Annotated in this window: 60 protein-coding genes, 4 tRNA genes and 4 pseudogenes (1 of these 68 running past the window's edge); 23 read left to right on the top strand and 45 right to left on the bottom strand. The window is 43.2% G+C overall.

Features of this window, described 5'->3' with window-relative positions; genetic code table 11:
• From avs4 to BGM23_RS01505, 3 genes are all read right to left on the bottom strand, one after another.
• Positions 1 to 3032: the 5' portion of an AVAST type 4 anti-phage nuclease Avs4 gene (gene avs4, locus BGM23_RS01515; RefSeq protein WP_046664035.1), read on the bottom strand. The gene continues 1669 nt to the left of window position 1, outside the view; 3032 of the gene's 4701 nt are visible here — the first part of the coding sequence; its start codon is at positions 3030 to 3032; its stop codon lies beyond the left edge, outside the window.
• Between the two features lie 269 nt (positions 3033 to 3301).
• Positions 3302 to 3781, bottom strand: coding sequence for a 23S rRNA (pseudouridine(1915)-N(3))-methyltransferase RlmH (gene rlmH / locus BGM23_RS01510; protein WP_003226975.1), 480 nt, complete (start codon positions 3779 to 3781; stop codon positions 3302 to 3304).
• 80 nt (positions 3782 to 3861) lie between these two features.
• Positions 3862 to 4032, bottom strand: coding sequence for a CxxH/CxxC protein (locus BGM23_RS01505; RefSeq protein WP_003219122.1), 171 nt, complete (start codon positions 4030 to 4032; stop codon positions 3862 to 3864).
• 184 nt (positions 4033 to 4216) lie between these two features.
• Here BGM23_RS01505 and BGM23_RS01500 point away from each other — a divergent pair, with 184 nt between their 5' ends.
• Positions 4217 to 4630, top strand: coding sequence for a hypothetical protein (locus BGM23_RS01500; RefSeq protein ID WP_003243375.1), 414 nt, complete (start codon positions 4217 to 4219; stop codon positions 4628 to 4630).
• A gap of 33 nt (positions 4631 to 4663) precedes the next feature.
• Here the strand turns inward: BGM23_RS01500 and fdhA are convergent, their stop codons facing one another.
• The 6 genes from fdhA to BGM23_RS01470 form a co-directional block, all read right to left on the bottom strand.
• Positions 4664 to 5890, bottom strand: coding sequence for a formaldehyde dehydrogenase, glutathione-independent (gene fdhA / locus BGM23_RS01495; protein ID WP_003226972.1), 1227 nt, complete (start codon positions 5888 to 5890; stop codon positions 4664 to 4666).
• 62 nt (positions 5891 to 5952) lie between these two features.
• Positions 5953 to 6123, bottom strand: a complete 171-nt coding sequence (locus BGM23_RS01490; protein ID WP_015715043.1) for a hypothetical protein — start codon at positions 6121 to 6123, stop codon at positions 5953 to 5955.
• A gap of 103 nt (positions 6124 to 6226) precedes the next feature.
• On the bottom strand, positions 6227 to 6475 hold the full coding sequence (locus BGM23_RS01485; protein WP_015715044.1) for a DUF2651 family protein: 249 nt from the start codon (positions 6473 to 6475) through the stop codon (positions 6227 to 6229).
• 15 nt (positions 6476 to 6490) lie between these two features.
• Positions 6491 to 7654, bottom strand: a complete 1164-nt coding sequence (locus tag BGM23_RS01480; protein ID WP_046664036.1) for a hypothetical protein — start codon at positions 7652 to 7654, stop codon at positions 6491 to 6493.
• 10 nt (positions 7655 to 7664) lie between these two features.
• Positions 7665 to 8402 carry a YiiX/YebB-like N1pC/P60 family cysteine hydrolase gene (locus tag BGM23_RS01475; RefSeq protein ID WP_015715046.1) on the bottom strand — a complete coding sequence of 246 codons (738 nt, stop codon included), beginning with the start codon at positions 8400 to 8402 and terminating at the stop codon, positions 7665 to 7667.
• A 141-nt stretch (positions 8403 to 8543) separates the two neighbouring features.
• Positions 8544 to 9014, bottom strand: a complete 471-nt coding sequence (locus tag BGM23_RS01470) for a GNAT family N-acetyltransferase (RefSeq protein WP_046664037.1) — start codon at positions 9012 to 9014, stop codon at positions 8544 to 8546.
• A gap of 110 nt (positions 9015 to 9124) precedes the next feature.
• On the opposite strand from BGM23_RS01470, the gene rapG reads away from it, so the two are divergent.
• Together rapG and BGM23_RS01460 are read left to right on the top strand one after the other, a co-directional pair.
• Positions 9125 to 10222, top strand: a complete 1098-nt coding sequence (gene rapG / locus BGM23_RS01465) for a response regulator aspartate phosphatase RapG (protein WP_046664038.1) — start codon at positions 9125 to 9127, stop codon at positions 10220 to 10222.
• Positions 10223 to 10339, top strand: a complete 117-nt coding sequence (locus BGM23_RS01460; RefSeq protein ID WP_003226961.1) for a Phr family secreted Rap phosphatase inhibitor — start codon at positions 10223 to 10225, stop codon at positions 10337 to 10339.
• A 235-nt stretch (positions 10340 to 10574) separates the two neighbouring features.
• Here the strand turns inward: BGM23_RS01460 and rocF are convergent, their stop codons facing one another.
• From rocF to rocD, 3 genes are all read right to left on the bottom strand, one after another.
• Positions 10575 to 11465, bottom strand: coding sequence for an arginase (gene rocF / locus BGM23_RS01455; RefSeq protein ID WP_003226959.1), 891 nt, complete (start codon positions 11463 to 11465; stop codon positions 10575 to 10577).
• Between the two features lie 73 nt (positions 11466 to 11538).
• Positions 11539 to 12942, bottom strand: coding sequence for an amino acid permease (locus tag BGM23_RS01450; RefSeq protein ID WP_014481465.1), 1404 nt, complete (start codon positions 12940 to 12942; stop codon positions 11539 to 11541).
• Positions 12943 to 13164: 222 nt separating this feature from the next.
• The gene (rocD, locus tag BGM23_RS01445; protein WP_003226954.1) at positions 13165 to 14370 is read right to left on the bottom strand and encodes an ornithine aminotransferase; all 1206 of its coding nucleotides are present in this window, start codon (positions 14368 to 14370) and stop codon (positions 13165 to 13167) included.
• A gap of 240 nt (positions 14371 to 14610) precedes the next feature.
• Between rocD and rocR the strand changes: the two genes are divergently transcribed.
• On the top strand, positions 14611 to 15996 hold the full coding sequence (rocR, locus tag BGM23_RS01440; protein WP_003226952.1) for an arginine utilization regulatory protein RocR: 1386 nt from the start codon (positions 14611 to 14613) through the stop codon (positions 15994 to 15996).
• On the opposite strand, the gene BGM23_RS01435 is transcribed toward rocR, so the two are convergent.
• Both BGM23_RS01435 and BGM23_RS01430 read right to left on the bottom strand, forming a co-directional pair.
• Entirely contained in the window at positions 15978 to 17444 is a 1467-nt protein-coding gene (locus BGM23_RS01435; protein WP_029726117.1) for a sensor histidine kinase, read from the bottom strand. The genes rocR and BGM23_RS01435 overlap by 19 nt on opposite strands.
• On the bottom strand, positions 17441 to 18124 hold the full coding sequence (locus tag BGM23_RS01430) for a response regulator transcription factor (RefSeq protein WP_024573086.1): 684 nt from the start codon (positions 18122 to 18124) through the stop codon (positions 17441 to 17443). Before BGM23_RS01430 ends, BGM23_RS01435 begins: the two co-directional genes overlap by 4 nt.
• Positions 18125 to 18335: 211 nt before the next feature.
• Between BGM23_RS01430 and BGM23_RS01425 the strand changes: the two genes are divergently transcribed.
• Entirely contained in the window at positions 18336 to 19235 is a 900-nt protein-coding gene (locus tag BGM23_RS01425; protein WP_029726116.1) for a PepSY domain-containing protein, read from the top strand.
• Between the two features lie 160 nt (positions 19236 to 19395).
• Positions 19396 to 19896, top strand: a complete 501-nt coding sequence (locus tag BGM23_RS01420; RefSeq protein WP_029726115.1) for a PepSY domain-containing protein — start codon at positions 19396 to 19398, stop codon at positions 19894 to 19896.
• Here the strand turns inward: BGM23_RS01420 and BGM23_RS21705 are convergent.
• The 14 genes and pseudogenes from BGM23_RS21705 to dnaB all read right to left on the bottom strand — a co-directional run bounded on the left by BGM23_RS21705 (position 19893) and on the right by dnaB (position 31314).
• A pseudogene (locus BGM23_RS21705) lies at positions 19893 to 20023 on the bottom strand (hypothetical protein). The gene BGM23_RS01420 and the pseudogene BGM23_RS21705 sit on opposite strands and share 4 nt — an antisense overlap.
• A 20-nt stretch (positions 20024 to 20043) precedes the next feature.
• A complete protein-coding gene (gene htrC / locus BGM23_RS01410; RefSeq protein WP_015250812.1) occupies positions 20044 to 21246 on the bottom strand; it encodes a serine protease HtrC in 1203 nt (400 codons plus the stop codon).
• Positions 21247 to 21327: 81 nt separating this feature from the next.
• The gene (locus BGM23_RS01405) at positions 21328 to 22122 is read right to left on the bottom strand and encodes an MBL fold metallo-hydrolase (RefSeq protein WP_003226939.1); all 795 of its coding nucleotides are present in this window, start codon (positions 22120 to 22122) and stop codon (positions 21328 to 21330) included.
• Between the two features lie 21 nt (positions 22123 to 22143).
• The gene (walI, locus tag BGM23_RS01400) at positions 22144 to 22986 is read right to left on the bottom strand and encodes a WalRK two-component regulatory system regulator WalI (RefSeq protein ID WP_029726114.1); all 843 of its coding nucleotides are present in this window, start codon (positions 22984 to 22986) and stop codon (positions 22144 to 22146) included.
• On the bottom strand, positions 22973 to 24340 hold the full coding sequence (walH, locus tag BGM23_RS01395) for a WalRK two-component regulatory system regulator WalH (protein ID WP_046664054.1): 1368 nt from the start codon (positions 24338 to 24340) through the stop codon (positions 22973 to 22975). Before walH ends, walI begins: the two co-directional genes overlap by 14 nt.
• Positions 24330 to 26165, bottom strand: a complete 1836-nt coding sequence (walK, locus tag BGM23_RS01390) for a cell wall metabolism sensor histidine kinase WalK (RefSeq protein ID WP_009968432.1) — start codon at positions 26163 to 26165, stop codon at positions 24330 to 24332. The genes walH and walK overlap by 11 nt, the downstream gene beginning before the upstream one ends.
• A 7-nt stretch (positions 26166 to 26172) precedes the next feature.
• Positions 26173 to 26880 (bottom strand): cell wall metabolism DNA-binding response regulator WalR, encoded by a 708-nt coding sequence (walR, locus tag BGM23_RS01385; protein ID WP_003244363.1) that lies wholly within the window; start codon positions 26878 to 26880, stop codon positions 26173 to 26175.
• Between the two features lie 383 nt (positions 26881 to 27263).
• Positions 27264 to 27336: transfer RNA gene (locus tag BGM23_RS01380), tRNA-Phe, on the bottom strand.
• Between the two features lie 35 nt (positions 27337 to 27371).
• Positions 27372 to 27448: transfer RNA gene (locus BGM23_RS01375), tRNA-Asp, on the bottom strand.
• 81 nt (positions 27449 to 27529) lie between these two features.
• A tRNA-Glu gene (locus BGM23_RS01370) sits at positions 27530 to 27601 on the bottom strand.
• Positions 27602 to 27610: 9 nt separating this feature from the next.
• Positions 27611 to 27686: transfer RNA gene (locus tag BGM23_RS01365), tRNA-Lys, on the bottom strand.
• Between the two features lie 224 nt (positions 27687 to 27910).
• Positions 27911 to 29203, bottom strand: coding sequence for an adenylosuccinate synthase (purA, locus tag BGM23_RS01360; protein WP_003226929.1), 1293 nt, complete (start codon positions 29201 to 29203; stop codon positions 27911 to 27913).
• Positions 29204 to 29408: 205 nt separating this feature from the next.
• The gene (locus BGM23_RS01355) at positions 29409 to 29828 is read right to left on the bottom strand and encodes a VOC family protein (RefSeq protein ID WP_015715054.1); all 420 of its coding nucleotides are present in this window, start codon (positions 29826 to 29828) and stop codon (positions 29409 to 29411) included.
• A gap of 121 nt (positions 29829 to 29949) precedes the next feature.
• Entirely contained in the window at positions 29950 to 31314 is a 1365-nt protein-coding gene (gene dnaB / locus BGM23_RS01350) for a replicative DNA helicase (protein ID WP_015715055.1), read from the bottom strand.
• A gap of 169 nt (positions 31315 to 31483) precedes the next feature.
• On the opposite strand from dnaB, the gene BGM23_RS01340 reads away from it, so the two are divergent.
• On the top strand, positions 31484 to 31684 hold the full coding sequence (locus BGM23_RS01340) for a DUF2188 domain-containing protein (protein WP_003226922.1): 201 nt from the start codon (positions 31484 to 31486) through the stop codon (positions 31682 to 31684).
• Between the two features lie 47 nt (positions 31685 to 31731).
• Here the strand turns inward: BGM23_RS01340 and BGM23_RS01335 are convergent, their stop codons facing one another.
• On the bottom strand, positions 31732 to 31935 hold the full coding sequence (locus BGM23_RS01335) for a hypothetical protein (protein WP_015250806.1): 204 nt from the start codon (positions 31933 to 31935) through the stop codon (positions 31732 to 31734).
• A 120-nt stretch (positions 31936 to 32055) separates the two neighbouring features.
• Here BGM23_RS01335 and BGM23_RS01330 point away from each other — a divergent pair, with 120 nt between their 5' ends.
• The 3 genes from BGM23_RS01330 (at position 32056) to BGM23_RS01320 (ending at position 35633) form a co-directional block, all read left to right on the top strand.
• Positions 32056 to 32196, top strand: a complete 141-nt coding sequence (locus BGM23_RS01330) for a YycC family protein (protein WP_003242786.1) — start codon at positions 32056 to 32058, stop codon at positions 32194 to 32196.
• Positions 32197 to 32268: 72 nt separating this feature from the next.
• Complete coding sequence (locus BGM23_RS01325; protein ID WP_042976949.1) at positions 32269 to 33477, top strand: CynX/NimT family MFS transporter; 1209 nt, start codon at positions 32269 to 32271, stop codon at positions 33475 to 33477.
• A gap of 104 nt (positions 33478 to 33581) precedes the next feature.
• On the top strand, positions 33582 to 35633 hold the full coding sequence (locus BGM23_RS01320; protein WP_046664039.1) for a glycosyltransferase family 39 protein: 2052 nt from the start codon (positions 33582 to 33584) through the stop codon (positions 35631 to 35633).
• 36 nt (positions 35634 to 35669) lie between these two features.
• On the opposite strand, the gene rplI is transcribed toward BGM23_RS01320, so the two are convergent.
• From rplI to BGM23_RS01300, 4 genes are all read right to left on the bottom strand, one after another.
• Positions 35670 to 36119, bottom strand: coding sequence for a 50S ribosomal protein L9 (gene rplI / locus BGM23_RS01315; RefSeq protein ID WP_003226915.1), 450 nt, complete (start codon positions 36117 to 36119; stop codon positions 35670 to 35672).
• On the bottom strand, positions 36116 to 38095 hold the full coding sequence (gdpP, locus tag BGM23_RS01310) for a cyclic-di-AMP phosphodiesterase GdpP (RefSeq protein ID WP_017695791.1): 1980 nt from the start codon (positions 38093 to 38095) through the stop codon (positions 36116 to 36118). The genes rplI and gdpP overlap by 4 nt, the downstream gene beginning before the upstream one ends.
• A 36-nt stretch (positions 38096 to 38131) precedes the next feature.
• A complete protein-coding gene (locus BGM23_RS01305) occupies positions 38132 to 39061 on the bottom strand; it encodes a YybS family protein (protein WP_003226911.1) in 930 nt (309 codons plus the stop codon).
• 223 nt (positions 39062 to 39284) lie between these two features.
• Positions 39285 to 39434, bottom strand: coding sequence for a hypothetical protein (locus BGM23_RS01300; RefSeq protein ID WP_003226909.1), 150 nt, complete (start codon positions 39432 to 39434; stop codon positions 39285 to 39287).
• A 145-nt stretch (positions 39435 to 39579) separates the two neighbouring features.
• On the opposite strand from BGM23_RS01300, the gene cotF reads away from it, so the two are divergent.
• The gene (gene cotF / locus BGM23_RS01295; protein WP_003226906.1) at positions 39580 to 40062 is read left to right on the top strand and encodes a spore coat protein CotF; all 483 of its coding nucleotides are present in this window, start codon (positions 39580 to 39582) and stop codon (positions 40060 to 40062) included.
• Between the two features lie 29 nt (positions 40063 to 40091).
• Here cotF and hypR read toward each other — a convergent pair whose 3' ends face one another.
• Positions 40092 to 40469: a transcriptional regulator HypR gene (hypR, locus tag BGM23_RS01290; RefSeq protein ID WP_015715058.1), complete on the bottom strand. Its 378-nt coding sequence runs from the start codon at positions 40467 to 40469 to the stop codon at positions 40092 to 40094.
• A 205-nt stretch (positions 40470 to 40674) separates the two neighbouring features.
• Between hypR and BGM23_RS01285 the strand changes: the two genes are divergently transcribed.
• Entirely contained in the window at positions 40675 to 41604 is a 930-nt protein-coding gene (locus tag BGM23_RS01285; RefSeq protein WP_003226902.1) for a manganese-dependent inorganic pyrophosphatase, read from the top strand.
• A gap of 32 nt (positions 41605 to 41636) precedes the next feature.
• Here the strand turns inward: BGM23_RS01285 and BGM23_RS01280 are convergent, their stop codons facing one another.
• Both BGM23_RS01280 and BGM23_RS22320 read right to left on the bottom strand, forming a co-directional pair.
• On the bottom strand, positions 41637 to 42083 hold the full coding sequence (locus BGM23_RS01280) for a DUF6376 family protein (protein ID WP_015715059.1): 447 nt from the start codon (positions 42081 to 42083) through the stop codon (positions 41637 to 41639).
• An 11-nt stretch (positions 42084 to 42094) separates the two neighbouring features.
• The gene (locus BGM23_RS22320) at positions 42095 to 42415 is read right to left on the bottom strand and encodes a hypothetical protein (RefSeq protein ID WP_003226899.1); all 321 of its coding nucleotides are present in this window, start codon (positions 42413 to 42415) and stop codon (positions 42095 to 42097) included.
• A 100-nt stretch (positions 42416 to 42515) separates the two neighbouring features.
• Here BGM23_RS22320 and BGM23_RS01270 point away from each other — a divergent pair, with 100 nt between their 5' ends.
• Positions 42516 to 43826, top strand: coding sequence for an MFS transporter (locus BGM23_RS01270; RefSeq protein ID WP_014478548.1), 1311 nt, complete (start codon positions 42516 to 42518; stop codon positions 43824 to 43826).
• A 159-nt stretch (positions 43827 to 43985) separates the two neighbouring features.
• Positions 43986 to 44723: a MerR family transcriptional regulator gene (locus BGM23_RS01265; protein WP_029726108.1), complete on the top strand. Its 738-nt coding sequence runs from the start codon at positions 43986 to 43988 to the stop codon at positions 44721 to 44723.
• Between the two features lie 37 nt (positions 44724 to 44760).
• On the opposite strand, the gene BGM23_RS01260 is transcribed toward BGM23_RS01265, so the two are convergent.
• Positions 44761 to 45549 carry a hypothetical protein gene (locus tag BGM23_RS01260; protein WP_029726107.1) on the bottom strand — a complete coding sequence of 263 codons (789 nt, stop codon included), beginning with the start codon at positions 45547 to 45549 and terminating at the stop codon, positions 44761 to 44763.
• A gap of 67 nt (positions 45550 to 45616) precedes the next feature.
• Complete coding sequence (locus tag BGM23_RS01255) at positions 45617 to 46006, bottom strand: YybH family protein (protein ID WP_029726106.1); 390 nt, start codon at positions 46004 to 46006, stop codon at positions 45617 to 45619.
• Between the two features lie 145 nt (positions 46007 to 46151).
• Here BGM23_RS01255 and BGM23_RS01250 point away from each other — a divergent pair, with 145 nt between their 5' ends.
• The gene (locus BGM23_RS01250) at positions 46152 to 46991 is read left to right on the top strand and encodes a pentapeptide repeat-containing protein (protein ID WP_003244562.1); all 840 of its coding nucleotides are present in this window, start codon (positions 46152 to 46154) and stop codon (positions 46989 to 46991) included.
• A 32-nt stretch (positions 46992 to 47023) separates the two neighbouring features.
• Here the strand turns inward: BGM23_RS01250 and BGM23_RS01245 are convergent, their stop codons facing one another.
• Positions 47024 to 48238, bottom strand: coding sequence for an MFS transporter (locus BGM23_RS01245; RefSeq protein WP_029726105.1), 1215 nt, complete (start codon positions 48236 to 48238; stop codon positions 47024 to 47026).
• 187 nt (positions 48239 to 48425) lie between these two features.
• Between BGM23_RS01245 and BGM23_RS01240 the strand changes: the two are divergent.
• The 3 genes and pseudogenes from BGM23_RS01240 to BGM23_RS01230 all read left to right on the top strand — a co-directional run bounded on the left by BGM23_RS01240 (position 48426) and on the right by BGM23_RS01230 (position 50323).
• Positions 48426 to 49304 (top strand): annotated as a pseudogene (locus BGM23_RS01240) (LysR family transcriptional regulator).
• 13 nt (positions 49305 to 49317) lie between these two features.
• Positions 49318 to 49761 (top strand): GNAT family N-acetyltransferase, encoded by a 444-nt coding sequence (locus tag BGM23_RS01235; protein ID WP_029726103.1) that lies wholly within the window; start codon positions 49318 to 49320, stop codon positions 49759 to 49761.
• Positions 49762 to 49843: 82 nt separating this feature from the next.
• Positions 49844 to 50323 (top strand): DUF2798 domain-containing protein, encoded by a 480-nt coding sequence (locus BGM23_RS01230; protein ID WP_029726102.1) that lies wholly within the window; start codon positions 49844 to 49846, stop codon positions 50321 to 50323.
• A 24-nt stretch (positions 50324 to 50347) separates the two neighbouring features.
• On the opposite strand, the pseudogene BGM23_RS22060 reads toward BGM23_RS01230, so the two are convergent.
• The 3 genes and pseudogenes from BGM23_RS22060 to BGM23_RS01220 form a co-directional block, all read right to left on the bottom strand.
• Positions 50348 to 50490 (bottom strand): annotated as a pseudogene (locus BGM23_RS22060) (LysR family transcriptional regulator); the annotation flags it as partial.
• 7 nt (positions 50491 to 50497) lie between these two features.
• Positions 50498 to 51160 (bottom strand): MBL fold metallo-hydrolase, encoded by a 663-nt coding sequence (locus tag BGM23_RS01225; protein ID WP_029726101.1) that lies wholly within the window; start codon positions 51158 to 51160, stop codon positions 50498 to 50500.
• A gap of 169 nt (positions 51161 to 51329) precedes the next feature.
• Positions 51330 to 51782 (bottom strand): MarR family transcriptional regulator, encoded by a 453-nt coding sequence (locus BGM23_RS01220; RefSeq protein ID WP_003226875.1) that lies wholly within the window; start codon positions 51780 to 51782, stop codon positions 51330 to 51332.
• Between the two features lie 119 nt (positions 51783 to 51901).
• Between BGM23_RS01220 and BGM23_RS01215 the strand changes: the two genes are divergently transcribed.
• Positions 51902 to 52342 (top strand): GNAT family N-acetyltransferase, encoded by a 441-nt coding sequence (locus BGM23_RS01215; RefSeq protein WP_029726100.1) that lies wholly within the window; start codon positions 51902 to 51904, stop codon positions 52340 to 52342.
• A gap of 1 nt (position 52343) precedes the next feature.
• Positions 52344 to 52946, top strand: coding sequence for a YczE/YyaS/YitT family protein (locus tag BGM23_RS01210; RefSeq protein ID WP_029726099.1), 603 nt, complete (start codon positions 52344 to 52346; stop codon positions 52944 to 52946).
• Between the two features lie 67 nt (positions 52947 to 53013).
• On the opposite strand, the gene satA is transcribed toward BGM23_RS01210, so the two are convergent.
• On the bottom strand, positions 53014 to 53535 hold the full coding sequence (gene satA, locus BGM23_RS01205; RefSeq protein WP_029726098.1) for a streptothricin N-acetyltransferase SatA: 522 nt from the start codon (positions 53533 to 53535) through the stop codon (positions 53014 to 53016).
• A gap of 408 nt (positions 53536 to 53943) precedes the next feature.
• Here satA and BGM23_RS01200 point away from each other — a divergent pair, with 408 nt between their 5' ends.
• The 3 genes and pseudogenes from BGM23_RS01200 to BGM23_RS21190 form a co-directional block, all read left to right on the top strand.
• The gene (locus BGM23_RS01200; protein WP_029726097.1) at positions 53944 to 54300 is read left to right on the top strand and encodes an MmcQ/YjbR family DNA-binding protein; all 357 of its coding nucleotides are present in this window, start codon (positions 53944 to 53946) and stop codon (positions 54298 to 54300) included.
• Positions 54301 to 54459: 159 nt separating this feature from the next.
• Positions 54460 to 55026: a dihydrofolate reductase family protein gene (locus BGM23_RS01195; RefSeq protein WP_046664040.1), complete on the top strand. Its 567-nt coding sequence runs from the start codon at positions 54460 to 54462 to the stop codon at positions 55024 to 55026.
• 253 nt (positions 55027 to 55279) lie between these two features.
• Positions 55280 to 55439 (top strand): annotated as a pseudogene (locus BGM23_RS21190) (DUF255 domain-containing protein); the annotation flags it as partial.
• 105 nt (positions 55440 to 55544) lie between these two features.
• Here BGM23_RS21190 and tet(L) read toward each other — a convergent pair.
• Complete coding sequence (gene tet(L) / locus BGM23_RS01190) at positions 55545 to 56921, bottom strand: tetracycline efflux MFS transporter Tet(L) (protein WP_046664041.1); 1377 nt, start codon at positions 56919 to 56921, stop codon at positions 55545 to 55547.
• Between the two features lie 33 nt (positions 56922 to 56954).
• Positions 56955 to 57017 (bottom strand): tetracycline resistance efflux system leader peptide, encoded by a 63-nt coding sequence (locus BGM23_RS22360; RefSeq protein WP_010886645.1) that lies wholly within the window; start codon positions 57015 to 57017, stop codon positions 56955 to 56957.
• Positions 57018 to 57055 lie beyond the last annotated feature (38 nt).

The raw sequence follows: 57055 nt of genomic DNA, 5'->3' as shown, positions 1-57055 counted from the left end.
AAGTCTTCCCCAGAATCGTCTGTACTTTCCCTATAATACTGATCAAAAATAGCCCATATAGCCTTTTGCCTTTTTTCTGCTTCCTCATCAGTTACAGCTTCACCCTTAAATAATTGATACATTAGAGCGAGATTCTCAAGTGTTTTTTTTCTATGGCTGTCATTACACGATTTAATTCTCTCATCTTTATAAATTTTATTTTTAGGTATCAATCCAGCTCCAATCAAGTACTGACTTTTTGCATAGTGTTCAAGTATCATTCTCCTGCTGTCATAAAAAAAGAATTCTTTTGTTTGAAATAAAACCTTAGCAATATTAAAAGTTTTTTCGGGGTAGGCTAAAACTACACTTACCACTATTGCTGTCAATGAAGAAGAATTTGAGTTTTTGATTAAGTATAAAAGGTTACTTTCAAGTATTTTAGAGTCAGTATTTTTTGCTGTTTCAAGAAGGAACTTTTCTAACGCCATATGAATGGATTGAAAAACATTAGGTGAAACTTGAGTTCCCCTATATGTGTTCCAAAGTCTGGTACTTATATATTGTTTTACTACATGGGAGTCGGTAACAACTTCTACTTCTTTAACTTCAGATTTATCTAAATCTGAGTTTACATAGCATTCAACTGTTTTATTTATAAACCTTAGCAAGAAATCAACGGTTTCTTTAAGTGAATATTTAAGCAACCAATAAATAGGTGTTTGAAATGCACTTGGAGGGTAATAATCCCTCTGATTCTCATCAATACAGAAATCACCTTCGACGCCAACACTATAATGAAACGGATGACGTTTTTCCTGTGGATTGAACCAGTATAAATCTGCTAGGCTTAATACATAATTAGGAAGTGACTTAAGAATCTCCTGATTTTCGCCCACTTTCGATAAAATAGCATTTACTAAGTTATAATAAGGATCTCTATAATTCCTCCACTCATTTTTAATTATTTTATCAAAAATGGTAGTAAGTTCCTCCTTTATTTCGGCAGCTCCATATAAAATTGTTTGAATAAGTTTCTCCTCAATACCTTCTCCTCTTGAAAGGTAAATGTCTTCCTTAACGATTACTTGGTAATATTCTAAGGCAATTAAAGCTGATAACTTTGTCGTTTCGCCGCTTTTAAATTTATTATTCCATTCATTTATTATCGGCAATATAAAGTTAAGTTTTTCTACCTCAATTTTGTCTTTATTTTTGTAAATTAGTTTAATTATACTTTCCCATCCTTTTCCTTTTGGTTTGGTGAATATATACTGCATATAAGAGATAGAGTATTTATCTAATCCTACTCCTTTTAAATAATCTTCATCTACTTCTTTACATGCTATTCTTAATAAAAATGTTGCTCTATTTAATAGTTTTTGGTTATTCTCAAGTAACTTTTCCTCAAATAAATTAATAAAGTGATCCGAGTAAGACGACAGTAATACTGATACCAAAACTTCATCCTTCCAGAAATAGGGAATGTTTTCATCCTCAATGACTTCTTCTATAAAATTCTCAATGGAATCATCCTCGGTTAAGAGCTTATCAGACACCCATTTTCTGAAACTTCGCCGAATAGGCAGAGATTCCCCAATTTTCTTCAAGAATTCATGGTGATTTTCTTGCCTAATAAATTCAGATTCAATAATTTTTTCCAAAGCCCACTCTTCGTAAATATCATGGGTAATAAAGTATCCTGCTGTTTCATATCCCAAGATACCATCGTGCACTAAGGAATTAATTGTCGATTCATTACAATTAGGAGAAACAAAAAATTGACCTTCACTTGCTCTTTGAAATGCAATCTTCATAAAACATTGCTCTCTGGTTGGCTTTGATTTTTTTATTAACTTATTCCATAGTTTCTCTTTAAAGTTTTGATAATTAATAACTTCGTCATTATTATAAAACTTTAAATATTCGTTTAAATAAAATGGGTTTCTGAGTAACTCCAACAGCCTCGTATCGGTTGGTAAGTTAAAATTATTAACTTGAGAGCAGCCTATCAGTTCTTCCTCGCTCAGAGTTTCAATATAAAATTTGATGGGTTTAACTTGATATTGGTCAATAAATTGCATGTCCAAATCAGACAAGTAATTACTTCTCGCTGTAAATATAAATTTCCATTCATTTTTTATTAAAACAGAGACAAATTCTTTGAATGGGTCTGTGTTTTCTAAATCTAACAACTTTTCCGCCGAGTCAATTACGACTAACTTTTTCTCTTCCTCTTTGTGAGCTTCAATAAAACCCTGCAAACTATATCCGCCAAACAAATTATTTACATCATTTATTTCGAACTCACTTGCCTTAAAAATATAAAAAGGGGTATTTGTATTTTGATCTTCATATAGCCTTTTGATAACCGCTGTTTTTCCAATTCCACCTGCACCAGTTAACATCAATACTTGTTCTTTTTCGATTTCACTTATTATCCTTTCAAGAAGGGCGTTTCTATTTATTTCTATCTTTCTCCCATGGAAGTTTATGGATGTTTGTATATCCTTTAAGATAGACTCGGCATGGGTTTGTTTTTCCGATAAGAGTTGAACAATACTCTTTTCAAAACTAAAGAAATGTTGAATGATTAAACCATTTTTTATGGTAACAAAGGGTGACTCAAAGAAACTTGCAGTCCTCCATTCAATTTGGATATCAATCTCCTTAGCCTTACTTTCAATATCAACTTTTGCTTGGGGATCATTTTGTTCAGGATTTTCAGGATTATGACTTTGCCCCCATTCTTGATTTGTATAAAAAATAATTTTTGTTAAATCTGAATAGTCTCTTTTGCTTTTAATTAAGGTTTTAATTAGTTCGCCTTTATGATCCGACAAAGTTGTTTCATAAAATTTGGCTTGCCATCCTATAACTTCTTCATCTACATCAACTGGATTTGTCTCAATCCCAGATTGATTCTTATACCTAAAAATACCAAATTCTTTTCCGAACTCTTCGCAAAATAAAAGGTAACATAACCATTCAAAGTTATTCTGTGGGTTCTCACTAAATTTCGCTTTAAAGATATTCCAATCTGGTTTAATCATAAATACACTCCTTTCTTGTGTTATGAAACCTTCTCAACCTTTTATACAAATTAAACATTACACTTCATAAAAAAATCACTTATTTAAAGACTAACCCTATTCTGAAAAGATTTATGTAATCAAAGGTTCCTAATCATTTGATACTTTTATGGGTGATTACATTTTACTTATTAGGAACGAATGTCAACCTAATTTCTCAGCTAGAATTATGGAAATATAATTCCTAATTTAGAAATATTCTTTTTAACTTATTTGCTAAAAAACCTCATTCACTTATGATAAGGTTCCCCACGATTAATCCGAAAAGCCCGATAAATCTGCTCCACCAGTATGAGTCGCATCAACTGATGAGGAAATGTCATCTTCGAGAACGATAGCTTCTCGTCCGCTCGCTTCATCACTGCGTCACTCAATCCGAGTGATCCGCCGATGACGAAGGTGACTTTGCTTTTTCCATATGTAGCCAGCTTATCTATTGTATCGGCTAGTTCTTCGGATGTTTTCATTTTTCCTTCGATGGCGAGGGCGATGACGTGGGCGTCGGGGCTGATTTTGGATAGGATGCGGTCGCCTTCTTTGTCTTTTATGATTTTCATGTCCTGGTCGCTTAGGTTTTCCGGCGCTTTTTCGTCCGGGAGTTCGATGATGTCGATTTTTGCGTAGGCCGAAAGTCGTTTGGTGTATTCTTCAATGCCTTGCTTGAGGTATTTTTCTTTTAGTTTTCCGATTGTCACAATATTGATATTCACAGGTCATCCCCACTTTAAAAACAAGTTATTCATATATGTTGTCCACAATTGTGGATATCTTTTCTGTATTTTGTGTAAGATCATTCGTTCCCCACTATATATACTGCGGGGTCTCCACATAATTCACAGGCTGTGGATAAACTGTTAGTATGTTCGATTTTTCTGATTTCGGGCGGCAACTCGTGGTCGTCTATGTACATATCCAGCACCGTTTCGATGTGTTCTTCACAAGAATAATACGCTTGTTTCATGTTCAAATCCTCCGATGTTTTCTTCCATTTTTACAAATGTTCTCTTCTCAATATAACCTATTTATTCACATGTTAGTAGTGCTTCGGGCTGAGTTTTATCCACAATTCGACAAACAAGCTGTTGATGACTCTATTTCGCTCGTGTGTTAGTTTGGATGTAACCGATGTGTGGGGAGGTCTGCATTTGCGCTTTAGATGGGTTTGGCTTTTTGTGATCATGTTGCTGCTTGCTGAGTGTCAGCCATCTTATTGGGTGTTGGAGAAGGATCGAATCGGTGAAGGCAGTCCAGACTTAGAAATATACGCTAATTATCTCCAAATGCATGATGACGTGAAAGGATATCAAGTCTTCACCATATCAGAAGGCAAAAAAATGGTCGTCGTGTCTCTCGGAAGCAGCGAGAAAGATAAGAAGCTTGAAGTGTCGGACGTCAAATTCTCATCTAAAGAAACGATTGTAACTGTGGAGCGAAAACCTGCTCCTACGGCAAATGAGAAAAACCCTTTTATTTTGATTGGACTGGACAAAATTGAAGGGGATTTAATTGTTCAAGACGAAACAGGAGATCGCTTTGAAGAAACGGATTACCAGCAATAAAGCCGGCGTTCTGAGAACGTCCGGCTTTTTCTTTTACTTCAATGTCCCATGCGGGTCGATGACGAATTTTTTGGCTGCGCCTTTGTCGAAGTCGCTGTAGCCTTTTGGCGCGTCGTCCAGAGAAATAACGGTGGCATTGACGGCTTTTGCGATCTGCGCTCTGCCGCTCAGGATCGCTTTCATCAAATTGCGGTTGTATGTCATGGCGGGCGTTTGTCCGGTGACGAAGGTATGGGCTTTGGCCCAGCCGAGTCCGAAGCGGATTTTTAGTGAGCCTGTTTTGGCGTCCGCATCCTTTGCACCGGGATCTTCGGTCACGTATAAGCCTGGAATGCCAAGGCTGCCTCCGACCTGGGTGACGTCCATGATTGAGTTCAGCACGGCGGCGGGCGCTTCCCCTTGATTGCCGTGTCCAGATGCTTCAAAGCCGACACAGTCCACTGCGGCATCAACGGTTGGTTCACCTAGTATTTGTTCAATTTGCTCGCCGAGACGGTCGTGTTTTTGTACGTTGACCGTTTCACAGCCGAAGCTTCTCGCCTGTGCCAGTCTGTCTTCGTTCAGATCGCCGACAATCACGGTGGAGGCGCCTAGGAGCTGAGCGGAGTGAGCGGCTGCTAAGCCGACAGGCCCCGCTCCCGCGATATAAACGGTTGAACCTGTTTGCACGCCCGCTGTGTAAGCTCCGTGGAAGCCGGTCGGGAAAATGTCGGACAACATGGTCAAATCGAGAATCTTTTCTAGCGCCTGTTCTTTATCAGGGAATACCAAAAGCTGAAAATCAGCGTATGGCACCATGACGTATTCAGACTGGCCGCCGACCCAGCCGCCCATATCGACGTAGCCGTAAGCCGATCCCGGCCGGTCCGGATTGACATTCAGGCACACATGCGTTTTCTGCGTTTTGCACATCACACAGCGTCCGCAGGCAATATTGAAAGGAACGGATACGATGTCGCCTTTTTTGATAAATTCAACATCACGCCCCGTTTCAATGACTTCTCCCGTAATTTCATGCCCGAGCACCAAGCCTTCAGGCGCCGTTGTGCGGCCTCTGACCATATGCTGGTCGCTTCCGCAAATGTTGGTTGTAATAACTTTGAGAATAACCCCATGCTCACATTTTCGATTCACATTCGCCTTTGGAACGCCGGGCCCGTCCCTTAGGATTAACTCCGGATAACCGATATCCTCCACCGCTACAGTCCCTTTGCCTTTGTACACAACCGCTTTGTTTCCAGTCAACGCCATTCCTCCCATGCATGTGTTTGGACTCTTGGTCCTAGAACATGACTTCGGTTCGGCATGACTCTTTCCCTTTTTCACGACTGTTTTTTCTGTATTCTTACAACAACAAATATGCCAAGAAAGCAGCCAATAATGGTTCCGCCGATGTCTAAGAAGTCGACTTTACATCCATTTAACAGGAACACAGTAATGGCCGAAACCAGGCTGATCATTACTGCCAGAAGAATAACCCGTTTGGTGCGCATGTAATTCCTCCTTTGGATTCGTTTCTAAAACATACCCAAAATCTCTGCAAACTTCGGTTCAACAAAAAAAGAGACTTCATACCAGTCTCTTCATAATTTGAGATCACTCAAAAAATTTCCTGAGAAATAATGTGACAATACTGGTTACTAACGCAATCCCCGTATACATAACAACCCAAAACATGAATGAGCTATTGCCCGAAGCTAACGTAAATAACAATATCAAGCTCGCGATAAGGACGATTAGCGGTGCCACCCAAAACCTCTTAAATAAAAAATGACCCGCTATACCAAATACACCTGCGATGATCGGAAAACCAAAAACGATAAATAAAACGGCGATGGCTCCCATACTAACCTCCTTGCCTTAAAACCTCTTCATTACCTCAACATCATACAGCTTCAAATGACTCTTCGGCGTCACAACATCCTTTACCTTCCCAATCTCTTTTTCTTTCATTTTCTTTCCGGTTTTCAGACTGTACTGTTCAATGTAGGCAGGCTTGTTATACGTGTATGTGAAGAAATAGAGGCTGCTGCCTTTTTGGGTGATTTCTTTGAAATCGGCTTTCATTTTGTCCTGGGAAAGGGTGAAGGCGATGCTTGTTTTTCCTGTCTTGGCATCAATTTTGTGTACCTTTCCGAAGCCGTCAATGAAATACAGGTTCCCGTCAAAAGGGAAAAAGCTGTTTTTAAAGCTGAAGGGCATGGAGCTGTATATCGTTTGATCGTCGTTTTTGTATTCGGCGATGTCATGCAGCTCTACTTTGCCGCTTTTTTTGTTAATCTTGACCATTTGATAGAGATTGTGGGCTTTTTGGCCGCGAACCATGACATACACAGCTTGGTCGTCCACAGCAAGCTGGGATTCGACTGAGGCTCCTTCCCGGTACTGCCATTCCGTTATCGTGTGATAAGTGAGCTTCTTTTGATCTGCTTGAATCTGAAGGAGCTGATAGCCTTTTTCGTCAGCTGTCGGGACGAGTGCGTAAATGGCGCCGTCATGGAAACCGGAGGCTCGGATGTAGTAGGAGATGACGTCTTTTTTCCACTCACCGTCCATCTGCCGGTACAGCTCTGAGCGGTATCCGTCTTTCTTTTTGTCGTAGCCGGAGTTGTATAAGGTGTAAAAGCCGTCCGTGTTTTGCAGAAAGCCTGCGCTGTCGCCTGTGTGCTGATAGGCTCTTTTATGGGAGCGCAGGCCGTTTTTGATCGTATAAATCGTGTTTTTGTCCTCCAGCATCACGCTGTCACCGTGAACCTTGGCTGAGCCCAGCTCAAGGCCCTTCATCTTAAAGGAAGACAGCGACCCGTCCTGGCTGATAAACAAGGCGTAGCTTTTCCCGCCGCCAAATGCATCTTGATCTGCAGAGGATGAAAAATACAGCAGGACTTCTTTGTCATCCAGGAAATCGGGGTTTCTGAGATCCTGCTGACTTACGGTTTTATGGCTTTTGAGAGGAGAAATGAAGACAAATAGTGCGATTCCTGCGAGAATCAGCATGGCGATGGTAATCATCCACTTTTTCATAGCCTTCTCCTTAGTAAATGGTCATGATAGTTGTCGTATACGAAGAACTTGTGATGTCGCGCGGATACACGCCTAAGCCTCCGTTGCTGTCTATATCAATCCCTGCTTTTAGCAAAAAGGCAGACCATAGGAGCTTTGAACAGTTTTTGGCGCCGTCATGGCCGGTATTTCTGTTATTGACGAAGTTAAATGAGTATGGGTCGCCCACTTTTGATACCGCCCAGTCGGCAGCAGCTGTTTTTTGAGATGAGGATACGCTGACGGTTTGCACAATGGAGTTGTCTTCCACGTCTCTGGCATTATAAGCGATCTGCCTGACGCCGTCGCCCGGGACAGATTCAACAATTTTGTCAGCAGCGGAGTACATGCCGACGTGGCCATGATTGTAGTAGGCTGTGTAGGAGTTCGTGTAATAGATATTGCCTTTCGCGCTTGTCGGGAGTTTTTTCGTGCCGGACGACCCGCCCATGATAGACATGCCGCTTTCCTTGGCGAGCCGGTCTCCTTCTGCTTTATCAGCCGTGATTTCCTTATAGAACTGTTTTAGGATAACGTCCTGCTTTACGTGCTGCTGTTTGGCAATCTGGCTGGCAGATTTCATGATTTCTTCCGGTGTCGTGCCTGGCTGCAGTGCGGCGATTTCTTCAGCATAATTTGTGGTCTTTACGGCTTTGGCGGGAGAAACAAACAGGCCGCCACACATTGTAAGCGCTACCAAAAACATCGACACTCGTTTCTTCAACTTCATTACATCTCCTCTTTTCTTGTGAGTGTAGGAAAGGTAATTTCCTCACCCACATTATATTAGGGAAATAAGGAAAGTAACTAGGTTATTTACAGAATTTTTAGAAATCGTTTACAGAAAAAGGCCTTTATCAGGCCCTTTTCGTTAAAGCTTCTTGCTCATCACTACGTCTGTTTCTTGAAATCCGGTTTGCTCATATAGCTTTCGCGCCGTCTGATTATGGGCAAAGACATGAAGGGACAGCTTGCGGATTCCCATGCTGCGTGCCGTTTGATCTAATGCCGTCAATGCTTGCTTTGCGTAGCCCTTTCCCCGATACGGTTCATATAACCCAAAATCATAAATAAACGCTTCCTGTTGCGGATGTTCCGGTTCAGCATGTATCCAGAGCCAGCCAACGATATCCTTTTCATTCAGCTTGAGGCTCCACAAATGGTGATGGGGTGTTTCCAGCCCTTTCGGGAGCAGATCATTAAACGCCTGCTTAGACAAAAGCTGTGCATCTTCAGGCAGCCATGTTCCCGCTTTTACCTTTTCTTTCGCGTAATGCTTTGTTGTGTATGTGAGATAAGACCGAAATTCTTCTGTCTGCATAGGGCTCAGCATAATTGTCATATCATCTCTCCTTCATATATTGACTAGAGGATTTTACATAAAATAGAAAGAGGTGTTACTATCAGAATAAGCAACTGAGATTGATAAGTCACTAGAGAAAGGAGTTTCACATGAATAAGATCGCACCCGCAGAAATCGCTAGCATGCTCAACGATTGGTACCTTGCTATCAAGAAACATGAAGTGGAAGAGTCCTCCCGTTTATTTGAAGAAGTGAAGCCTTTATTGGATGACATGGAAGAGGATCAGGAGGTGCTTGCCTACTTCTCCTTATTGGAACTGCGCCACAAGGTTTTGCTTCACGAGGCGAGAGGACAGGGCTTTCAGCATGAGGAGCCTTCTCATATGAATGCTACGTCTGACATGCTGAAATATTACTTTTTTCTGTTTGAAGGCATGTATGAGGCCTATAAAAATAATTATGATATTGCCATTGGGCTGTATAAAGATGCAGAGCAGTATCTCGACAACATTCCCGATCCGATTGAGAAAGCCGAATTTCACCTGAAGGTCGGAAAGCTCTATTATAAGCTGGGACAAAATATTGTATCCCTCAATCATACACGGCAAGCAGTCAAAACATTCAGAGAAGAGACAGATTATAAAAAGAAGCTGGCTTCAGCGCTGATTACCATGTCAGGCAATTTTACAGAGATGAGCCAGTTTGAAGAAGCTGAGGCTTATTTGGACGAAGCAATTCGGATCACGAGTGAATTAGAGGATCATTTTTTTGAAGCCCAGCTTTTGCATAACTTCGGCCTTCTTCATGCGCAAAGCGGCAAATCAGAAGAAGCGGTTTCGAAATTAGAGGAGGCTCTACGGAACGATGAGTATGCCCGCTCCGCCTATTATTATCATTCTGCCTACTTGCTGATACGAGAACTGTTTAAGATCAAAAAGAAAGAACAGGCCTTATCTTATTACCAAGACGTGAAGGAAAAATTGACTGCTGAGCCGAATAGAATATGTGAGGCAAAAATAGACATTTTATATACCATTTATGCAGAAGGGGGTCATGCGGAAACGTTTCACTTATGCAAACAACATATGGATGACTTGTTGTCCGAGAAAGAGTATGACAGTGTAAGAGAACTTTCCATTTTGGCTGGCGAACGGTATAGGGAACTTGAGCTTTACAAAGAAGCTGCCCACTTTTTTTATGAAGCATTACAGATTGAAGAACTGATTAAACGAACGGAGGTTATATAAATGAAAAGATTTCTGATTGGCGCAGGCGTCGCAGCGGTGATTTTATCAGGTTGGTTTATTGCAGACCATCAAACCCACTCACAGGAAATGAAAGTCGCTGAGAAAATGATTGGATAAATGAAAAACCCCCGCGGGTGCGGGGGTTCAATTTAACGAAAGAATCCTAAAACGGTTTGTAGTTTTAGGATTCTTTCATCTTTTCAGCGTGATTGAAAACCCTTGAAGTCTAGGAAGAACGAGCATTGGAGCGCAGCGAATGTTTGGAATTCGTGAGCACCGAAGCGCAGGCCTGACAACGAATGCGAGGGTTTGTCGACACGCTGAAACCCCCGCGGGTGCGGGGGTTTTCTTATTACAGCAGCTTCTTCCCTAACAGGGATTCTACGAGCTCTACTGCTGTTTTGCCTGTTTTGTTTTTGTGATCAAGGATCGGGTTAACCTCAACGAATTCGGCTGAGGTAATGATGCCTGCGTCATACAGCATTTCCATAGCCAGATGGCTCTCCCGGTAGCTGATGCCGCCGACGACAGGGGTTCCGACACCCGGTGCGTCGTTCGGATCAAGTCCGTCCAGATCAAGGCTCAGATGGACGCCATCACATGCTGATAAATAATCAAGGGTTTCTTCAATGACCTTTGTCATGCCAAGACGGTCGATTTCGTGCATTGTGTACACCTTCATGCCGCTTTCCTTAATGTACTTGCGCTCCCCTTCATCAAGTGACCGGGCGCCAATGATAACGACGTTTTCCGGTTTGATTTTAGGCGCGTAGCCTTCAAGGTTAACCAGTGACTCGTGGCCAATGCCGAGGCTGACCGCGAGCGGCATGCCGTGAATATTGCCCGATGGTGAAGTTTCAAGTGTATTCAGATCGCCGTGCGCGTCATACCAGATGACGCCGAGATTATCGTAATGCTTCGCTGTGCCTGCAAGCGTGCCGATCGCAATACTGTGGTCACCGCCCAGGACAAGCGGGAATTTTTTCTCTTCAATGACTTTGTTGACCTTTTGCGCGAGTTTTTCATTTCCCGCCAAAACGGAATTCAGGTTTTTCAGTTCCTCGTCATTTTTGATTTTTTCGCGGTTGATCGGAATGTCACCGAGATCTTCAACCGTATACCCCATGTCCGACAGCCGCTCGATCAGATGAGCGTACCGGATGGCGCTCGGGCCCATATCCACTCCGCGTCGTGCTTGTCCTAAATCCATTGGCATTCCAATAACCGAAATCGTTTTATCCATCTGTGATTCCACCTCAACATTTAAGATAATGTCCTATGCGGGTTATAACAAAGATGACTTGCGGACAACGTTTTTAAAGCTCTAGCTGACGATTTGCCTGCTGGCGTTTTTTAATGACGACATGATAAATGATGTAGCAAATGACCATAAACGGTACGCCGCAATACAGCGCGATACGCTGCTCCGGATCAAATGCAAGACTGATGAGCACGACCGTATTTAATGTTAGGCCGATCAGCGGAAGCACCGGGTACAGCGGTGTTTTAAATTTCAAATCTTCTATCTTCCCGCCCTCACGGATATATTTGCGTCTGAACATGATTTGGGAAAGCGAGATCGTAATCCAGCCGACCTGCGCGCTCATGCCCGCCAAAGATAACAGTACCATATATACGGTTTCAGCCTGCGCAAACTTTGTCAGAAGTGATAGGCAGGCCACAGCCATCGTTACGATTAACGAGTACATCGGTACACCGCGCTGATTTGTTTTGCCAAGCGCTTTGAAGGCTTGTCCTTCATTCGCCATCGCGTACAGAATACGTGTTGATGCGTATAAACCTGAGTTCGCAACAGATAACAGTGCGATTAAAATAACAAAGTTCATGATATCAGCTGCATATGGGATTCCGATTTGCTCAAATACGGCAACAAATGGACTTTCCACGACACCCGCCTGTTTCCACGGAATCATGCCGGCAATGACAATGATTGAAAGCACAAAGAACACAAGCGTTCTCCATACTGTCTGTTTGATGGACCGCGGAATCGTTTTTTCAGGGTCTTCACTTTCTCCGGCTGCAACCCCGATCAGCTCAGTCCCCTGAAACGCAAAGTTCACGGTAATCATCGTAATCAGCATTGCCTTTATGCCGTTCGGAAATAACCCGTCTTCATAAAAATGTGTCAAAAACGGCGCCTGCTCTCCGCCCTTCAGATCAATCAGGCCAAACATGGCAGCTCCGCCGAGAATAATAAATAAAAGGATAATCAAAATTTTAATGCCTGAGAACCAGAATTCAGATTCCGCAAAGGCTTTTGTGGTGATCGCATTTAAAATAAACATCAGTGCCGCAAAGACCAGACACCAGATCCACACGTCTATATGCGGAAACCAGCGTTGCATCAGCTGCCCCGCTGATAAAAATTCAATGGCGCATGTAACCGCCCAGCCGAGCCAGTACAGCCAGCCGAACGCAAACCCGAAAGCCGGGCTGATAAATTTAGTGGCATAGGTCTGGAAGGACCCCGACACAGGAAAGGCGACTGCCAGCTCTCCTAAGCAGAGCATCGTCAAAAACATGATAAAGCCGCCCACTAAATAGGACAGAACCGCGCCGAGCGGTCCCGCTTGGTTAATGGTAAACCCGGTTCCAAGGAAGAAACCGGTTCCGATCACTCCGCCCAATGAAATCATGAACAAGTGGCGCGATTTCATTGTCCGCTGGAGCTGATTTCCGTTATCTTGGTTTGTATTCACATTCTGCACCCCTTCAGCAACTTGTATTGGATCTAAGCTGGAACATCTGCATGGTGCTATCCCAGTTTGCTGTCCAAAGAGCCTCTATCTATTTAATATAAAATTCACTTCTTCTCATAAAGATACATTATACTAAAATACTGTAGCTGAGCAAATAGGGAGTGCTGATTTTTCTGTTGTAAATTTATACAAACGAAGTGAATATCCCGCCATGGTGCGGATTTATGCGTTTTGCAGCACGTGCTTAATTTTCTCTATTGCCCAATCCAAATCCTCTTTGGAAATGATTAATGGCGGTGCAAAACGAATGACTGTATCATGCGTTTCCTTGCATAAAAGCCCTTCTTCCTTCAAACGCTCACAATACGGACGTGCCGCTTCAGTCAATTCCACACCGATAAACAGCCCTCTGCCGCGGACTTCTTTAATAACCGGGTTGTCAATGCTCTCAAGCTCGCTTTTAAAGTATTCTCCAAGCTCAAGAGAACGATCCGCCAGCTTTTCATCCTCCAGCACTTCTAATGAAGCGATAGACACTGCACATGCAAGCGGGTTTCCGCCAAATGTGGAGCCGTGTGAGCCAGGGTTAAACACGCCTAGGATCTCCCGGTCCGCCGCAATGCATGAGATCGGGAACACACCGCCGCCAAGCGCTTTGCCCAAAATATACATATCAGGAACAATGCCGTCCCAGTCACAGGCAAACGTCTTGCCTGTACGTCCGAGACCCGTCTGAATTTCATCCGCAATAAACAAGACATTCTCTTCCTTACAAATCGCCGCCGCTTCCTGTAAAAATCCTTCAGGCGGAATCACAATGCCCGCTTCGCCTTGAATCGGTTCAAACAAGAATGCCGCTGTATTCGGCGTAATGGCCTGTCGAAGCGCTTCCACATCGCCGTAAGGAATGAGTTTGATTCCTGGAAGCATCGGGCCGAATCCTCGTTTATATTCCTCTTCAGAAGAAAGAGATACCGCCAGCATCGTGCGGCCGTGGAAGTTCCCGACACATGCGATAATTTCCGCTTGATTGTCTGCTACGCCCTTCACTTCATACGCCCAGCGTCTCGCCGCTTTCACCGCGGATTCAACCGCTTCGGCTCCTGTATTCATCGGCAGAATCATCTCTTTGCCTGTCAGTTTAGCTGTTTTTTCGTAAAACGGCCCAAGCTGATCGTTATGAAACGCGCGTGACGTGAGGGTGATTTTATCAGCCTGATCCTTTAATGCCTGAATGATTTTCGGGTGTCTGTGCCCCTGGTTTACCGCAGAATAAGCACTCAGCATATCCATATATTCATTGCCTTCCGGGTCCTTTACCCAAGAACCCAGCGCTTCAGAAATAACAATCGGGAGCGGATGATAATTGTTGGCTCCGTAATGAGACGTCTGATCAATAATTTCTTTGGATTTAGATAAAGCTGACATATTTGAGTTCCCCCTTGTTTTCTGTTTCAACATGTTATCCTGCTTTCCCTTTATATAAATGCAAGTTCTGTGCCAAATCAAGAATTCGTGTGTTTTCTACAATTTTCGAGGACAAGGTGCAAAAACATTCTGATATTTCGAGCAAAAAATTCAGTGAGTGCAAAATTCTTTTGCATATCCTCTCCGTTTTTTTATAAAATAGAAGCAATATTAAGAAAATAATTGAGGGAGGTTCATACAGTGGTCAAAGACAGCGAATTCCTCACATTGGTTTTTCAGAGTATTTTAGATGAAATCGATGTTGGCCTGCACGTGGTAGACGAGCATGGAAACACAATCGTTTATAACAATAAAATGATGCAGATTGAAGATATGGAGAAGCATGACGTCTTGAATAAAAACCTGATGGATGTGTTTATGTTTTCAAAGCAGCAGGACAGCACACTGGTACAGGCTCTTCAGGAAGGCAAGACGATTAAAAACGTCAAACAGAGCTATTTCAATAATAAAGGCCAGGAAATTACGACGATCAATCATACATATCCCATCGTCCAAGACGGCAAAATCAGGGGCGCCGTTGAAATTGCCAAGGATGTGACAAAGCTTGAACGGCTGATCAGGGAGAATATGAACAAAAAAGGCAGCACAACCTATACGTTTGACAGTATTCTCGGCACCAGTCCGGCCATTCGAGACGTCATCGAAAACGCCAAGCGGGCAACCCGTACGTCATCATCTGTCCTTCTCGCAGGCGAAACCGGCACGGGAAAAGAACTGTTCGCGCAAAGTATCCATAATGGAAGCGATCGTTCTGGCGGCCCGTTTATTTCGCAAAACTGTGCGGCACTGCCAGACAGCCTTGTGGAAAGCATTTTGTTTGGGACGAAAAAAGGCGCGTTTACCGGCGCTGTCGACCAGCCCGGCCTGTTTGAACAAGCCCACGGCGGGACGCTGCTGTTAGATGAAATCAACTCGCTGAATCTCAGCCTTCAGGCGAAGCTGCTGCGCGCCCTTCAAGAACGGAAAATCAGGCGCATCGGTTCGACAAAGGATACACCGATTGACGTACGTATTATTGCCACGATGAATGAAGACCCAATTAATGCAATTGCAGGCGAACGAATGCGGAAGGACTTGTATTACAGGCTGAGTGTCGTCACACTGATCATCCCGCCGCTACGGGAGCGAAAAGAAGACATTTTGCTTCTCGCGTCGGAGTTCATCCAGAAAAACAACCATCTGTTCCAAATGAATGTTGAACACATCAGCGAAGACGTGAAGCAATTTTTCCTTTCTTATGACTGGCCGGGAAATATTCGCGAGCTTGAGCATATGATCGAAGGCGCAATGAATTTCATGACGGACGAGCAAACGATTACGGCTTCCCATTTGCCCTATCAATACCGCATGAAAATCAAGCCGGCTGACATCCCAGAGCCGGAAACACCAAGACACCAGCCGGCCGCGGACTTAAAAGAAAAAATGGAGAGCTTCGAAAAATATGTGATAGAGAACGTGTTAAGAAAACACGGCCATAACATCTCGAAAGCTGCTCAGGAGCTTGGCATCAGCAGACAAAGCCTCCAATATCGGCTGAAGAAATTTTCTCACTCGTCTAACGAATAATCCGAGGCAGGAAGCCTGATCAGAAAAACAGTGCCTCTGCCGAATTCACTTTTCACTTCAATCGTCCCATTGTGATTGTCGATAATCGATTTCGTTATAGCAAGGCCTAATCCCGAACCTCCATATTTCCGGGAGCGGGATGGGTCTGCCCTGTAAAATCGGTTAAATAAATGCGGCAAATGCTCCGGCGCGATGCCTGTGCCATTGTCTGCTATCATCAGCATCACGCCGGAACTGCCTTTTTGCAGAGAAATAGTGATGGCACCGGTTCTCTCATTTGTATACTGCACCGCGTTATAAACCAAATTCAGAATGACCTGTTTCATCTTATCCCGGTCAAACACCGCTTTAGCATCATCCTCAAGCAGCAGCTGCAGCCTTCTTTCTTTTGCAAGCAGACTGAGCTGCGGCTCCATTTCCCTTATGAGCGCATCGAGATTTCCTCTCTTCATTTCAAAGCTCGGCACCCGATCAATTTTTGCTAAAAACAACAGATCCTCTATCAGCCGAGTGGCTCTCTTCGACTCTTCATACATACTATTCAGCGCCCTATCTCTCTGCTCCGGCTGAAGCGCGGCGCCACGCAGCAGCACTTCGATAAAGCCGTGTATGGACGTTAAAGGCGTTCTCAATTCATGTGAAGCGTCTGATACAAATTGCCGGATGCGCTCCTTCGCCTCTTTTTCTGCTTTAAATGACGTTTCAATCCGCTCCAGCATGCGATTAAACGAAATAGCGAGCGTGTCGATTTCCATTTGTTTTCGATATACAGGAAGCCTTTTATTCAAATTTCCTGCATTGATTTCTCCCATCATATGTACCATTTGTGATAACGGTTTAAGCGTATGTCTGACCACAGGCAAGAACGTGAAAAGCCCGAGCAGGAGCGCAACCAGCGAGAGCGTGGAATAAATGCTGATTTGCCGGAGCAGTACGTCCTTCAGTGGTTCTGTTAAAGTACTCATTTGGATCACGCCTGCTTCTTTTCCATCAATAGTAATAGCCTGAAACACAATCAGCACTTCCTCGCCGGATTCATTTTTCGTGATTTTGTAATGCAAGGCCATCGTATCTTTTAATGCCTCATCATATACACTTTTTTTCACTGTTGGCGGTGCTCCCGCATATGGATCGGTCGACAATACCGTACTGTCTTTTGTTTTCTTATCGATAAAAACAATGGTCACGCCCGGATAGATAAAGGCGGGACGGACAGCACCATCTGACTTTTCCGAGCTGTCGGGATGGCTTTTGTATGTTTTAATATTATTCCAGATGGTTGGCTCCGTTGAGTTGATATAACTTTGAATGCTGACAGCTCGGTTTTCATATAAGAGGCGTTTTCCAAACACATATTGCATAGCGCCGACAAACACCAATAGAAGAACGAGAATGCATAATGAACGGAATAAAAGCTGAAAGCGCAGTGTTTTGAATCGTTTTTTCATTCAATATCCACCCGATAGCCCGCACCCCGAACCGTTCGGATCACTTCATGCTTTTTGTCATTCAATTTTTCCCGCAAGGAACGAATGTACACTTCAACAATATTCTCTTCTCCGTAAAAATCATACCCCCATACTTTATCCAGAATCCTTGCTTTACTGAGCACAAGGCCGTGATTCAGCACCAAAAACTTTAAAAGCTCGTATTCTGTTGCTGAAAGCTTGAGCACCTCTTCCTGATAGCGGATTTCTCTGCGCCGATCATCAATTCGAAACGGACCGAGCGCGAATTCTTCAAACAGGTTGGGAAAGTGATCCCGAATTCTCGCATAGATTCGCGCCAGCAGCTCTTCAAAGCTGAAGGGTTTGATCATATAATCATCAGCGCCCTCTGTCAGCGCTTTTACCCGAACCCCCACCTCATCCTTGGCCGTAAGCATAATAACCGCGGTATGGCCGGTTTTTTTCATCATCCTCGATACTTCCAGTCCATCCATTCCGGGCATCATCACATCCAAGATGGCCACATGCGGCTGAAATGTCTTTACGGTGTTCATCGCTGTCATTCCGTCAGCTGCTGTCTTCACTTCAAAGCCTTCATTTTCAAGACCCATTGTCAAAAAATCTAATATCGCCGGTTCATCGTCCACGAGCAAAATCTTGATGCCTTTCATCCTATTCATGCTGTGCTCTCTCCTTAGTTGGCATAAACCTCTGATTAGTTTTTTCCCTTCCCCTCCTATTATTCGTTTTCACCTGAAAACAAACTGAATCTTCCCTAAAAATCAGCTGAATTCAGCAAGTTTTCAGCCAGCCCTCATTTGATTTTCAGCTTCGGCCTATACAATTGCCTTAGTTGGTACAGCCAACAATGAAATAAAGGAGGAATCTCACATGAATATCACTAAAGTTTTATCAGGAGCTGCACTGGGAACGATTATTTCAATCAGTTCTTTCACTTCTGCTCACGCCGCTGTCATTCAAAAGGATGATACATCAACGAAGGTTGAGACGAAGCAACAGGCTTCCATCACAATAGCAAAGGCAAAACAGGTTGCTTTGAACAAATGCAAAGGTACTGTTCAAACGGCCCAAATGAAGAAAGTGAATGGCACATACGTATATGTTGTGAAAGTTCTCGGTGAGGACGGCAAACAGCATACGATGAACGTCAACTGCAACAGCGGCAAAGTTGTGAAACATGATGTTCAAAAGAAACAAAGCTATATTAGCAAAACAAAAGCCCAATCGATCGCTTTGAAAAACTGCAAAGGTGCGGTTCAATCTTCTGAGCTGAAGCAAGAAAACGGTGTTTACGCTTACGTCGTGAAAGTAATGGGTGAAGACGGAAACCTTCACACGTTCCATATCAATGGAGAAAACGGCAAAGTCGCAAAACACGAGCAAAAGAAACAAGCACATCTTTCTAAAACAAAAGCGCATCAAATCGCACTCAACAAATGCAAAGGCGCAGTTCAATCTTCTGAATTGAAGAAAGAAAACGGCGCATACATCTACGTTGTCAAAGTGCTTGGCGAAGATGGAAGCACTCATACAATCCATGTCAACTGTGACAGCGGTAAGATCGTAAAACAAGAAGTGCAAAAGAAAAACGCAGCCGTTACAAAAACAAAAGCACATCAAATTGCACTAAATAAATGCAAAGGCACAGTGAAATCTACTGATTTGAAGAAAGAAAACGGAACATTCGTTTACGTGATTAAAATCACTGCCCAAAACCACACTGAACAAACAGTGAAAGTGAACGCTGAAAACGGAAGTATTTGCAAATAAAATAACTGCTCGCCAGCAGTAAAATAACTGAAATTCAACGTATAACACCAGTCTTGTTTTAACACAAAGTTCTAAGTTCATGTCTACCTTTTTCTAAATACTCTTTTAAACTGAACGTGCGTGACCCGCGTTCAGTTCTTTTTCTAAGGAGGACCTACAAATGAATATGAAAATATGTTCTGCAGCTGCTTTAGGCGCGGTCATTTCAATCAGTTCTTTATCATCCGCACACGCGGCTGTTCTGCATAAAGAAGACACTGCTAAAGTTCAAACCCAGCAGCAGGCTTCTATTACGCTCTCTAAAGCAAAAACTGTCGCTTTAAAGAACTGCAAAGGCGCAGTTCAATCAGCACAAATGAAGAAAGCAGATGGCGTTTATGTCTATGTCATTAAAGTGCTTGGTGAGGATGGCAAAATTCACACCTTTAACATTAACTGCAACAGCGGAAAAATCGTCAAGCATCACGTTGAAAATAAACAAGCCGTGATCACAAAAGCAAAAGCACAAAGCATTGCGTTGAAAAAATGCAAAGGCACCGTCACATCTTCTGCATTGAAGAAAGAAAATGGCACCTATGTGTACATCATCACCATCACAGCCAGCAACCACACGGTACAAACCATTAAAGTGAATGCTGAGAATGGAGGTATTTGCAGTTAACAGCCATTTGCTGCTGTTTCACGTGTAACATCCATCTTGTATTCTTCTTCATATTCGATATATCCTTTTCAACTGAACGGGCGTGACCCCCGTTCAGTTTTTTTTGCATATCAAAACAGCCTGGCAAACGATGCCAGACTGTTTTGATTAACTTCCTAATTGGTCTGCGGACGACAGCTTGATGTCAACAGATTTTTCTTTTCCGCCGCGGTAAAACTTCACCTTCACCCGGTCACCGACTTTTTTCTGATAAAGCCGTTTTCGCAGGTCAACAATATCATTTACTTTGTATCCGTCAAATTCCGTGATGACATCGAGTTCCTTCAGTCCCGCTTTTCCGGCAGGTGAAAAGGCGTCTACACCCATCACAACCGCTCCATTGGTGACGTTCTTAGGAAGCTTTAATGTTTCATCCCAATGATAGCTTGCGATGTCGCTTAGGGATTTCATCTCAATGCCAAGGAACGGGCGTTTGACCTTTCCGTATCTCTCTAAATCCTCTATCACAGGGATCACGAGCTTAGATGGAATCGACAGGCCAATCCCTTCAACCGCCGACTCGGCAATTTTCATTGAATTGATGCCAATGACCTTCCCATCCATATTTAACAAAGCACCGCCGCTGTTCCCAGGGTTAATGGCCGCATCTGTTTGCAGGACTTCTGCGTTCCAGTCAGGCTGTCCATCACCGTTTGAATCCACTGGGATCGCCCTCTCCGTACCTGAGATGACGCCTTGTGTGACAGAGCCTGCAAACTCAAGGCCTAACGGGTTCCCGATCGCGATAACCGGCTCCCCAGACTTCACTTTATCTGAATTTCCGAAATCGGCGACTGCTTTAATCTTATCGCTTTTCACCCGTAAAACGGCAAGGTCCATCAGCTGGTCGCTGCCGACAAGATCAGCTGATACACGTGAGCCGTCTTTCAAGCTGATTTCAATTTGGGAAGCGCCTTCGATGACATGATGGTTGGTCACGACATAAGCGGAATGGTCATTTTTCTTATAGATGACGCCAGAGCCGCTCCCAGCCTCGCCGCTCTCTCCCCGTATATCTGATTTTTGGATGTTCACAACACCGACAACGGCGGGCGACACATTGCTGACAATCTTGGTGACCGTATTGTTGACACTGACATTCACCGTCCTGATTGATTCCCGGCCGTTATTGTTCTGCTGCTGATCTAAAGCGCCCGTATCTAGCCCTTCATTTGAAAGGTACGGCATGATAAACGCCATTAATACGGCACCGACAATCACGCCAATCAGGCTTGAAAGAAAATATCCTTTTTTGCTTCTCTTTGGCTGTTCAGGAGTAGTATGTTCTTCCTCACGTTCGTAATCCACCATATTCCATCCTTTCCAAGAACGTTAATATGGTTATATTGTGGGTTAGAAGCTCCTAGAATAGTCATGATTTACATAGAAAAATTATACAGCGCAAAGCGGAGTGGCCTTCTTCGGATCAGTGTCGTATAAGTCAAATGTCTCACCCGTCACAAATCCTTTAGAAGCCAATGTCTGCTGCACGGACATTCTTGCCAGCTCCTTCATGTTGTTGTCCTGGCTCAAATGCGCCAGGTAAATACGAGACGTCTCATCGCCAATGACATCCGTCATCGCCAAGGCAGCATCTTCATTTGAAACGTGCCCGACGTCACTTAAAATCCGCCGCTTAATGCTCCATGGGTATCTTCCCATTTGCAGCATACCGACATCGTGATTGCTTTCAAACACAAACACATTCGCTGAACGGATAATGCCTTTCATTCGGTCGCTGACATATCCCGTATCTGTCATTAACGCGAGCTTTCGGCCGTTATAATGGAACACATAAAACATCGGTTCCGCCGCATCGTGGGAGACGCCAAACGATTCAACATCAAGTCCGCCGAACGACTTCACCGTCTCCATCGGAAATACAAACTTTTGATCGGTGTCAATTTTGCCGATTTGATTCTCCATCGCTTTCCAAGTCTTCTCATTCGCATAGATCGGAAGCTTGTACTTTCTGGCGACGACACCAAGGCCCTTAATATGGTCACTATGCTCATGCGTCACAAAAATGCCGTCTACATCATCCAGCTTACGCCCGATCTGCGCCATCAGCCCATCCATGGCTTTTCCGCTCAAACCGGCGTCCACTAAAAATGCGTGATCCTCTGTTTCGAGGTAAAACGCATTTCCCGTACTCCCGCTCGCAAGTACGCTAAATTGCAAGCTCATGTTTGTCTCACTCCATTATTTTCATTGATCTGTATCTAAAATCGTACTCTCCAAAGCATTCACAGTAAAATACTCTTGTACTGTCTTTTTCTCACCGTTCACTTTTTTCTCGTACTCGACCGTAATTCTCCATACCGGCGCCAGCACCTGCGTACTTGTCAGCGGATATTGTGCTACATAGCCGAATTTACAGCTCTTCACAGTGCTGTATTCTTTTAATTGATTTTGATAGTACAATAGCTCAACCGCATCCATTTCAGTAATTAAGCTTTCTTTCTGGATTTGCTTGAAGGTCTCAAGCGTAGTCTGGTCGTATGACACAACCTCGTTTTTACCGTTTAAGTGCAGCACCACTTGCCCGATCATATTAGAGGGATTGTCGGTCTTTTGGTAAATATAATGGCCTTCGTACGTTTGGAAGAAAATAATTTCTTTCTTCGATTTATTAACCTTCCAAAGCTTATATTTTTCGCCATCTTGAATCTTTGAAGAAACAAGTGCCTGGGCATCGTCCTCGATATCCTTCTTTGATAGGGCTATTGGATTTGCAAACTTCATTTTCAGGCTCGTTACTTTATGATCATCACTAGGCATGTCCATCAAAGGCTTTTGATCCTTCAGCGCCTCAATTTCCTCCTTGGTGAAGGCTTTTTGATTTGCCGTGATCCGATAGCCTTCTGTCGCTTCCTTATTCAAGCCTTCATACGTGATATGATCGGCCTTCATGTCATGCTCGACATCATTTTTAATGACTTCATATTCTTTGCCGGTAGCCTGCCATTTTTGAAAAAACTGATAGCCTAAGAAAATATCTAAAATGAGGAAGGCAACGATGAAGATTGATTTTGTCTTATTCCACTCCACTGTTAGCCCCCTCCTTCCTCAATAAATCTTTTGTAATCGGCACAATTTTTCCATTTACTTTCATCGCCCAAACCGGTTCCAGTTCAACGAGAGGATCATCGTTGGTTGATGTTGATACCAATTGATAAGCAAGGAAGATCTGATCAATTTTGTCCGTATCATAAGCGGTTTGTTTAGAAAGCAGCATCTTCACTTCGCTGCCGCTCATGAGCTCTGTTTCACTTGTTTTAATTGGATTCGTTCCGAGACTGTAATTCGGCCGCTTATAGCTGAGAATATCATCATTCGCCCATTGCACCGTAATCGCCGATGTCGCCCCGAAAGGTTTGGCGGTGCTGTTAATGACCGGGATCTGATCCATAAAGATATAGAAACTCAGCTGCTGGCTGTCATTGATACTGAAAAATTGATAGTGATCCGTCCAGCTTCCGGTATCCTCAAGGTATTTTTGGCTCTTTTTGATTAATTCACCTGTTTGATAGGATGTGCTCTGCACCAAATTGCGCTGTTGAAATTGCACCTGTCGCTGGCTTAGATTCACATCTAAACGGCTGATCCCATCTGTCAGCACATTTCTGTTGTTGTAATTCGAATCTTCCCTTACGATGCTCGGATCGCTAAACAAAGCCTGCTTAAAGGTATTTGTTTTAATCGATTCAGTGACAAATTCTTTTTTGTCCATCGTAAGCGGTTTGTTTGGCAGCAAAAACTCTTTCTTTGAGCCAATGGAGAACAAACTGAACGCCGGCATATTTGATTGCCTGTTTTTCAAGTCGTTCATAATGTTCCGGTAGTTTGCCGATTCAACCGTCACTTCAAGAATGAGCTGTTTGCTGTAAGACACCAAATAGATCTTCTTGTTCGCTTTTGTTTCATTGAACGGGATCAGAATATGGTCAAACGAACTGTATTCAAACGACTGATTAGACCATTTAAACAGCGTTTGGAAAATATCAATCGGAATCGTATCGCTGAATTGCAAGTCAAGCTTGGCTTCAGAACCGCCTATTCCATAAAACCAGCTTTTGAATCCAGCCTTGTCATACTGATCCGAAATATCTTTAATTCCTTTCACATCCCAATGTGGCAAGTCAGACCAAATTTCTTCATAGAGGGCATTGTCATCCACTTTGTAATGAGCGCCGTCATCATGGATAAACATGTCCCTTGGCCTTACCGTTTCAGACAGCTTTTGAGTGGTTTTTTCGATTTTATGTTTCACACGAACAGTAGACTCTGTTGAGGATGAGCCTTCAGAAAAGTTTGGCTGGAACGTCCATATCCCCCATGTAAAAACAAGACTGATGACGACGAGTACCGTAAGTAATATCGTTTTTATATTTTCACGCTTCATCCCAATCATCCTCTTGCTCCTCTTTATATGGAAGAGTAAATGTAATCGTCGTGCCTTTTCCTTCTATGCTGTCCGCCCAAATATCTCCGCCGTGCGCCTGTACCATTTCCTTGGCAATCGCCAATCCCAGACCGGTGCCGCCAAGCTTTCTCGTTCTCGCTTTATCCACCCTATAGAAGCGGTCAAAGACTTTTTCGACATCTTTTTTCGGAATGCCGATCCCTTCATCCTTCACGCTGATATAGAGAAGTTCTTCCTCTTCATTGACATCAATCGAGAACGTGACATGTCCGCCTTCCGGTGAATATTTTAAAGCGTTAGAAATAATATTATCGAGCACCTGCGTTATTTTATCCTGGTCGATCTCGACATACAGATCTCTGTCCGGCAGATTGCGGATAAACTCCACATGCTGCTCTTTTGTCATTTCAAAACGGTCAATAATAAGTGACATAAAACGGACAATCTGAATCCATTCCCGGTTAAATTGATAATCTTTACTGTCAAATTTCGACAGTTGAAGCAGATCATTGACAAGCCGGATCATACGCTCTGTTTCATTTTGCGTCACCATTAAAAAGCGCGGAGCAATGTCTTTATTTTCCCACGCGCCTTCAGCTAACGCTTCTAAATAGCTGCGCATTGTCGTAAGCGGCGTCCGCAGCTCATGTGATACATTCGCAACGAATTCTCTGCGTTCCTGATCCATTTTCTCTTGTTCGGTTACATCGTAAATGACAGCGATTAAACCATCAATTTTGCCGTGTTCCCTTTGAATCACAGAGAAATTCACGCGAAGCACCGTTAATTCATCATCGCGCTCAATTTCAAGCAGCATAGAATCCTGCTGCTCCACTAAATCTTCAAAAGTATAATTCTCTTGAAGCCCCAGCAAACTCGTAATCGGCATTTCTAAGGCTGTTTCACGTGAAACGTTCAACAGCTCCAGAGCCGGGCTGTTTAAGAGAATAATCGCTCCGTTTCGGTTTGTGGCGATTACGCCGTCTGTCATATAGGCAATGACAGACGCTAGCTTTCTGCGTTCTCCTTCAGTCATCGCCTGGGCATCTTCAAGCTCTCTCGTTAAGTGGTTAAACGTTGTGGCCAGCTGCCCAATTTCATCATGCCCGTACTTTTTAACCTTCCTCGAGAAATTCCCTTTCGCAAGCTCCATCGCCTGCTTTCGCATATCTGAAAGCGGGTGGGTAATGGTTCTTGCCAGAAAAATACCGAGAAGAGCCGTCAAAACAAGTGCCAAACCTGTGCCGGACGCCAGTATCGTGTTGATCGTCTTCATTTGATTAAAGACATCTTCCATACTCGCGACAACATAGATCGCGCCGACAACCTCTTGGTTTTCAGTCATGACGGGCTTCGCGGAAATAAGAACTCTGATTTTGCTTTTCGGGTCATAATATTTTCTTAAATACGACTGTTTGGTAGAAAAAATTCTTTTGAAAATCAGATCGGTCGTTTGTTTCCCTGCCACTTCCTCACCATACGGCTTTGAAGAACCGACCACTTCATAGCTTTTATCTACAAAGCTAATTTCCCGAACCTCATCACTTTTCGTGAAGTCATTCAAAATACGGCTGACGTCATCCTTTATGACGGTGCTGTCGTTATCGCTCTTATATTCTTGTTCGATATAATAAGAAAGGTTGTCGATTCGCTGATTCAGCGATTGTTCATAAGAGCTGATCAGCGACTTCTCTACCTGATTGACAAAATACACACCAATGATTTGCATGGCAATGATAATCAAAAGCACATAAATCAAGGTAATCTTAAATTGGATCGACCGAAAAAAACCAACCTTATTCATATGGGCATTAGTCCTGTTCTGGGTTTCTCAAGTAATAACCTACACCACGGCGTGTGACGATCCAATTTGGATGGCTCGGGTTGTCCTCGATTTTTTCACGAAGCCGGCGGACTGTTACGTCAACCGTTCTGACATCGCCGAAGTAATCATAGCCCCAAACGGTTTGAAGCAAATGTTCACGGGTCATCACTTGTCCGATATGTTTTGCTAAATAATGAAGCAATTCGAACTCACGATGAGTCAATTCGATTGTTTCGTCTCGTTTTGACACAACGTACGCGTCAGGGAAGATGACGAGAGAGCCGATATGAATCTCGTTAGAGGAAGGCTCTTCCTCCGCAGGCGCTGTTGTCAGCTGGCGGCGCAGGTTCGCTTTAACACGCGCCAAGAGCTCGCGTGTGCTGAATGGTTTTGTGACATAGTCATCAGCACCGATTTCAAGCCCGATAACCTTGTCAATTTCTGAATCCTTAGCCGTCAGCATAATGATTGGCATATCGTATTTCTTTCTGACTTCGCGGCATACTTCAACGCCGTCTTTATTCGGGAGCATAATATCTAAAAGAATTAAATCAGGCTGAAGCTCTTCTACCATTTCAACGGCTTCGTTTCCGTCGTGGGCACAGTGCACTTCATAGCCTTCTTTTCTTAAGTTAAATTCCAATATATCTGCAATCGGTTTTTCATCATCTACTACAAGGATCTTTTTATCCATCATTTTGATTTTCCTCCTGCCGAATGACTTCATTTCATCTATATAACATTCGTTTCATCACTTATGGCCCATGTAAAGAATGGGTCCTTGTCTATTATAACGGTTTAAGGTCAAAAGATAAAAAAAATAAAGGTTTAGAAAAAAAACACATGTTTCACCTTTATCGCCAGTTGTTTATCTATTGTCATGCTGGTCAACTTTTTTTAAAAAAGATAACTTTATTGAAACCTCCCCTCACCGGAGTGCGTCTTTATCAATGACGTCTTCTTCTTTGAACCGGCCGCAGGGCCGGTTCTCCCTTTTTCTTCTATTATAACACTCCTCATGTTTGCCTTTTTCCTAAAAGAAAAAACGCACCTACGATTGCAGATGCGTTTGGTAAGTGGCTCGGGACGGAATCGAACCGCCGACACACGGATTTTCAGTCCGTTGCTCTACCAACTGAGCTACCGAGCCAAATGTTTTATTTTTCTCTACTAAGTAAAGTAAAATGGCGGTCCGGACGGGACTCGAACCCGCGACCTCCTGCGTGACAGGCAGGCATTCTAACCAACTGAACTACCGGACCTTACAGTAATTGCCCGGAGAGCTGTCGTGTCAGCTCTCACAGACAAATAAGGAATTTAGCAATAACGCTAAAGTAAATCAATGACCCGTACGGGATTCGAACCCGTGTTACCGCCGTGAAAGGGCGGTGTCTTAACCGCTTGACCAACGGGCCTTCACGAAATGGTGAGCCATGAAGGACTCGAACCTTCGACCCTCTGATTAAAAGTCAGATGCTCTACCAACTGAGCTAATGGCTCTTAAAGATGTCGGAATTTCTATAGAGCAAACGACTTAAATCTAGTTCTCATCTTGTACTCTATTGAAGCAGTTTCCGTAACAACGAGATTTATAATATCACGAACAAATAGAAGTGGCAATAACTTTTTTGGTTTTTTTTCATATTTTTTTCTCAGACCAACTTATATGCGGCTTTCAAACAAAAAACAAGCCCCTTAAATAGGGGCTTGCAGACATATTCTATTTAGTTCGCACGGTACACACTGCGAAGGACATTTGTTTGTGAGCGGTCTGGACCGACAGAGAAAATAGAAAGCGGAATGCCTGTCAGCTGAGACACACGCTCAAGATAATGGCGCGCATTTTCCGGAAGCTCGCTCAAGCTCTTCGCACCTGTAATATCCTCAGTCCAGCCTGGCATTTCTTCATAAACCGGCTCACATTCAGCAAGTGCCTTAAGACTTGCTGGGAATTCTTCAATGATTTCGCCTTTGTAGCGGTACGCCACACAGATTTTCAACGTTTCAATTCCTGTTAGGACGTCAATTGAGTTCAGAGAAAGATCTGTAATTCCGCTCACACGGCGGGCGTGGCGGACAACAACGCTGTCAAACCAGCCGACACGGCGCGGGCGGCCTGTTGTTGTTCCATATTCGCGTCCGACTTCACGGATTTGATCGCCGATTTCATCTTTCAGCTCAGTCGGGAAAGGACCGTCGCCGACACGAGTCGTATATGCTTTTGATACACCGACAACGTGCTTGATTTTGGTCGGGCCGACACCAGAACCGATCGTGACACCGCCGGCAACCGGGTTAGATGACGTAACAAACGGGTATGTTCCTTGGTCGATATCGAGCATAACCCCTTGTGCGCCTTCAAATAATACACGGCGCCCTTCATCAAGAGCATCGTTTAAGACAACAGATGTATCGCAAACATATTTTTTAATCTGCTGGCCGTACTCATAATATTCGTCTAAGATATCCTCAAGTTTAAACCCTTCTGTCTCGTACATTTTCTCGAGAAGACGGTTTTTTTCTTCAAGATTGCGCTCAAGCTTTTCCGCAAACGCGTCACGGTCTAACAGATCCGCGATGCGAATTCCGATGCGGGCTGCTTTATCCATGTAAGCAGGGCCGATTCCTTTTTTCGTTGTGCCGATCTTGTTAGCCCCTTTACGCTCTTCTTCCACTTCATCCAATTTCAAATGATACGGCAGAATGACGTGAGCTCTGTTGCTGATTCTCAGGTTATCTGTACTCACGTTGCGCTCATGAAGATACGCAAGCTCTGTGACTAATGCTTTCGGATCTACAACCATTCCGTTTCCGATTACACACGTTTTATCCTTATAGAAAATTCCAGACGGGATTAAATGAAGCTTATATGTGATTCCGTCAAACTTGATTGTATGCCCTGCGTTATTTCCGCCTTGATAACGGGCGATCACTTCTGCATTTTCTGATAGGAAATCTGTAATTTTACCTTTTCCTTCATCGCCCCATTGCGTACCTACTACAACTACTGAAGACATGTCCGTGCACCTCCGTTAACCTTTCAAAACGATTCTATTCAAACAAATCAAGTTTATCAGTGAAGAAACAGAAAGTCAATTGTAAATCCGAACATTAAATTATTGTAAATCTATATTCGTTCGCTTCCATTCGTTTTATAAGCGTTTTCTCACTGCTTTGTCATAAAAAGCTTGCGAAACTTTCATCCTTTAGCATAAGAAAGAATCACTTGCCTGATATCCCTTTTGAATTCATAAAAACGATCCGCCAGCCGTCCGGGTCCTCTATCGTCACACCCCCATTGCTCCAGTACGGGTTCTCTGATTCGACCTCTTGATAGCCCATGTGCTTTAGCTTTGAAGTGATCGCTGCCAGTTCATCTGCATTCGGCACATAGAAAACAAGAAGGCTGTCGGGATGGGGAACGGGGGCAGTGCTTCCCCCTTCATACTGGGTGAATTCTAAATGATAATCGGCATGAGGAAGGCCGAACATGACACCGTCATACCCGTTATGCTTTGAAAATTCTCCTATTCGTTTCAAACACAATCCCTCTTCGTAAAAACGAATAATCTCATCAAGCTGGCCCGTAGGACGTGCAATACGGATTTGTGCTGCGTAAAAAGACGAAAAACGTTTTCCCATATTGTTACCATCTCCTTTTTGCACCATTTTAATAAAACGCTTTCAATTTTTCATCCGCTGAGCGAACGGTATTTCTTCCATCTTTCGAATGAAAAAAAACCCCAAGAGCAGCTCTTGGGGCCTATGCGCCGGGCGGAACGCCTGCTTCATCAAAACGCCGTTCCAGGTTGACGAATTTGTTGTATTCTTTTACGAACGCAAGAGACACGGTTCCTACCGGGCCGTTACGCTGTTTGGCGATAATAATTTCGATAATATTTTTATTCTCGGTTTCTTTGTCATAGTAGTCATCACGATAAAGGAACGCGACAATATCCGCGTCCTGCTCGATACTTCCTGATTCCCGGATATCAGACATCATCGGACGTTTATCCTGACGCTGCTCAACACCCCTGGAAAGCTGAGAAAGCGCGATAACAGGGACTTGCAGCTCCCTCGCAATCGACTTCAGTTCACGGGAAATTTCAGATACTTCCTGCTGACGGTTGTCCTTTGAACGACCGCTTCCCTGAATCAATTGCAGGTAATCGATCAAAATCATGCCCAGCCCGCTTTCCTGCTTCAAGCGGCGGCACTTGGCACGGATTTCACTCACTCGAATACCCGGTGTATCGTCGATGTAAATCCCGCTGTTCGATAGGCTTCCCATTGCCATCGTCAGCTTGCCCCAATCCTCTTCGGTCAGGTTACCTGTACGGAGATTCTGGGCATTGATATTTCCCTCGGCACAGAGCATACGCATAACGAGCTGCTCTGCACCCATCTCAAGACTGAAAATTGCTACGCTCTCATCGGTCTTTGTCGCCACGTTTTGTGCGATGTTCAGGGCAAAGGCTGTTTTCCCTACTGACGGACGGGCAGCCACAATGATCAAGTCGTTTCGCTGGAAACCCGCAGTCATCCGGTCAAGCTCCGTAAACCCTGTTGGAATCCCCGTGATATCACCTTTTCGATTGTGAAGCTGTTCGATATTATCATAGGTCTGGACAAGGACGTCCTTAATATTTTGGAAGGCACTCGTGTTTTTGCGCTGGGCCACTTCCATAATCGTTTTTTCCGCTTCACTTAGTAAATCCTCGACCTCATCCTCACGGGTATACCCGTCTTGAGCAATCGTTGTCGCAGTTCTGATTAATCGGCGAAGAATCGATTTTTCCTCAACGATTTTCGCGTAATATTCTATGTTAGCCGCTGTCGGCACCGAGTTTGCGATATCTGTCAAATATGAAATGCCGCCTACTTCTTCCAGCAGGTCTGTGTTCGCAAGCTCTGATGTGACTGTCACCAGATCAACCGGTTCACCTCGGTCACCGAGCACCAGCATCGCATTATAGATTTTTTGGTGGGACATTCTATAGAAATCATCTGGAATCAATACTTCTGAAGCCAGTGTTAAAGCAGACGGCTGTAAAAAAATAGCGCCTAACACGGCTTGTTCGGCTTCTATATTTTGCGGAGGAAGCCGGTCATTCAGAAGGTCTGTCATGCTAAGCACCGTCCTCTCATTAAAAAATCTCCAACCTCCATTCTACCATTTCTACAGAAAAAAAATAGAAAAATTGTCTGTTTCCTGTTTTTTTCAGTTAGCAGATTGGATCGTTTCGGACAGTAACAAGGCGGGAAAAATGCAATAAAACATGAGGGAGGAATGAAAGATGATAAAGAAATATGCGATTACGCCTAATGTTGATGCGGACGGCTGGTTTATTGAGGTGGAGAATGTAGCGCCGACAGCTTTGTATACGTCTAAAGACGCCGCTATTGAAAAGGCCAAACAGGTGGCTAAGGAAAACAGTCCGTCTAAGCTTGTAATTTATGACCAGTTTAAAAATGTGGAAGAAGAACACTCATTTTAATGAATGAAAGCCTTCGCTACAGCGAGGGTTTTTTAGCGGTTATCGGTTTATTTCATCCATTGGATGCCTATGTGCATCATCAAATCTGCCGCTTTTTGATACAGATCCCACTCCCCGATCGAAGCAAATTTCCCCATCAGCTCCTGAAGCTTTAGCCTCACTGCTATATATTCTTCGAAAGTGACAGCTTTTTCAGTGTCTATTTGGTGTTCCTTCAGCATTTGTTTTAATAAGGATAACGGTGCGTGCATAAGAACCCTCCTTACCTCTTTTATAACGGTCATTTTCCGATTGCTCTATTCCTTTGTGACATCTTCTTACATTTCACATCTGATTCTTGTACAATGGACAGAAGAGAGGAGGGATCTTTTGTGAGACCTTTGCAAATTTCTGCTGAAACTGCACAAAAGCTTGCAGAGTCCTTGAATCTGCCGCTTGAACAGATCATGCATATGCCTCAGCATATTCTGCTTGCCAAAATGGCTGAACTGCAAAAAGAGGACAAATCATAGCGTTCATTCACATACTTGCTTACCTGTTTCGGGATAATATCATGTATATGTTAGAAAAGAGGAGTAACTGCTTTGCCACATCCACATAATAAAAAAATCCAATCATTTTGGCTGATCACCGGCATTATCTTTATCGCCTTTAACTTACGGCCCGCGATCACTTCAGTCGGTCCGGTCATCAGCTCTATCCGGGCAGAGCTGCACATGTCCAATGGGGCAGCCGGTTTTTTGACCGCACTGCCGCTGCTTTCGTTTGCAGTTCTTTCTCCACTTGCACCTAAGCTTGGACAGCGCCTCGGAAATGAGCGAACTTTATGGCTAGGTCTCGTGATACTGCTTATCGGTGTTTTGACTCGTTCTACCGGCTATACTGCCGCTTTGTTTTTCGGAACGGCACTTATCGGAGTCGGAATTGCGATTGGTAACGTACTTTTGCCAAGCTTAATCAAACATAAATACCCTGAAAAGCCAGGGATCATGATCAGCCTGTATACGACATCAATGAATATATTCGCAGCTTTAGCATCAGGTGTCAGCGTTCCTTTAGCGACCCAGATGAATGGCGGATGGAAACAAGCCTTTCTCTTATGGGGCGGGCTGGCTTTGCTTGCATTGCTGATCTGGATACCTCAGCTGCGCCATCGAGATACGGCAAACCAGACAATGAAGCTGCAATCCAGTTCCATTTGGGCTTCCAAAATGGCATGGTATGTCACCATCTTTATGGGCCTGCAATCGTTTTTATTTTACAGCAGCATCGCTTGGTTTCCTGAAATTCTCCGTTCACACGGGATTGATACGGCAACAGCCGGATGGATGGTATCACTCATGCAATTTGCGAGTCTGCCTTCCACTTTTCTGACACCAGTTTTAGCTGACCGTGTGAAACAGCAGCGCGGTATCGTTGCGGCGCTGGCCTCAGTTTATCTGATCGGCCTCTGCGGATTATTAGCGGGCGGAAGCCATACATTGCTTGCCATCTGGATGATCATTATCGGTATCGGGCAAGGCTCCAGCATTAGTCTGGCGCTCACTTTGATTGGTCTCCGCAGTGAAAATGCCCAACAGGCCGCTGCGCTGTCAGGCATGTCTCAGTCATTCGGCTACCTGCTGGCAGCAGTCGGGCCAATCTTTGTCGGCTATCTCTTTGACCAGACGCATTCTTGGACGATGCCGATTGTGCTTCTCATTGCTGCCCTGATCGTAATGGGAGCAGCCGGACAGGAAGCCGGACGAGATCGATACATTTTCCAGTCAGAAAAACAAAGAAATTCAGCATAAAGCGGGGAAGATATCTCCGCTTTTTTCTTTGAATATTTATGGTTTATTCATAAGTTTTTCATATTTGTTTTTTACAATGAGACACCATAAAGAGGTGAAAAACGATGAAAACCAAACGATTCGACGCAGCCCTTATTCTTATTTTGCTGGCAGCAGCTTTTTTGAATACGTATCACATTTGGCAGGATGATACAGCAAACCAGTACTATTTGGCGGCTGTAAAAAGCATGACGCAAAGCTTCCATAACTTCTTTTATGCGTCATTTGACCCTTCTGGATTTGTGACAGTAGATAAGCCTCCTGTCGTGTTATGGATTCAAACGATTTTTGCACTGATTTTCGGTGTTCACACGTGGAGTGTCATCATTCCCCAGGCTCTTGCCGGAGTTGGATCTGTCTTCCTACTCTACAGAATGATCAAGCCGACTTTTGGAGTTGGAGCGGCCCGCATTGCCGCACTTGTCATGGCACTGACCCCTATCGCAGTAGCTGTCAGCCGGACAAACAATATTGATAGCATGCTCGTTTTTACCATATTGCTCGGTTCAGCTTGCCTGTTTCGGGCAGTAAAACAAGGCAAGCTGGTTTGGCTGCTGATGGCATTTGCCCTGATTGGGCTCGCCTTTAATATGAAGATGATGCAAGCGTTTATGGTATTGCCTGCATTTGTGTTATTCTACCTGGTTGCATCTCGGGTTTCTCTGAAGAAAAAAATCGGGCCCCTGCTTCTGTCTCTTGTCCTTCTGACAGGCCTTTCACTCTCATGGGCGATTGCAGTGGATTCAGCCTCTTCCTCAAGCCGGCCTTATGTAGGAAGCAGCCAGACCAACTCAGTGCTAGAACTGGCCTTTGGCTACAACGGCACAGAGCGTCTGCTTGGGCAAACTACGGGCCTGGCAAAGGGTGATATGAATGCTGCTGGCGGAGGGAACATGCAGAATCAAGACAACATGCAAGCGCCAAATGGCAACGGTTCATCTTTTTCTCAGAACGGAAATCAATCATTCGGAAACCATTCACAGGCGCCTCAGCCGCCTAACGGACAAACCGGCGCTCTCAATGGAGGCGGAGGCACACCTCCCACAGGTGGCAACGGGCCTGGAAATGGAGGGCCTGGCGGCGGAAAAAGCATGAATATGTTCGGCACCGGTGATCCTGGCCCGCTTCGTCTTTTCCAATCAGCACTTTCCGGCCAAATCAGCTGGATGCTTCCATTCTCATTGATCGGATTACTGGGCGCAATCGTCAGCTGGTACCGTGATCGCCGCGGACATGCTGCTGAAATGAAAGAAACACTATTCTGGGCGGCTTGGCTTGTTCCCGTGGCTGGTTTCTTCAGCATCGCAGGATTCTTCCACCAGTATTATTTGATTATGCTGGCACCGCCGATTGCCGCCCTTTCTGGTATCGGATGGTATACGATGCACCGCTTATATAAAAATAATCAAGACTGGTCCAGCTATCTTCTGCCGGCAGCCGTTCTGATCACAACCGTGTTCCAGGTGTATATTCTGAGCGCTTATACAAGCCAAATCAGCAGTGTATGGATGTATGCCCTGGGGCTCTTAGGACTGGGCATCTCCCTTGCACTTCTGATGCTTAAACGCAGCCATCCGTTCAGTAAGCAGCTGACCATCATCAGCTTGTGCGTTCTGCTTCTCACACCTGTTTACTGGTCAGCAACGCCGCTTCTATACGGTGGCAACAGCGTCCTTCCTGAATCCGGCCCGCAGCTCAAAGGCTCAGCAAACGGCGGGAACATGTTCTCTTCAGAGGTCGACAGCGGGCTCCTGTCCTATCTGAGAAAACACAATACCGGCGAAGAATATTTATTTGCTACTTTGACAACCGTAACAGCTGCGCCATACATCATTTACGAAAATGAATCTGTTATGGCAATGGGCGGATTTAACGGCACGGATCCCATTCTGACTGTGTCGGAACTGAAAAAACTGATCAAAGAAGGCAAAGTGAAATACTTCCTTCTGTCAGAAAACAACTCAGGCAACAGCGAACTTGTTTCCTGGATTAAGAAAAACGGAAAAGAAATAACATCTGGCGAGTACAGCGGTTCCTCCAGCAGCACGAACAGCGTGCAGGGAATGCGAGGAGGACCTGGCGGAGAAAGCCAGCAAACTCTTTATCTCGTGGAATAAAAAAAGAGGCTTGGATGAATCCAAGCCTCTTTTCTATTAAGCTTCTTCTTTTACATGTACCTTTAACACAGCCTGCACTTCAGGATGCAGCTTCACAGGCACGTTTGTATATCCTAATGCACGAATGCCGTCCGGCAGTTCAAGCTTCCGCTTATCTACTTTAATGTTATGGTCTTTTTGGAGCTGTTCAGTGATTTGCTTGCTTGTCACTGAACCAAATAAACGGCCGCCCTCACCTGATTTTGCGCTAAGCTCAACAGTCAGTTTTTCTAATGTCTCTTTCAAGCTCTTAGCCTGCTCAAGCTCAGCAATGGCTTCTTTTTTCTCTTTCTGCTTTTGTCCGTTTAACGCGCTGATGTTTGACGCGTTCGCTTCAACCGCGAGGCCTTTTTTAATTAGAAAGTTATGCGCATAACCGTCTGCTACGTTTTTGACTTCGCCTTTTTTTCCTTTTCCTTTTACATCTTGTAAGAAAATAACCTTCATCTCTGTACGCCTCCCTCAAAATACTCATCTATGGCGTGCTTCAGCCGTTCCAGCGCTTCAGAAACTGAAATGCCGGACAACTGAGTCGCCGCATTTGTTAAATGCCCTCCGCCTTCCAGGGCCTCCATGATGATCTGAACATTTACCTCGCCAAGCGACCGCGCACTGATACAAACCGTTTGTTCATCCCGTCTCGCCACCGCAAATGAAGCCTCAACCTCACTCATCGACAGCAGCGAATCGGCAGCCTGCGCAATCAGCACTTGATCGAAGTATTCCTCTTCATTTTCCGGAAGAGAAGCAATCGCAATGTTATCTTTATAGAGGACCGTATGCTGGATCAGCTTCGCCCGTTTAATATAGGAATCAACGGTTTCTTTCAGGAACTTCTGCACCAGCACCGTGTCGGCGCCTTTTGCCCTTAAATAAGAAGCCGCATCGAAAGTCCGCGAGCCCGTGCGGAGAGAAAAGCTCTTTGTATCCACTATTATACCAGCTAATAGGGCTGTTGCTTCAATCATATTGATTTTTAAGCGCTTCGGCTGATATTCAAGCAGCTCTGTCACCAATTCCGCTGTGGAAGAAGCGTATGGTTCCATATAAACGAGCAACGGATCTCTGATAAACTCCTCACCTCTTCGGTGATGGTCAATGACCACGATATGTTCAATTTTATTGACCAGCCGTTCCTCCATAACAAGTGACGGCTTATGTGTATCAACGATCACAAGCAGTGTGTCATCATTGGAAAATTCCATTGCTTCTTCAGGCGTAATAAATCTTGACCACAGTTCTTCATATTTTTTGATTTCCCCAATCAAACGCTGCACACTTGATCCGATTTGATTTGGGTCAATCACGATAAAACCATCTTTGTTATTTGCCTGAGCCACCTTTAAAATCCCGATCGCTGCGCCGATAGAATCCATGTCAGGGAATTTATGCCCCATGATAATTACATTGCTGCTTTCGGTGACGATTTCCTTTAAGGCGTGAGAAATCACGCGGGCCCGCACCCTTGTTCGTTTCTCCATTGGGTTTGTTTTACCGCCGTAAAACTTCACCTTGCCGTTTGGCAGCTTAATGGCTACCTGGTCTCCGCCGCGTCCCAGTGCTAAGTCCAAGCTGGATTGCGCCAAATCGCCAAGTTCTTTCAGGGAAGAGACTGAAGCCCCGACACCGACGCTTAACGTCAGCGCTACACCGTCAAACGAGGTTTTTTCCCGCACTTCATCAAGAATCGAAAACTTCGAATTTTCGAGTTCAGTTAAGATGTGTTCATTAAGTACAGCGATAAAGCGTTCTGAAGACGTCCTTTTCAAGAAGATCCCGTACTCCTGCGCCCAAGCGTTCAGCAAAGATGTCACCTGGCTGTTCATCGTGCTTCTCGTCTGGTCATCCAATCCTTGTGTCACATCATCATAGTTATCAAGGAAAATATATGCCAGGACGGTTCTTTCGTTTTCATATAGCTTTTCAATCTGAATTTGTTCTGTTACATCAAAGAAATATAACAGACGCTCATCCCGTTTGATGACAACCCTAAACTTGCGGTCATTCAATGTAACCGTTTCCGATTCCACCTCTTGTTTGATAAGCGGCACTACCGATTCACAAGTATCGTAAAGTGATCTCCCCACTAAAGTGCTTTCATTAAAGCAAGAGGAAAGAAACGGATTTGCCCATTCTATATAATATTGGTCATTAAAAAGCATGATTCCAATCGGCATTTCCATCAATGCCTCTTCACCGACTTTTTTCAACCTGTAGGACAACGTAGAAATATAAGCATCAATCTCTTGTCGAATAAGAGAATCAGCACGCTTAATAAAAAACAAAATAACTGCCAGCAGCAGCACTTCGACGGTTCCTAATATCCAGTTAAAATAAAAGCTGATGAGGATTGTAATAATTGACAGAGCAATCAATGCATAGATGGGATACCGAAACAGCGGTTTTTCATAAAAGCTTGGCATTTCTATCACTCCCCACCATGTGAGTAAAACTCATGTTCACTTCACCTTATTCCTTATATGAAAGCCCATATCTAAAACGCCTAAAATGCGAATGGCTGCCATGAAGACCGGATGCACAAACCCAAGTATGACAGCAATCACAGCCGCAGCCTTTGGATATTGTTTCTTATGGCAATAGAAAAAGATAAATGATAAACCTTGGATGAAAATCAGAAACCCGAGTATAAACTCCCCATTTAAAGCGATAGAGTACAGCATTTGGCCTTTTTCTAAAGGCAAAAATGAAAGCATGACAATAATCAAATACAGTACTACAACACTTTGCGGAAACTTCAACTCTCTAAAAGGCTTTAGATTAGGAATATCGGGGGAGAATCGCCTTAAGAGCGGCTTAGCGATAAGGTAACTGAGGAAAGAAAAAATAACTCCTACCATCACAATAGCTGTTGGAAAAAGATATTGAACGATACCCAATTGTTCTTCCATCAGTTTTAATTGCTTCTCAAACTGTCCAGCATTGCCCGACTGCTTCGCTACAGTTTCTACCATATCAAGAGATTGCCGGTATTGTGTCATCGCCTCATCAATGATATTGATACCCAAAAACTGAATGCTTATCACAAAATAGAAGACAATACTAAGCATATAAATAAGAGCGCCCGAAATAATGGCGTGCCCGGGCTCTTTCCTTTTGAAAAAATGTCCCATGGCAATGCCGGCGCAAGCTGACATAAAAGCTACAATAAGCCCGTTAAAGGACCCGACAATAAAAACAACCGGAAGACTGACAGCGCCCATCCATATCCCTAGCTTCAATCCATGTCTGATCGTATACAAGATCATTGGCAGCGGCAGTGCAAATAACAGAATTGTTCCAATCACAGGAACATAAACGACCAGAAGCGTGATGATCGCAAACAGACTGATTAAAATAGCACCTTCCATTAAAGCTCTCGTTTGTTTCACTTAGTCACCTCGTATCATCCTGAACATACGAATAGAAAAGAGCAGCATAAACGACTGCTCTTTTTCATCGCTGCAACATACGTTGCACCGAATGTTTTTATATCATCTCTAAATTTTACTTTTATATTTTAACATAAGTCCAAATCGCAAGTAAAATGACGCTAATGTTTCATGTGAAACATAAAAATGAAAAGACATTCTTTGAAAAGAATGCCCATCACAATTAATGTTTATCATCCATAAAGCCAGAAGATTCCTTGTTTTTCTTTTTCGTTTTTCTGACATACATAAAAATTAAGATCACCAGTAAAAGGGTTGTTGCTTGCAGAACGCCGCTGCTAAACAAGAAAAAGTTCTTTATCATGTCCCACATTGTGTTTCACCTCTTTGTGCATGTTCTCAACCCGTATCCTATATAAGGTGAATTTCCCTTTTTATAAACTTCAAAACATCATGAACAACATTGAGCGTTGGGCATATGCTGATATGGAATCTGATCGATAAAGGAGAATTTTCACATGGATGAACGCAGAACATTGGCTTGGCATGAAACATTAGAAATGCACGAGCTGGTTGCTTTTCAATCAAACGGACTCATTAAACTGAAGAAAATGATAAGAGAAGTAAAAGACCCTCAGCTCAGACAGCTTTATAACGTGTCTATTCAGAGCGTTGAGCAAAATTTGAGAGAGCTTCTTCCGTTCTTTCCACAGGCTCCGCACAGAGAAGATGAGGAAGAAGAACGCGCAGATAACCCATTTTACAGCGGTGACCTGCTCGGTTTTGCCAAAACATCTGTCCGCAGCTATGCCATCGCAATTACAGAAACAGCAACACCTCAATTAAGAAACGTACTGGTCAAACAGCTGAATGCTGCCATCCAGCTGCACGCCCAAGTTTATCGATACATGTATCAGCATGGATATTATCCGTCTTACAACCTTTCTGAACTGTTGAAAAACGATGTCAGAAACGCCAACAGAGCCATTTCAATGAAATAAAACAAGCAGCAAAGGAGTTCCCTTTGCTGCTATTTCTGCTGATCCTTCACTAAGCCGTTCGAACGATAAGATTCCAGCACGTCTCTGTTGGATTCTCCCCATTCTTTCATTTGCAAAACAATCGGTTCAAGCGTTCGCCCGAATTCTGTCAGAGAGTACTCAACCTTGGGCGGCACCTGTTGATAAACCTCACGATGCACGATGCCGTCCGCTTCCAGCTCCCTCAGCTGAAGAGTAAGCATTCTTTGAGTAATACTCGGGCAGATTCGCCGAAACTCATTAAATCGTTTCTTGCCATCTATCATGTGATAAAAAAGAATTCCTTTCCACTTTCCGCCAATGACATCTAGAGTAAATTCAACTGGACAGCCTTCTTTGTTCGGGTATATATTCTTTTTTCCACTCATTCTTGACCCTCCAATAGTACCTTTTTTGATACTACATTACATTTTGCAACTAAGCTACCCAGTATTTTACACACCTTTTCTCCTTAGCTCAAAGAAAATGCTTCTTATTCACATCAATTTTTAAGGGTTTGCATGATTACACCTGCAGCAAGACGTGTTAAACTATATAAAGATTACACTACTTAAAAAAAGGATAGGAGCTATCATGGAAAAGATACTTATTTTCGGACACCAAAACCCAGACACAGATACGATTTGTTCTGCGATTGCTTATGCTGATTTGAAAAACAAACTCGGCTTCAATGCTGAGCCTGTCCGTCTCGGACAAGTCAACGGCGAAACACAATACGCGCTTGACTATTTCAAACAAGAAAGCCCGCGTCTTGTTGAAACAGCTGCAAACGAAGTAAACGGCGTTATCCTGGTTGACCATAACGAACGCCAGCAAAGCATCAAAGACATTGAAGAGGTTCAGGTTTTAGAGGTTATCGACCATCACCGCATCGCTAACTTTGAAACAGCTGAGCCGCTTTACTATCGTGCTGAGCCTGTAGGCTGTACGGCTACCATCTTAAACAAAATGTACAAAGAGAATAACGTGAAAATCGAGAAAGAAATTGCCGGCCTTATGCTGTCTGCGATCATTTCTGATTCCCTGTTATTTAAATCTCCAACTTGCACGGACCAAGACGTAGCAGCAGCAAAAGAGCTTGCGGAGATCGCTGGCGTAGATGCTGAAGAATACGGCTTGAACATGTTGAAAGCAGGCGCTGATCTAAGCAAAAAAACAGTGGAAGAGCTCATTTCTCTTGATGCGAAAGAATTTACGCTCGGCAGCAAGAAAGTCGAAATCGCACAAGTAAACACAGTGGACATTGAAGATGTGAAAAAACGCCAAGCTGAATTAGAAGCTGTGATCTCAAAAGTTGTGGCTGAGAAGAATCTTGATCTCTTCCTTCTCGTTATCACAGATATCTTAGAAAATGATTCACTTGCTCTTGCAATCGGTAACGAAGCAGCGAAAGTGGAAAAAGCGTTCAACGTTACATTAGAAAACAACACAGCCCTCTTAAAAGGCGTTGTTTCCCGTAAAAAACAAGTCGTTCCTGTCTTAACAGACGCAATGGCTGAATAAGCAAAAAGCATCCCGCGTCGGGATGCTTTTTCTTATTCACCCAGCTTCTCAATTTGTCCCATCACATCAGTAATTTGCTTTGCGTTTTGGACCAGGTCTGACTGCTCCAATTCTTTAAGCGATACCTTGCCTTCCTCGGCTTGTTTCAACACCTCTTCAGCGCTTTTCTGCAAGGTTTCGTTATGCTCCTGAATGGTTTGATGAATCTCCGCTGCGGCATCAGGCGGCGTTAATTCATTAAAATCAGCGGCATCCTTCTGAATCGACTCAAGCTGCGCTTCAAGTTTTTCTTTCGCCTCGGTGTCATTTACAGCTTTCTCAGCCAATTCAGGCGCTTCCTCTGCAAATGTCTTCACCTTCTCCACATACCCCGCTGCTTCACTCGTATAGTTCAATCCGTCGTTCACCTGATCAAGCATGCCACATCCGCCTGCACTCAAAAGTCCCACTCCGGCAAGTATTGTCAAAATGATCTTCATCTTCAGCCCCCTCATCGTTTCTTTTTCATTTTTTCTTTTAAGATCGGAATCAATTTCTCTTTCGCTAACGGCAGCCCTTTCCTCACCAATTCACGCTTCAGCCACTTTTTCAGCTTAGACATTCTGATGCTCCTCTCCCTTTTTGATAAAAATGAAAAAACTCCACCAATTTGGTGAAGTTCCTGAAACAAAAAGACCTTCACCAAATCAGATTTGGCAAAGGTCTCGCTAACAATGAGATTGCCAGCAAAGCCGAGGACACCTTGTCCCGTAATGACGACTTTACTGTGAAAGCTACTCCCCTTTGGAGTGTTCATTTTTATTACTTTCATTCTAAAGCACCAATCTGTTCCAGTCAAATTCCTGCCGTTTATATAAAAGCGCGCTGTGGTATTTAAAATTTGAATGGTTTTTCCATCAGGAGATCATGCTATGACAGAGGAGGTTTTCATCATGAGTCAAGAGCGCGTGAAACGGCCTGGGCATACCAGATGGTACATATCTTCGTTACTTAGCGGCATTATTATTCTTAATTATTTTGACCGAGTGGCCATCTCGGTAGCGGCCCCTGCGATACAAGATTCGTTTCACCTTACTGCAACTGAACTCGGCATCGTGTTTTCCATTTACACCTATTCCTATACACTGATGCAGCTGCCTGTCGGAAGTTTGCTGGACCGTTTTGGGGTCGCATGGGTCACGAGGGTTGGAATGACGATATGGAGCTTTTTAACGATCCTTCTTGCTTTTTTGCAAGGAAAATTGCTGTTGTATCTGTTCCGGTTTCTCATTGGGCTGACGAGCGCCTCTGCGTTCCCCGCTGCCTCTAAAGCAACCGCTCTCTGGTTTCCTCCAAGTGAGCGGGGATTGGCAAACTCACTGTTCGATTCGGCCGCCAAGTTTTCAAATGTAATCGGCGCGCCATTGGTCGCCTTTCTTGTCACAACATTTGACTGGCGTGTCGCTTTTTTGACGATTGGATGCATCAATGTGCTGTTTACGATCTTTTTCTGGCAGTATTATGAACAGCCTGAACGGCACAAACGTATTTCTAAAAGTGAACTAAACTATATTCAAAAACACAATGCCATTACAACAGAGCAAATCCCTTACAAAACGGGCCCGCTTTTAAAAAAGCTTTTCACCAATCGGAAAGTATGGGGCTTAATGATCGGATTTACAGGGTACGGGTATACATTCAACCTGCTGCTCACCTGGCTTCCGACTTTCTTTAAACATACATACGGTATGGATCTCATGTCGTCCGGTTTATTTACGGCAGTGCCGTGGCTGATCTCAACCATTTCCGGAATTGCCGTCGGCGGCTGGCTCGTCGATTATTTTATTAAGAAAGGCTATCCTAACACCAAGGTGTACCGAACCGTAATCATAGTCGGAATGAGCTTTGGCTTTTTCTTTTTAGGCTCCATTCTGACGAACAATATTACCGTAGCCATTATTTGCATTTCCATCGGACTCGCCGGAATTTCAGCAACCGCTCCGGTCGGCTGGTCCATCTCCGCAGAACTCGCGCCGATCGGTTCCGTATCCATGCTGAGCTCCATGGTGAATCTCGCAAACAACCTGTTCGGAGGCATTATTGCTGCGTCACTGACAGGGTATTTGTTTGATGTGACAGGCTCCTTTACACTCAGCTTTCTGGTAGCTGGTTTTGTGCTGTTGCTGGGATTGGTTTTTTATGTGTTTGTTTTAGGGGATGTAAAACGAATTAAACTGGAATGAAGAGTGCTTGCTGAAAAGCACTCTTTTCTTTGAATCCGCCAGGTGTTATTTTCTTTCTCCCACATTCACTAGTCTGTCTTCGGACGAAAACACCACCATTTTATCCTTGACTCCAACCAAAGGTAAGGCCTCATAGTGAAAGAAGAAAGGAGGAGTCGGATGGAGAAATTAACAGTAAAAGAACTATCCAATATTGCGAATGTCACAATCAAAACGCTTTATCATTACCACAAAATCGGCTTGCTAGCCCCAAAGGAAATAAGCGAAGCCGGATATCGGTACTATGGTGCTGACGAACTAAAAAGACTGCAGGAAATCCTTTTTTACAAAGAATTAGATATTCCTTTGTCAGAAATCAAAACATTACTAAATGAGGATGCTAAAAGAACAAGTACATTAGAAAAACAAAAAAAGCTGTTTGAAAAGAAAATTGAAAAGTATCAGCGTCTCATTCAAACAGTCAACACATCTCTAGAATACACGAGAAAAGGTGAAAACATGGATCATAAGGTAATGTTTAAAGGATTTGAAAGCGCTGAAGAATGGAAACAATCTTTAGCAGAACAAAATGGGTATTTAAAAGAGCGTTACGATTTTGAATTGGATACACATACAATCAATGTCGATGAAATGAACAAAATGGCAATAGAGGCTAAACATTTTCTTGATAGGATGGCTGATTTTTTAAGAAATGGTGTAACGTATCATGACCCTTCCGTGCAAGAGCATGTCATGAATCATCTTAAGTTCCTAAATCAGAACGGGCATCCGACAAGTAAAGAAGATTACGTAAAACAAACACGTTTTTTTATGCAAGATGATTTCCATAGAGGAATGTTAGAAGAGCAGCAAGCCGGTTTATCTTATTATTTGGTTGTCGTTGCAGAACACCTGTAGTGTTTTGTCACCCTTTATAGGGTGACAGCCATCAGGATTACGAGACAGCACCGCCAACAATCGAAACATTCTGCCGGTCAACGGCAAAACGCCGTCCGTTCCATTTTAATACGGTTTGAACATATCCCAATGAGTCGGCGTTATACCTTCCCGCTATCCGCTGGTACGCCAATAATTCGTATACGCCGTCTCTGTCAAAATCAACCGGATACAAGCCCGATAAAGGATTCACCCATCCTTCTATCGGCATTTTTAACACACCTTGGCTGTTATAAATCTCATTCAAATATTCCCTGCCTTTGTAAGTAAGGTCGAGGATATACGTTTCGTTTTGCTGATGACTGATGACGCTCGCTTTATATTGATTTTGATACCTCACACTGTACTTTAATTCATCATTCAATACATCTGAATTGAAAATTCGCCGGAACTGCCTGTTTAGATAGGCAAACACATATGCATAAATAGCACCGCCACTTCCCCCTGTATCCATTACCACTGCCACATCCTCAATCTTGTCGCCTGTCATATCCCCCAGAAAAAGTGACGGATTGTATCCCATATTGTTTTGAAGCTGAATCTGCTGCTCCTGATGGGTTCTGCCATCACGGATCACCAATGTGATATTTCTCCATAACGGGCTGCCGGGCATTTGATTTCCAGTTAGAAAGACCTCGTCAATAACGCCGTCTCCCGTTACATCACCGCGAGTAGATGCAATGATTGCACGTGAGGAGACAGGCTGCCGAAATACGTATGGATGTTGAACAAGTCCTCTGCTTTCATAAAACCAATAAGGAGCCATTCTGATGTCATACACATTCAATTGTGTCACCTTCCCTAATCAGCTGAATGAATCATTATATGCAGGAATGGCACATCAATGACATATCTTACACACCAATTAAATCCGTACCATATGAGTTATCGATTACACAAAGCCACTCGCCTTGCGCATTCTTCTTAAATACATAGGTCGCCCTTCTTTCCATCGCATACTCGGAGTCCTTTTTATCCGAATCAAGCAGTGTCTGAGAAAGGACGAGTACCGTGTCACCTGCTTCCAACAGGATCATTTCCCCTTGTTTCGGGACAATATGATGATTGAAATAGTTCGCAATCGTAATAAACGCTTTTTTGATTTCTTCTTTGCCTCGCGCGATCATGCCCGGCTTCACGACTAAAACGGCATCTTCCGAATAATAATTCATCAGTGTATCAAAATCTTCATTTTGGATTGCCAAATCACACGCAGAGATGATGTCTTTCAATTGCTGTTCCAAATGAATTCCCCCAATCATCATGATTGGATATATTATACATCGCTAGACCACTGAAACCTTGAAAACAAAATGAAAAGTATCCTTTTTTCCTATATAATCAAATAGATATATTTAACAAAGTACCCAAGTGAAGGGGTGAACATTATTGTCTGCGGAAGTAACGTTACATGACAATATACATTATGATTTAAGTGCGGATTGCCAGCACTGTTTTGGCCTGTGCTGTGTCGCCTTGCCTTATGCGAAGTCGGCAGATTTTGCTTTTGATAAAGACGGGGGCACGCCTTGCCGCAACTTACAATCAAACTATCAATGTTCTATACATAAAGATCTCAGAGAAAAAGGATTTCGAGGCTGCTCTGCATATGAATGCTTTGGCGCCGGCCAAAAAGTATCCCAAATCACTTATGAGGGAAAGGATTGGCGAAACAGCCCCGAAACGGCCAACCAGATGTTTGACGTTTTTCCTATCATGCAGCAGCTGCACGAAATGCTCTGGTATTTACATGAAGCTCTTTCTATAGATATAGCCAAGCCGATTCATTCTGAACTGAGAACCACTTTCGAAAAAATAGAAAGGCTCACCAGACTCAGCAAAGAACGCTTGCTGACACTGCAGGTGGACGAGCATCGAGCTGAGGTCAATGAATGGCTGTTAAAAACAAGTGAACTGGTGCGTGCCCAAGCCCGCCATCCAAAACTCCCGAAAAAGGTCAGCCGGGGAAGTGTCCTGATCGGCGCGAAACTGAAAGGGCTTGATCTGCGAGGAGCAAATCTAAGAGGGGCGCTGCTCATAGCCGCCGATCTGAGAAATGCCGATTTGAGAATGACAGACTTTATCGGTGCAGATATGAGAGACGCTGATCTCAGCGGCGCCGACCTGACCGGGAGCATCTTTTTGACACAGGCACAGGTGAACGCCGCCAACGGCGATTCGAATACAAAGCTGCCGCTGTCTGTACGAACCCCTGCCCATTGGAAATAAAAAAGGACCCGCTAACGGTCCTTTTTTACTGATCAATTCAATCCTTTTTCGTTCCTCTTATCCGGCATTTTCACACTTCTTGCCAAGTATCCCGACAGCCATAACGCAACCAGCAGCATGAAGGTGATCATACCGACGACGCCCAGCCAGTGAAAACCAGACCAGAATAGCCCTCCGATTGTTCCGAAAACACTTGAACCGGCGTAATAAAAGAACAAATACAGCGATGAAGCCTGTGCTTTGTTGTGAAGGGCTCTCCTGCCCACCCAGCTGCTGGCAACTGAATGCCCTCCGAAAAAACCGAATGTAAAGAGGGCAATCCCCAGAATTTTCACTGCCAGCATATTGTTTATCGTAAATAACGCACCTGCAATGACGATGAAAATATTCATCACCAATATTTTCGGATAGCCATATCGATCAACCATTCTTCCAATGAAAGACGAGCTGAAAATGCCTACAATCATCACAATAAAGATCCAGCTGGCAAATGCTTTATTAAGCGAATACGGCGGGCCCAACAGCACATACACAATGTAATTAAACAAGGCAACATTGCTTCCGAGCAGCAAAAAACCAATGAGAAACAAGCTGAATAGTTTTCGGTCCTTCAAGTGGCTGATCAGAGACATTCCCAATTTCCCGAGCTTCAATTTTCTTGGCGTAAAATGCCTGGATGGCGGCAAATTCATAAAAAATATAACACTAGCAATCAAACTAATGACACCAATTGATCCCATCGCCATATGCCAATTCAAGTACTCGCTCAGGAGCCCGGAAACGATCCTTCCGAAAACGGCGCCGATTGCATTTCCACTGATATATAGCCCCATCGCTGATCCAAGACTTCCGGGTTCAATTTCTTCCCCAAGATAAGCCATCGCAATCGACGGAAGGCCTGCGAGCGCAACGCCTTGAACGGTTCTCAATACGAGCAGTGTATGAAAGTTCGGACTGAAGGCCGATGCCAGACAGAGAACCGATGCGGCCAGCATGGAAATACCCATAATAGGCTTGCGTCCCCACACCTCGGATAATGAACCAAAGACAAGCATGCTCACAGCTAACAGCATTGTGGTAACAGATAAAGAAAGACTCGCCGCAGTAGGCGTTACATGAAATTCCCGCGTGAATTCCTCCATGAGCGGCTGTACGCAATATAGAATCGCAAATGTATTGAAACCCGCAGCGAAGAAAGCAAACGTAATTTTTCGAAAAACCGGTGTGCCTTTTCGAATGTATGTCATCGGGACTTTATCGGTCCCTCATCATGTTGTGGAGCACTGCCATTCATAAACAATCATCCTTTATTTCTTCCGAATTCAAACATCCTCGAGTCTGTTTATATTATTATCTTAGCACCGTTGATATATGTTGTATAATGCATATAAAATATCGTTTTCATGCTTACATGTAATAAAGGAGGGATGATAATTGGAATGGGAACAACTTGAATATTTTCAAACACTGGCCCGGATGCAGCACGTCACGAAAGCCGCAAAAAGCCTCTCCATCACACAGCCTGCGCTTTCACGCTCTATCGCCAGGCTGGAAAATCATTTGGGCGTCCCGCTATTTGACAGGCAAGGACGATCCATCAGCTTAAATCAATACGGACACATTTTTTTACGGCGGGTTCAGGCGATGATGAAGGAGTATACCTAAGGAAAAGAAGAAATCCAAACCTTATTAAAGCCAGACCAAGGCGTAGTCTCTCTCGGTTTTTTACATACATTAGGCACCACGCTCGTGCCCGATCTCATCGGCTCCTTTCAGCAGGAATACTCCAACATTTCCTTCCAGCTGAAGCAAAACCACTCTTATTGGCTGCTTGAACGATTAAAATCCGGGGATCTGGACCTCTGTCTCCTCGCTTCGATTAAGCCTGAAAATCCGATCCAATGGATCAAGCTGTGGAGTGAAGAACTCTTTGTATTTGTGCCAAATGATCACCCATTAGCCAGTCGCGAAAGCATTACCCTGAATGAGATTGCCGGGGAGCGTTTTATTTTATTGAAAAAGGGCTATGCGCTTCGGATGACGGTCGATGAGCTGTTTGAGAAGGCTGATATACAGCCGAACATTATGTTTGAAGGAGAAGAAGCAGCTACTGCCGCAGGTTTTGTGGCAGCCGGACTGGGCATATCTATTCTCCCAGACCTGAAAGGCTTAGACCAAAGCAAAATCACCAAAATCCGCGTCAGCTGGCCGGAATGTCAGCGTGTCATAGGAATTGCCTGGATAAAAGGCAGGTTTTTATCACCGGTTGCTGAGACCTTTAAACAATATGTGATCAGCCATTTTTCTGAGTAGGGAGGATTCAAGCATGAATGTCAAAAAAATCACGTCAGAACAGGATTTACATACAGCTTTTGAAATCAGAAAGGCAGTATTTGTAGAGGAACAAGGCTGTCCCATTTCGGATGAATTCGATGAGTTCGATACACTCCACGGTGATTGCCAGCACATCCTGGCTTATCATCAGAATGTACCTGTTGGCACTGCACGTGTCCGTATCGTTGGCCACACGGGGAAACTGGAACGAATCTGCATTCTGAAGTCTTACCGCAAATTCGGTTTGGGAAAAGTGATCGTCGATGCATTAGAACGTATTGTGAAAGAACAAGGCATTTCTGCCTTCAAACTGCACGGCCAGACACAGGCGGCAGGCTTTTATGAAAAGCTCGGCTATCAGACTGCATCAGAAGAATTTATGCTGGACGGCATTCCGCATGTGCTGATGACAAAACAAGACGATTCTGCGCTATAAATTGTTCACAAATTTGTCACTTATGAGCATGAACAGTTCATTGGTATACTAATCACCGATTATGGAGAGAAGGAATGATTGTATGCCAGCAAATAAAAAAGAAGGCCTTATATTTGGCGTGATGATGTGCTTTGGAATGGTCTGCGTCATGTCGATTTACAATGCCATCATCAACGGAGCCATTCAGGATTTTTCACTGGTGACCGTTTTTGAAATGGTCATCGGTTTTATGGTCGCCCTCCTGTTCGATTTACTGTTAGTGGGCCCCCTCGCCAAGAAGATTGCATTCCGCATGCCGTTCGACAAGACTAAAAAAATTTATGTCATCCTTGCCATGTCAACTTGTATGGTGATTGGCATGGTACTTTTTATGTCTGTGTTCGGTTTAGTGACAGCGGTTCTAGCAAATGGGCTGAACGGGGACAGCCTCTTCAGTGCTTATCTTATGATTGTGTTGAAAAATTTCATCCTGGCCTATCCATTGCAATTACTGATTATGGGCCCATTAGTCAGAGGGATTTTCATGAAATTTGTAAAACCAAAGCTCACAGCCGCAATTTAAATAGAAAAGGAGTGAGCCTGACACTCACTCCTTTTGCTCATGAATCGAATGTAAAACAAGCTCCGCAAAAGCCTCTGCGGCAGGCAGCTGCCATTTTTTCTTTTTGGGTGTGAGTAAATCGGATCGAGGGCTTCAACATGCTGGAGATTATTCAGCTTATGTTTTTCACTTCCATTAATCCCTATACCTTACCACATAGTTTTTATACAATTCTTCGTTATAAAGGATTTCTTCGCCATGTGAAGAGCAAATGAACGTTGGTTTGATTTGATCTATGATTGAGCCGCTATCGATGTTCTCATTTATATCAACACTGAATCTTCTTATAGGTGGGTGTAAATCCTCCTTACTTGTGATAAAAAGGTCGCCCGTTAATAGCGTACGATCGATTTTATGATCATACACAACATGCCCGGGCGAATGGCCAGGTGTTAAATAGTATTTCAGAGGCAGATGAGCAAGCGTTTGCTCCGTCAGCGGCTGGACAATATGGGCTATCCCTGTGTTCTCCACTTCATTTTTGTTCGGATATGGCTCTTCCCCATTGATGTACTTTAGTTCTTTCTGGTGCGCAAAAATCGGAATATCAAATCTCTCTAACCATTTTGATGCACCTCCGATATGATCACTGTGGCCATGGGTAAGCAAAATGGCTTTTGGATTGCCGATCGCTAACGCTGCCCTAATTTGAGCATCAGCAAAACGTTCTATTCCCGTATCAACAATATAAACATCATCACCATCTTTGATAAACCAGGTATGAACCGGAATACGAAGAGGCACATCAAGCTCAAATTCACATTGATAGACATGTTCTGATAGTTGTCTCAAGTTCACGCAAACCACTCCCTTTGGAGATTTTTGATAGTTCAAAAGAAAACAGAAGTGAACGGACTATTTTCCAGGCAGATTATCTTGAAAATGGTCCCACACTCCAGCGGACTGGATTCTTGAGAAGGAGACGCCGATTTTCGCCAGCATCAGCTCGACTTGTTAACATTGTCCATTAATAATCCCTTTTGTTCCCCTTCTTCACATATTCCCAATCACGTTCTATATTCTTCCTCACTCTATGAAGGAGTGCAGAAATGGTTTCCTTTTCCTCTGAAGTAAAACCGGACAAGGCCACTTCCGTGGAATGTTCTCCTTCTCTTCTTAACAATGGATATACCTTTTTCCCTTTCTCAGTCGGGAACAGTTTTTTTATTTTTTTATTTTGCTCATCCGGCAATTTTTGAATAAATCCCTGCATTTCCAGCTTCTTAATGGCCCGCGCGGCCGTTGTCCGGTCCACTTTTATCATTTCCGCCAATTTTTCTTGAATAATTCCCGGATTTTCGTATATACGTACGAGATAGAGATACTGCCCTCTTGTTAAGTCTAAATCTTTAAATTCGATGTTGCTTATGGAATCCAACGCTCTTGCTATCATGCCGATCTCACGCAAAATATCATTCATTCCTAAAACCCCTCACGTATTTTTGTTGCAATTACAACAAAAATGTTTTAACCTTACTATTATAAGACCACATGCATGCTGTACAGTCCAGACTAATATCAGAAAAGGATTGATTCATAATGAATATAAAAAGAATAACAACTGAAGCTGATTTACATGAAGCTTTGAATATTAGAAAGACGGTTTTCATTGAGGAGCAACATGTATCGGAATCCGAAGAGTTCGATGAATTTGATACGCTCCAGGAACAATGCCAGCATGTCTTGGTATATCATGAGAATCAGCCTGTCGGCGCGGGCCGTGTGCGCATCGTTGACCATACAGCAAAGCTGGAAAGAATCTGCATCCTAAAACCTTACCGTAAGTACGGATTGGGGAAAGTCATCGTAAGCGGGTTAGAAGAAATCATAAAAGAAAAAGGACTGACTGCATGTAAGCTGCATGGTCAAACACAAGCAGCAGGCTTTTATCAAAAACTGGGCTACCAGATTTCTTCACAGGAATTTATGGAAGACGGCATCCCTCACGTCCTGATGACAAAAGAAATATCGCGGATTTAACATGAAATATATTTTTTACGGATTAGGCATACTCATATTAAGTTTGGGCATTTCCTTAACCATACAATCAGGACTCGGCACATCACCCTTCGATGCCCTTTTGGTTGGTCTGTCAAAAGAAGTCGGACTTACCGTAGGAAGCTGGGAGGTCCTTATTTCTGTGATCCTCCTAATCTGCAACGCTATATTAACGAGAAAAAAACCTATTTTGCTGGGCTTGATTACAGCATTCATTACTGGAATAGGCATTGACCTATGGTTGTTTGTTGTAAAAAACACCATCTATCTAAATGCGTTGTTAAGCAAACTGATTTGTTTCGGAATTGGTTTGGTGCTCATCGGTCTTGGAACAGCCATCTATCTTCAGACGAAATTCGCATCAACACCCATCGATCATTTAACACTTATTATCCGAGATCTCTCCAAAAGAACAATCTTGTTTTCAAGAACATTGGTATACGCTCTTTTCTTAGTATTAGCCATCATCTTTAAAGGCCCTATCGGCATCGGAACCCTATTAACCGTCTGTTTGGGAGGAATGATCCTTCACGTTTTTATGCCTATTGTGGAAAAACAATTCTTATCAAAAAAAAGAAGGGGTTAAAAAACCTCTTCTTTGAAAAAACGAAACGCAAAACAAGCTACGTTTCGTTCAATAATTTTATGATAAATTAAAATTTATAGTACCAAAAAATCGCAATTTCATTTGCTGTTGGAAGATTGGAATAAAGCATCGTATCAACTGCACCTATTATAAATTGATGTTTGGCATAAAAATGACAAGCTGAAACATTAATATCTTGTGTTTCAAGCATAAGGCCACAAAATTTATTCTCCTTTGCCCACTCAATCGCTTTATGTAATAATGCTGTTCCAACGCCTTTTTGTCTATAGTCTTTTGCAACGGCAATGTCCTCTATTAGTGCATACCCATTCCAGTTAGAACGAATCTTAATCCGGCCGATGCAGTTGTTTTCAACATAATATAAAAAGACAACCTTCCCTTCATCTTCAATATAACTAACATCCATTTCATCATCTTCATATTGTTTAAAATAAGGTTCAGAAAATCGTTCCTCAGTATATGTCCAAACACCGTTTTCAAAAGCAGGTATCATTCTCCCAAAAACAACGAAAGGTTCATTTGGTTTATTGAAATCTTTCAAATTCATTTGAGCCATTTTCTTGATCATATCAATCCCCTCCTAAACGAGATTATATTAGCATACTCGTTTCGATCAATAACAGCTTCCAAAAGGGCACTCTTTAAAAGAACAGCATCCATTACCTTTTATATATAGCGATTTTTCTATTTCACTGTCTTAATGGGGTATTTCAACAGAGGCTTGTGGTACAGTAAAAAGGAATAGAAACAAGAGAAAAGAAGATGAACCTATGCCCACTAACAATAAACTCAATGAGAAATATCATACTTCCTTCAACTCGCCCACAACCCTGTTGACTAGTATCCGTGGAGAGAGGAAGCTTTGACACAGCTTCTGCCATTGATGACATCTCTATTGAAGTATCCAAAGGACAACCAAGGATCGCTCTTTGACTTTTTCAAGAAGAAAGTAGAGTGAATAAAGGAGTGATTGAGTATGTTAACAAGAGAAGATATCTTTAAACACGTCAAAGAAAAATACGGTACATCGCCTGATTACCCGTGGGAGAAATACCCAAACTATGCTTCTTTGAGACATACATCAAACAAAAAATGGTACGGTCTTATCATGAATGTTCTCCCAGAAAAATTAGGCTTGGATGGTCATGGCGAAATAGATATTCTAAATCTAAAATGTCCCCCTGAAATAAGTGATAGCTTAAGAAATGGGGAAAATGTCTTACCCGGATATCATATGGATAAGGAACATTGGATTTCAATTGTTTTAGAACGGACAGATCCAGAAGGCGAAATCTATAACTTAATCGAGCAGAGCTTTCATTTAACCAAGTGAAGATAAAGAGTGTTCCGGCTAATCAAGCTGCGAAGAGTAGTGGGCACTTTCATTTTAGGATACTGTTCTTCACTCAGTCCATAAACGCAACTTAGTCTATCTGGTGCGAGAGTGGGAGAAGAATTTCTACCAACTTCTTATGGAAAAGGATGAATAGTTATGACAAATAACTTAAAACAGAGAAGAATCATTTTAGATTTAGCAGTTACTTTAGATGGTTTTATTGAAGGGAAAAATGGAGAAGTTGATTGGTGCATTATGGACCCTGATATGGGGTTTACTGATTTCTTAAATCAAATTGATACTATTTTATATGGCAGAAAAAGCTACGATTTATGGGGACAATATATTCCAAAAGGTGAAGACCCTGATACAGAAAAGGAAATTTGGAAATTGGTTCATAGTAAAAAGAAATATGTTTTTTCCAGAACACAAAATGAGATTGATAATCAAGCCATATTTATAAATGATAATATTCTTGAAGAAGTAAATAAATTGAAGAAAAAGTCTGGCAAAGACATCTGGCTATATGGTGGAGCGAGTCTCATTACAACTTTTATAAATTTGGGGCTTGTTGATGAATTTAGATTATCTATTCACCCTGTTGTTTTGGGAGAAGGAAAACCGTTGTTTATTGATGTAAAACAGAGGATAAATTTAAAAATGGTGAATACAAGAACATTTTCCTCTGGCGTTGTGCAAATCGTTTATCATTGGAATTGCTAAAAAAATCTTTCCCTCCAAAATATACATTGTAAGGTAACACTCGACAGTTATTTTTCTTATTGAACTAAAGGGGGAATCCAATGGGTTCTCCTTAATACTATTGAATTATCAACATCAAATTTTAACAGAGCTAAAAATATCCATTCTCTTGTATTAAAAGAAAAGAAGACTGGAAAGGACGCATTAACATAATTAAACATTATAGTATATTTCATTCTCCCTCTTTTAAGTAAATCGGCTAAGAGGTGATCCTATGCCCACTAACAATAAACCCAATAGATTAATCGCTGAGAAGTCTACTTATTTTACTTCAACATGCTCATAACCCTGTGGACTGGTTCCCTTGGGGAGAAGAAGCATATGAAAAAGCGAAACGCGAAAACAAGCCTGTTCTCGTATCTATGGGGTATAGCTAACGATGGCTAATCTAAAGAACATGCTATTGATGCCATGTTTATTCATTTTACAAAAAAGGATCAACCTTGGATTACTTTCACAAGATTGACCCTTTCACTCATTTAGCGATGCCTCCGCGAACGTTTATATACATTCAAGATTACTAGCCAACAAATAACAATGGTTCCTGCAAAAAGTATGAGCATATTGCTATACAAATAGGTAGAGTGATCAACGTCAATAGGCAGCAGCCTATGGTCTAGGAAGCCGATAGATAATAAACCGCCTACAATCGCAATACCCGTTCCCTCTGATAAAAAGCTCGTGAAATTAAGCAAACTCATTCCAGCGCCCGCTTCCTTTTCTTTCAAACTGCTAGACACAACTGTAGATATAACTGTTTTTGTGAAAGATAGCCCCCCAAAAACAAAAATTACTATAATTGTCATGATCCATGGTGCTGCATCTATAAAAAAGGCAGCGATTAAAAAGCCGGAAGAAAGCAAGGCACTTCCAATAGTTAGTACATACAAGGAACCTTTCCGATCAACAAGCAATCCCCCAATGTAACCGAAGATGATGACACTCATTGTTCCGGGGAATATAATGCCGCTTCCAATTGCTGCAGTACTTAAATGGTGAACATCTTTCATCATGTAAGGAACCATAGAGACAAATCCTGCTGCTGTACCAAATATTAGTCCTCCGTAAAGGGTTCCAATCACAAAAAAGACGTTTTTCCCTAATTCAGGGTCAACAAAAGGGTCCTGAGCTTTCCTAATGTGTTTTACAAATATGAAGAAAGCAAGAATACTGATGATCAGAAAAGAAAATCTATAAGATGTTGTAAACAGCATAAAAAATACGATACCTGCAGACATCAATATAATCCCTGCCATATCAATGTGTCCTCTTATTCTCTCTTCCTTTTTCAACAATTTTATAAGGAATGGAACGGTGATAATTGTTGCAGTTGGAATAAGCAGCAAATACGACCAATGGATATAATGAGCAACCATTCCGCCAATAGCTGGCCCAACACCTTCTCCCATTGCTACCAGGGACCCGATCAGGCCAAATGCTTTCCCCCTGTTCTCTTTTGGAATATAGCGCGCAACGACAACCATCACAAGAGCTGGGAATGCGGCTGCACCAATTCCTTGAATAAATCGGGCTAGAATGAGAATAGGAAAGAAAGAGTGTCCAACAAATCCAATGATCGACCCTAAGCCATTTACCATAATCCCAAATAGAAGCAGATTTTTGATGCCCAGCTGGTCTGATAGCTTTCCATATAGAGCTGTTCCAATGGAGAAGGTTAACATAAAGGCAGTATTCACCCAGTTTGCACTTGCTGGCAGTTTATTAAACTCGTTGGCAATATCAGGTAATGAGACGTTCAGAACCATTTCATTTAATACGCTGAAAAATGATAGAACACAAAGCCAAATCAAAACTTGATTGTGCCGTAAAGTTGACTGTGAATAAGACGTATTCACAATTTCCCCTCCATTAATGAGGGCAGACGCAGTTTATAGGGTCATTGATACGCTTCCCTCTTTTAATTGTACCCTGTTCATTTTATTGCACTTCATAATAACTCCCCCTACATTTGATTGATATGATCTTATTA

This window comes from Bacillus sp. FJAT-14266, from assembly GCF_001719225.1.
Lineage (GTDB): Bacteria > Bacillota > Bacilli > Bacillales > Bacillaceae > Bacillus > Bacillus subtilis.
This window is presented reverse-complemented; position numbering and strand designations above follow the sequence as displayed.

Excerpts from the sequence above, each read along its gene's own strand:
- BGM23_RS01505 (WP_003219122.1), bottom strand. The coding sequence starts at position 4,032 with ATGAAACAAGCGTATTATTCTTGTGAAGAACACATCGAAACGGTGCTG.
- fdhA (WP_003226972.1), bottom strand. The coding sequence starts at position 5,890 with ATGGGAGGAATGGCGTTGACTGGAAACAAAGCGGTTGTGTACAAAGGC.
- BGM23_RS01490 (WP_015715043.1), bottom strand. The coding sequence starts at position 6,123 with ATGCGCACCAAACGGGTTATTCTTCTGGCAGTAATGATCAGCCTGGTT.
- BGM23_RS01485 (WP_015715044.1), bottom strand. The coding sequence starts at position 6,475 with ATGGGAGCCATCGCCGTTTTATTTATCGTTTTTGGTTTTCCGATCATC.
- BGM23_RS01480 (WP_046664036.1), bottom strand. The coding sequence starts at position 7,654 with ATGAAAAAGTGGATGATTACCATCGCCATGCTGATTCTCGCAGGAATC.
- BGM23_RS01475 (WP_015715046.1), bottom strand. The coding sequence starts at position 8,402 with ATGAAGTTGAAGAAACGAGTGTCGATGTTTTTGGTAGCGCTTACAATG.
- BGM23_RS01470 (WP_046664037.1), bottom strand. The coding sequence starts at position 9,014 with ATGACAATTATGCTGAGCCCTATGCAGACAGAAGAATTTCGGTCTTAT.
- rapG (WP_046664038.1), top strand. The coding sequence starts at position 9,125 with ATGAATAAGATCGCACCCGCAGAAATCGCTAGCATGCTCAACGATTGG.
- BGM23_RS01460 (WP_003226961.1), top strand. The coding sequence starts at position 10,223 with ATGAAAAGATTTCTGATTGGCGCAGGCGTCGCAGCGGTGATTTTATCA.
- rocF (WP_003226959.1), bottom strand. The coding sequence starts at position 11,465 with ATGGATAAAACGATTTCGGTTATTGGAATGCCAATGGATTTAGGACAA.
- rocD (WP_003226954.1), bottom strand. The coding sequence starts at position 14,370 with ATGTCAGCTTTATCTAAATCCAAAGAAATTATTGATCAGACGTCTCAT.
- BGM23_RS01435 (WP_029726117.1), bottom strand. The coding sequence starts at position 17,444 with ATGAAAAAACGATTCAAAACACTGCGCTTTCAGCTTTTATTCCGTTCA.
- BGM23_RS01430 (WP_024573086.1), bottom strand. The coding sequence starts at position 18,124 with ATGAATAGGATGAAAGGCATCAAGATTTTGCTCGTGGACGATGAACCG.
- BGM23_RS01425 (WP_029726116.1), top strand. The coding sequence starts at position 18,336 with ATGAATATCACTAAAGTTTTATCAGGAGCTGCACTGGGAACGATTATT.
- BGM23_RS01420 (WP_029726115.1), top strand. The coding sequence starts at position 19,396 with ATGAATATGAAAATATGTTCTGCAGCTGCTTTAGGCGCGGTCATTTCA.
- htrC (WP_015250812.1), bottom strand. The coding sequence starts at position 21,246 with ATGGTGGATTACGAACGTGAGGAAGAACATACTACTCCTGAACAGCCA.
- BGM23_RS01405 (WP_003226939.1), bottom strand. The coding sequence starts at position 22,122 with ATGAGCTTGCAATTTAGCGTACTTGCGAGCGGGAGTACGGGAAATGCG.
- walH (WP_046664054.1), bottom strand. The coding sequence starts at position 24,340 with ATGAAGCGTGAAAATATAAAAACGATATTACTTACGGTACTCGTCGTC.
- walK (WP_009968432.1), bottom strand. The coding sequence starts at position 26,165 with ATGAATAAGGTTGGTTTTTTTCGGTCGATCCAATTTAAGATTACCTTG.
- walR (WP_003244363.1), bottom strand. The coding sequence starts at position 26,880 with ATGGATAAAAAGATCCTTGTAGTAGATGATGAAAAACCGATTGCAGAT.
- purA (WP_003226929.1), bottom strand. The coding sequence starts at position 29,203 with ATGTCTTCAGTAGTTGTAGTAGGTACGCAATGGGGCGATGAAGGAAAA.
- BGM23_RS01355 (WP_015715054.1), bottom strand. The coding sequence starts at position 29,828 with ATGGGAAAACGTTTTTCGTCTTTTTACGCAGCACAAATCCGTATTGCA.
- dnaB (WP_015715055.1), bottom strand. The coding sequence starts at position 31,314 with ATGACAGACCTTCTGAATGACCGGCTTCCTCCGCAAAATATAGAAGCC.
- BGM23_RS01340 (WP_003226922.1), top strand. The coding sequence starts at position 31,484 with ATGATAAAGAAATATGCGATTACGCCTAATGTTGATGCGGACGGCTGG.
- BGM23_RS01335 (WP_015250806.1), bottom strand. The coding sequence starts at position 31,935 with ATGCACGCACCGTTATCCTTATTAAAACAAATGCTGAAGGAACACCAA.
- BGM23_RS01320 (WP_046664039.1), top strand. The coding sequence starts at position 33,582 with ATGAAAACCAAACGATTCGACGCAGCCCTTATTCTTATTTTGCTGGCA.
- rplI (WP_003226915.1), bottom strand. The coding sequence starts at position 36,119 with ATGAAGGTTATTTTCTTACAAGATGTAAAAGGAAAAGGAAAAAAAGGC.
- gdpP (WP_017695791.1), bottom strand. The coding sequence starts at position 38,095 with ATGCCAAGCTTTTATGAAAAACCGCTGTTTCGGTATCCCATCTATGCA.
- BGM23_RS01300 (WP_003226909.1), bottom strand. The coding sequence starts at position 39,434 with ATGTGGGACATGATAAAGAACTTTTTCTTGTTTAGCAGCGGCGTTCTG.
- cotF (WP_003226906.1), top strand. The coding sequence starts at position 39,580 with ATGGATGAACGCAGAACATTGGCTTGGCATGAAACATTAGAAATGCAC.
- hypR (WP_015715058.1), bottom strand. The coding sequence starts at position 40,469 with ATGAGTGGAAAAAAGAATATATACCCGAACAAAGAAGGCTGTCCAGTT.
- BGM23_RS01285 (WP_003226902.1), top strand. The coding sequence starts at position 40,675 with ATGGAAAAGATACTTATTTTCGGACACCAAAACCCAGACACAGATACG.
- BGM23_RS01280 (WP_015715059.1), bottom strand. The coding sequence starts at position 42,083 with ATGAAGATCATTTTGACAATACTTGCCGGAGTGGGACTTTTGAGTGCA.
- BGM23_RS22320 (WP_003226899.1), bottom strand. The coding sequence starts at position 42,415 with ATGAAAGTAATAAAAATGAACACTCCAAAGGGGAGTAGCTTTCACAGT.
- BGM23_RS01270 (WP_014478548.1), top strand. The coding sequence starts at position 42,516 with ATGACAGAGGAGGTTTTCATCATGAGTCAAGAGCGCGTGAAACGGCCT.
- BGM23_RS01265 (WP_029726108.1), top strand. The coding sequence starts at position 43,986 with ATGGAGAAATTAACAGTAAAAGAACTATCCAATATTGCGAATGTCACA.
- BGM23_RS01245 (WP_029726105.1), bottom strand. The coding sequence starts at position 48,238 with ATGACATACATTCGAAAAGGCACACCGGTTTTTCGAAAAATTACGTTT.
- BGM23_RS01235 (WP_029726103.1), top strand. The coding sequence starts at position 49,318 with ATGAATGTCAAAAAAATCACGTCAGAACAGGATTTACATACAGCTTTT.
- BGM23_RS01230 (WP_029726102.1), top strand. The coding sequence starts at position 49,844 with ATGCCAGCAAATAAAAAAGAAGGCCTTATATTTGGCGTGATGATGTGC.
- BGM23_RS01220 (WP_003226875.1), bottom strand. The coding sequence starts at position 51,782 with ATGAATGATATTTTGCGTGAGATCGGCATGATAGCAAGAGCGTTGGAT.
- BGM23_RS01215 (WP_029726100.1), top strand. The coding sequence starts at position 51,902 with ATGAATATAAAAAGAATAACAACTGAAGCTGATTTACATGAAGCTTTG.
- BGM23_RS01210 (WP_029726099.1), top strand. The coding sequence starts at position 52,344 with ATGAAATATATTTTTTACGGATTAGGCATACTCATATTAAGTTTGGGC.
- satA (WP_029726098.1), bottom strand. The coding sequence starts at position 53,535 with ATGATCAAGAAAATGGCTCAAATGAATTTGAAAGATTTCAATAAACCA.
- BGM23_RS01200 (WP_029726097.1), top strand. The coding sequence starts at position 53,944 with ATGTTAACAAGAGAAGATATCTTTAAACACGTCAAAGAAAAATACGGT.
- BGM23_RS01195 (WP_046664040.1), top strand. The coding sequence starts at position 54,460 with ATGACAAATAACTTAAAACAGAGAAGAATCATTTTAGATTTAGCAGTT.